Source organism: Butyricicoccus sp. AM32-19 (assembly GCF_003480365.1).
GTDB classification, from domain to species: domain Bacteria; phylum Bacillota; class Clostridia; order Oscillospirales; family Butyricicoccaceae; genus Agathobaculum; species Agathobaculum butyriciproducens.
This window is the reverse complement of sequence record NZ_QUIX01000004.1, coordinates 1-54,265: the sequence shown is the minus strand read 5'-3', so window position 1 is coordinate 54,265 and position 54,265 is coordinate 1. Positions and strand designations below refer to the sequence as shown.

67 protein-coding genes (1 of these 67 cut by a window edge) are annotated in these 54,265 nt (G+C 55.1%); 58 read left to right on the top strand and 9 right to left on the bottom strand.

The window, feature by feature from the left end; genetic code table 11:
* Nucleotides 1–1,499 carry the 3' portion of a recombinase family protein gene (locus tag DW806_RS05155; protein WP_118729329.1) on the top strand. Its footprint begins 283 nt before the window's first position, so 1,499 of the gene's 1,782 nt are visible here — the last part of the coding sequence; its start codon lies beyond the left edge, outside the window; its stop codon occupies nt 1,497–1,499.
* Nucleotides 1,500–2,233: 734 nt separating this feature from the next.
* Here the strand turns inward: DW806_RS05155 and tsf are convergent.
* Together tsf and rpsB are read right to left on the bottom strand one after the other, a co-directional pair.
* The gene (gene tsf / locus DW806_RS05150; protein ID WP_118729328.1) at nt 2,234–3,166 is read right to left on the bottom strand and encodes a translation elongation factor Ts; all 933 of its coding nucleotides are present in this window, start codon (nt 3,164–3,166) and stop codon (nt 2,234–2,236) included.
* 118 nt (nt 3,167–3,284) lie between these two features.
* Complete coding sequence (rpsB, locus tag DW806_RS05145) at nt 3,285–4,010, bottom strand: 30S ribosomal protein S2 (protein ID WP_110436512.1); 726 nt, start codon at nt 4,008–4,010, stop codon at nt 3,285–3,287.
* 296 nt (nt 4,011–4,306) lie between these two features.
* Here rpsB and DW806_RS05140 point away from each other — a divergent pair, with 296 nt between their 5' ends.
* A complete protein-coding gene (locus DW806_RS05140; RefSeq protein WP_147358076.1) occupies nt 4,307–5,167 on the top strand; it encodes a polysaccharide deacetylase family protein in 861 nt (286 codons plus the stop codon).
* A complete protein-coding gene (locus DW806_RS05135) occupies nt 5,168–5,413 on the top strand; it encodes a YlmC/YmxH family sporulation protein (protein WP_110436514.1) in 246 nt (81 codons plus the stop codon).
* Between the two features lie 408 nt (nt 5,414–5,821).
* Here the strand turns inward: DW806_RS05135 and DW806_RS05130 are convergent, their stop codons facing one another.
* Both DW806_RS05130 and DW806_RS05125 read right to left on the bottom strand, forming a co-directional pair.
* A complete protein-coding gene (locus DW806_RS05130; protein WP_118480468.1) occupies nt 5,822–6,376 on the bottom strand; it encodes a FumA C-terminus/TtdB family hydratase beta subunit in 555 nt (184 codons plus the stop codon).
* 2 nt (nt 6,377–6,378) lie between these two features.
* The gene (locus DW806_RS05125) at nt 6,379–7,125 is read right to left on the bottom strand and encodes a hypothetical protein (RefSeq protein WP_117492274.1); all 747 of its coding nucleotides are present in this window, start codon (nt 7,123–7,125) and stop codon (nt 6,379–6,381) included.
* Between the two features lie 183 nt (nt 7,126–7,308).
* Here DW806_RS05125 and ilvA point away from each other — a divergent pair, with 183 nt between their 5' ends.
* The 6 genes from ilvA to DW806_RS05095 all read left to right on the top strand — a co-directional run bounded on the left by ilvA (nt 7,309) and on the right by DW806_RS05095 (nt 15,722).
* On the top strand, nt 7,309–8,520 hold the full coding sequence (ilvA, locus tag DW806_RS05120) for a threonine ammonia-lyase (RefSeq protein ID WP_118646328.1): 1,212 nt from the start codon (nt 7,309–7,311) through the stop codon (nt 8,518–8,520).
* A 322-nt stretch (nt 8,521–8,842) separates the two neighbouring features.
* Nucleotides 8,843–11,194, top strand: a complete 2,352-nt coding sequence (locus DW806_RS05115) for a phosphoketolase family protein (protein WP_118729326.1) — start codon at nt 8,843–8,845, stop codon at nt 11,192–11,194.
* Nucleotides 11,195–11,778: 584 nt separating this feature from the next.
* On the top strand, nt 11,779–12,150 hold the full coding sequence (locus DW806_RS05110) for a GntR family transcriptional regulator (protein ID WP_118729325.1): 372 nt from the start codon (nt 11,779–11,781) through the stop codon (nt 12,148–12,150).
* Nucleotides 12,147–13,046: an ABC transporter ATP-binding protein gene (locus DW806_RS05105; RefSeq protein WP_117751839.1), complete on the top strand. Its 900-nt coding sequence runs from the start codon at nt 12,147–12,149 to the stop codon at nt 13,044–13,046. Before DW806_RS05110 ends, DW806_RS05105 begins: the two co-directional genes overlap by 4 nt.
* Nucleotides 13,021–15,192, top strand: a complete 2,172-nt coding sequence (locus DW806_RS05100) for a DUF6449 domain-containing protein (protein ID WP_158578300.1) — start codon at nt 13,021–13,023, stop codon at nt 15,190–15,192. The genes DW806_RS05105 and DW806_RS05100 overlap by 26 nt, the downstream gene beginning before the upstream one ends.
* Complete coding sequence (locus DW806_RS05095) at nt 15,189–15,722, top strand: VanZ family protein (RefSeq protein ID WP_118729323.1); 534 nt, start codon at nt 15,189–15,191, stop codon at nt 15,720–15,722. Before DW806_RS05100 ends, DW806_RS05095 begins: the two co-directional genes overlap by 4 nt.
* Nucleotides 15,723–16,703: 981 nt before the next feature.
* On the opposite strand, the gene DW806_RS05090 is transcribed toward DW806_RS05095, so the two are convergent.
* The 3 genes from DW806_RS05090 to DW806_RS05080 all read right to left on the bottom strand — a co-directional run bounded on the left by DW806_RS05090 (nt 16,704) and on the right by DW806_RS05080 (nt 19,202).
* Nucleotides 16,704–17,483, bottom strand: a complete 780-nt coding sequence (locus DW806_RS05090) for a hypothetical protein (protein WP_118729322.1) — start codon at nt 17,481–17,483, stop codon at nt 16,704–16,706.
* A gap of 6 nt (nt 17,484–17,489) precedes the next feature.
* The gene (locus DW806_RS05085; RefSeq protein WP_118729321.1) at nt 17,490–18,035 is read right to left on the bottom strand and encodes a Panacea domain-containing protein; all 546 of its coding nucleotides are present in this window, start codon (nt 18,033–18,035) and stop codon (nt 17,490–17,492) included.
* Between the two features lie 126 nt (nt 18,036–18,161).
* On the bottom strand, nt 18,162–19,202 hold the full coding sequence (locus tag DW806_RS05080) for a tyrosine-type recombinase/integrase (RefSeq protein ID WP_118729320.1): 1,041 nt from the start codon (nt 19,200–19,202) through the stop codon (nt 18,162–18,164).
* Between the two features lie 424 nt (nt 19,203–19,626).
* Here DW806_RS05080 and DW806_RS05075 point away from each other — a divergent pair, with 424 nt between their 5' ends.
* Nucleotides 19,627–20,415 carry a BRO-N domain-containing protein gene (locus DW806_RS05075; RefSeq protein ID WP_118729419.1) on the top strand — a complete coding sequence of 263 codons (789 nt, stop codon included), beginning with the start codon at nt 19,627–19,629 and terminating at the stop codon, nt 20,413–20,415.
* 48 nt (nt 20,416–20,463) lie between these two features.
* Here DW806_RS05075 and DW806_RS05070 read toward each other — a convergent pair whose 3' ends face one another.
* Nucleotides 20,464–21,111, bottom strand: a complete 648-nt coding sequence (locus DW806_RS05070) for a LexA family protein (protein ID WP_147358074.1) — start codon at nt 21,109–21,111, stop codon at nt 20,464–20,466.
* 143 nt (nt 21,112–21,254) lie between these two features.
* On the opposite strand from DW806_RS05070, the gene DW806_RS05065 reads away from it, so the two are divergent.
* Nucleotides 21,255–21,461 (top strand): helix-turn-helix domain-containing protein, encoded by a 207-nt coding sequence (locus tag DW806_RS05065; RefSeq protein ID WP_117490524.1) that lies wholly within the window; start codon nt 21,255–21,257, stop codon nt 21,459–21,461.
* A gap of 182 nt (nt 21,462–21,643) precedes the next feature.
* On the opposite strand, the gene DW806_RS05060 is transcribed toward DW806_RS05065, so the two are convergent.
* Entirely contained in the window at nt 21,644–22,336 is a 693-nt protein-coding gene (locus DW806_RS05060) for a hypothetical protein (protein WP_118729318.1), read from the bottom strand.
* Between the two features lie 233 nt (nt 22,337–22,569).
* Here DW806_RS05060 and DW806_RS05055 point away from each other — a divergent pair, with 233 nt between their 5' ends.
* The 47 genes from DW806_RS05055 (at nt 22,570) to DW806_RS04845 (ending at nt 54,150) form a co-directional block, all read left to right on the top strand.
* Nucleotides 22,570–22,824, top strand: coding sequence for a hypothetical protein (locus DW806_RS05055; RefSeq protein ID WP_118729317.1), 255 nt, complete (start codon nt 22,570–22,572; stop codon nt 22,822–22,824).
* Complete coding sequence (locus DW806_RS15140) at nt 22,821–22,994, top strand: hypothetical protein (protein WP_158578299.1); 174 nt, start codon at nt 22,821–22,823, stop codon at nt 22,992–22,994. The genes DW806_RS05055 and DW806_RS15140 overlap by 4 nt, the downstream gene beginning before the upstream one ends.
* A 15-nt stretch (nt 22,995–23,009) precedes the next feature.
* Nucleotides 23,010–23,210, top strand: coding sequence for a helix-turn-helix domain-containing protein (locus DW806_RS05050; RefSeq protein ID WP_118729316.1), 201 nt, complete (start codon nt 23,010–23,012; stop codon nt 23,208–23,210).
* Between the two features lie 17 nt (nt 23,211–23,227).
* On the top strand, nt 23,228–23,794 hold the full coding sequence (locus tag DW806_RS05045; protein ID WP_118729315.1) for a GcrA family cell cycle regulator: 567 nt from the start codon (nt 23,228–23,230) through the stop codon (nt 23,792–23,794).
* 86 nt (nt 23,795–23,880) lie between these two features.
* Nucleotides 23,881–24,231, top strand: coding sequence for a hypothetical protein (locus DW806_RS05040; RefSeq protein ID WP_118729314.1), 351 nt, complete (start codon nt 23,881–23,883; stop codon nt 24,229–24,231).
* Nucleotides 24,228–26,141 carry an AAA family ATPase gene (locus DW806_RS05035; RefSeq protein WP_118729313.1) on the top strand — a complete coding sequence of 638 codons (1,914 nt, stop codon included), beginning with the start codon at nt 24,228–24,230 and terminating at the stop codon, nt 26,139–26,141. The genes DW806_RS05040 and DW806_RS05035 overlap by 4 nt, the downstream gene beginning before the upstream one ends.
* Nucleotides 26,138–26,788, top strand: a complete 651-nt coding sequence (locus tag DW806_RS05030; RefSeq protein WP_118729312.1) for a phage replication initiation protein, NGO0469 family — start codon at nt 26,138–26,140, stop codon at nt 26,786–26,788. Before DW806_RS05035 ends, DW806_RS05030 begins: the two co-directional genes overlap by 4 nt.
* Nucleotides 26,785–27,486, top strand: a complete 702-nt coding sequence (locus tag DW806_RS05025; protein ID WP_158578298.1) for an MBL fold metallo-hydrolase — start codon at nt 26,785–26,787, stop codon at nt 27,484–27,486. The genes DW806_RS05030 and DW806_RS05025 overlap by 4 nt, the downstream gene beginning before the upstream one ends.
* Before the next feature lie 12 nt (nt 27,487–27,498).
* Nucleotides 27,499–27,645, top strand: coding sequence for a hypothetical protein (locus tag DW806_RS15135; RefSeq protein ID WP_158578297.1), 147 nt, complete (start codon nt 27,499–27,501; stop codon nt 27,643–27,645).
* On the top strand, nt 27,638–28,012 hold the full coding sequence (locus DW806_RS05020) for a hypothetical protein (RefSeq protein WP_118729310.1): 375 nt from the start codon (nt 27,638–27,640) through the stop codon (nt 28,010–28,012). Before DW806_RS15135 ends, DW806_RS05020 begins: the two co-directional genes overlap by 8 nt.
* 21 nt (nt 28,013–28,033) lie before the next feature.
* On the top strand, nt 28,034–28,774 hold the full coding sequence (locus DW806_RS05015) for a hypothetical protein (protein WP_118729309.1): 741 nt from the start codon (nt 28,034–28,036) through the stop codon (nt 28,772–28,774).
* Nucleotides 28,775–28,813: 39 nt separating this feature from the next.
* Nucleotides 28,814–29,806, top strand: a complete 993-nt coding sequence (locus DW806_RS05010; protein WP_308751199.1) for a DUF4373 domain-containing protein — start codon at nt 28,814–28,816, stop codon at nt 29,804–29,806.
* Nucleotides 29,796–30,128 carry a nucleoside triphosphate pyrophosphohydrolase family protein gene (locus tag DW806_RS05005; RefSeq protein WP_117490506.1) on the top strand — a complete coding sequence of 111 codons (333 nt, stop codon included), beginning with the start codon at nt 29,796–29,798 and terminating at the stop codon, nt 30,126–30,128. Before DW806_RS05010 ends, DW806_RS05005 begins: the two co-directional genes overlap by 11 nt.
* On the top strand, nt 30,115–30,327 hold the full coding sequence (locus DW806_RS05000) for a hypothetical protein (protein ID WP_118729307.1): 213 nt from the start codon (nt 30,115–30,117) through the stop codon (nt 30,325–30,327). The genes DW806_RS05005 and DW806_RS05000 overlap by 14 nt, the downstream gene beginning before the upstream one ends.
* On the top strand, nt 30,324–30,665 hold the full coding sequence (locus tag DW806_RS04995) for a hypothetical protein (protein WP_118729306.1): 342 nt from the start codon (nt 30,324–30,326) through the stop codon (nt 30,663–30,665). Before DW806_RS05000 ends, DW806_RS04995 begins: the two co-directional genes overlap by 4 nt.
* A gap of 236 nt (nt 30,666–30,901) precedes the next feature.
* Nucleotides 30,902–31,243, top strand: coding sequence for a hypothetical protein (locus DW806_RS04985; protein ID WP_118729304.1), 342 nt, complete (start codon nt 30,902–30,904; stop codon nt 31,241–31,243).
* Nucleotides 31,240–31,392, top strand: a complete 153-nt coding sequence (locus DW806_RS15130) for a hypothetical protein (protein WP_158578296.1) — start codon at nt 31,240–31,242, stop codon at nt 31,390–31,392. The genes DW806_RS04985 and DW806_RS15130 overlap by 4 nt, the downstream gene beginning before the upstream one ends.
* Nucleotides 31,389–31,556, top strand: coding sequence for a hypothetical protein (locus DW806_RS15125; protein WP_158578295.1), 168 nt, complete (start codon nt 31,389–31,391; stop codon nt 31,554–31,556). The genes DW806_RS15130 and DW806_RS15125 overlap by 4 nt, the downstream gene beginning before the upstream one ends.
* A complete protein-coding gene (locus tag DW806_RS04980; RefSeq protein WP_118729303.1) occupies nt 31,546–31,728 on the top strand; it encodes a hypothetical protein in 183 nt (60 codons plus the stop codon). The genes DW806_RS15125 and DW806_RS04980 overlap by 11 nt, the downstream gene beginning before the upstream one ends.
* A 66-nt stretch (nt 31,729–31,794) precedes the next feature.
* Entirely contained in the window at nt 31,795–32,193 is a 399-nt protein-coding gene (locus DW806_RS04975; protein WP_118729302.1) for a hypothetical protein, read from the top strand.
* Nucleotides 32,194–32,389: 196 nt separating this feature from the next.
* Nucleotides 32,390–33,169: a hypothetical protein gene (locus DW806_RS04970; RefSeq protein WP_118729301.1), complete on the top strand. Its 780-nt coding sequence runs from the start codon at nt 32,390–32,392 to the stop codon at nt 33,167–33,169.
* Between the two features lie 68 nt (nt 33,170–33,237).
* A complete protein-coding gene (locus DW806_RS04965; RefSeq protein ID WP_118729300.1) occupies nt 33,238–33,642 on the top strand; it encodes a terminase small subunit in 405 nt (134 codons plus the stop codon).
* The gene (terL, locus tag DW806_RS04960; RefSeq protein ID WP_118729299.1) at nt 33,635–35,023 is read left to right on the top strand and encodes a phage terminase large subunit; all 1,389 of its coding nucleotides are present in this window, start codon (nt 33,635–33,637) and stop codon (nt 35,021–35,023) included. The genes DW806_RS04965 and terL overlap by 8 nt, the downstream gene beginning before the upstream one ends.
* The gene (locus tag DW806_RS04955; protein WP_118729298.1) at nt 35,017–36,381 is read left to right on the top strand and encodes a phage portal protein; all 1,365 of its coding nucleotides are present in this window, start codon (nt 35,017–35,019) and stop codon (nt 36,379–36,381) included. The genes terL and DW806_RS04955 overlap by 7 nt, the downstream gene beginning before the upstream one ends.
* Nucleotides 36,365–37,855, top strand: coding sequence for a minor capsid protein (locus DW806_RS04950; protein WP_118729297.1), 1,491 nt, complete (start codon nt 36,365–36,367; stop codon nt 37,853–37,855). The genes DW806_RS04955 and DW806_RS04950 overlap by 17 nt, the downstream gene beginning before the upstream one ends.
* Nucleotides 37,852–38,145 (top strand): hypothetical protein, encoded by a 294-nt coding sequence (locus DW806_RS04945; RefSeq protein WP_118729296.1) that lies wholly within the window; start codon nt 37,852–37,854, stop codon nt 38,143–38,145. Before DW806_RS04950 ends, DW806_RS04945 begins: the two co-directional genes overlap by 4 nt.
* Before the next feature lie 232 nt (nt 38,146–38,377).
* Nucleotides 38,378–38,971 carry a phage scaffolding protein gene (locus DW806_RS04940; RefSeq protein ID WP_158578294.1) on the top strand — a complete coding sequence of 198 codons (594 nt, stop codon included), beginning with the start codon at nt 38,378–38,380 and terminating at the stop codon, nt 38,969–38,971.
* A gap of 17 nt (nt 38,972–38,988) precedes the next feature.
* On the top strand, nt 38,989–39,993 hold the full coding sequence (locus DW806_RS04935; protein ID WP_118729294.1) for a major capsid protein: 1,005 nt from the start codon (nt 38,989–38,991) through the stop codon (nt 39,991–39,993).
* Between the two features lie 7 nt (nt 39,994–40,000).
* Complete coding sequence (locus tag DW806_RS04930) at nt 40,001–40,267, top strand: hypothetical protein (RefSeq protein ID WP_118729293.1); 267 nt, start codon at nt 40,001–40,003, stop codon at nt 40,265–40,267.
* Nucleotides 40,200–40,550 carry a hypothetical protein gene (locus DW806_RS04925; RefSeq protein ID WP_147358073.1) on the top strand — a complete coding sequence of 117 codons (351 nt, stop codon included), beginning with the start codon at nt 40,200–40,202 and terminating at the stop codon, nt 40,548–40,550. The genes DW806_RS04930 and DW806_RS04925 overlap by 68 nt, the downstream gene beginning before the upstream one ends.
* A gap of 1 nt (nt 40,551) precedes the next feature.
* On the top strand, nt 40,552–40,917 hold the full coding sequence (locus tag DW806_RS15120) for a hypothetical protein (protein ID WP_158578293.1): 366 nt from the start codon (nt 40,552–40,554) through the stop codon (nt 40,915–40,917).
* Nucleotides 40,917–41,363, top strand: coding sequence for an HK97 gp10 family phage protein (locus DW806_RS04920; RefSeq protein ID WP_158578292.1), 447 nt, complete (start codon nt 40,917–40,919; stop codon nt 41,361–41,363). Before DW806_RS15120 ends, DW806_RS04920 begins: the two co-directional genes overlap by 1 nt.
* A complete protein-coding gene (locus DW806_RS04915) occupies nt 41,360–41,782 on the top strand; it encodes a phage tail terminator family protein (protein WP_118729291.1) in 423 nt (140 codons plus the stop codon). Before DW806_RS04920 ends, DW806_RS04915 begins: the two co-directional genes overlap by 4 nt.
* Nucleotides 41,772–41,954: a hypothetical protein gene (locus DW806_RS04910; protein WP_118729290.1), complete on the top strand. Its 183-nt coding sequence runs from the start codon at nt 41,772–41,774 to the stop codon at nt 41,952–41,954. Before DW806_RS04915 ends, DW806_RS04910 begins: the two co-directional genes overlap by 11 nt.
* Nucleotides 41,955–43,277, top strand: coding sequence for a phage tail sheath family protein (locus DW806_RS04905; protein WP_118729289.1), 1,323 nt, complete (start codon nt 41,955–41,957; stop codon nt 43,275–43,277).
* Between the two features lie 14 nt (nt 43,278–43,291).
* Nucleotides 43,292–43,768: a phage tail tube protein gene (locus DW806_RS04900; RefSeq protein ID WP_243022641.1), complete on the top strand. Its 477-nt coding sequence runs from the start codon at nt 43,292–43,294 to the stop codon at nt 43,766–43,768.
* A gap of 15 nt (nt 43,769–43,783) precedes the next feature.
* Nucleotides 43,784–44,209, top strand: a complete 426-nt coding sequence (locus DW806_RS04895) for a phage tail assembly chaperone (protein ID WP_118729288.1) — start codon at nt 43,784–43,786, stop codon at nt 44,207–44,209.
* Between the two features lie 193 nt (nt 44,210–44,402).
* Nucleotides 44,403–46,256 (top strand): tape measure protein, encoded by a 1,854-nt coding sequence (locus DW806_RS04890; RefSeq protein ID WP_118729287.1) that lies wholly within the window; start codon nt 44,403–44,405, stop codon nt 46,254–46,256.
* A gap of 2 nt (nt 46,257–46,258) precedes the next feature.
* On the top strand, nt 46,259–46,972 hold the full coding sequence (locus DW806_RS04885; RefSeq protein WP_118729286.1) for a LysM peptidoglycan-binding domain-containing protein: 714 nt from the start codon (nt 46,259–46,261) through the stop codon (nt 46,970–46,972).
* 12 nt (nt 46,973–46,984) lie between these two features.
* On the top strand, nt 46,985–48,862 hold the full coding sequence (locus DW806_RS04880; protein WP_118729285.1) for an XkdQ/YqbQ family protein: 1,878 nt from the start codon (nt 46,985–46,987) through the stop codon (nt 48,860–48,862).
* Between the two features lies 1 nt (nt 48,863).
* The gene (locus tag DW806_RS04875; protein ID WP_118729284.1) at nt 48,864–49,127 is read left to right on the top strand and encodes a DUF2577 domain-containing protein; all 264 of its coding nucleotides are present in this window, start codon (nt 48,864–48,866) and stop codon (nt 49,125–49,127) included.
* On the top strand, nt 49,127–49,546 hold the full coding sequence (locus tag DW806_RS04870) for a DUF2634 domain-containing protein (protein ID WP_118729283.1): 420 nt from the start codon (nt 49,127–49,129) through the stop codon (nt 49,544–49,546). The genes DW806_RS04875 and DW806_RS04870 overlap by 1 nt, the downstream gene beginning before the upstream one ends.
* Nucleotides 49,543–50,625 carry a baseplate J/gp47 family protein gene (locus DW806_RS04865; protein WP_118729282.1) on the top strand — a complete coding sequence of 361 codons (1,083 nt, stop codon included), beginning with the start codon at nt 49,543–49,545 and terminating at the stop codon, nt 50,623–50,625. The genes DW806_RS04870 and DW806_RS04865 overlap by 4 nt, the downstream gene beginning before the upstream one ends.
* Nucleotides 50,622–51,185 (top strand): putative phage tail protein, encoded by a 564-nt coding sequence (locus DW806_RS04860; protein WP_118729281.1) that lies wholly within the window; start codon nt 50,622–50,624, stop codon nt 51,183–51,185. Before DW806_RS04865 ends, DW806_RS04860 begins: the two co-directional genes overlap by 4 nt.
* Nucleotides 51,163–53,151, top strand: a complete 1,989-nt coding sequence (locus DW806_RS04855; protein ID WP_118729280.1) for a hypothetical protein — start codon at nt 51,163–51,165, stop codon at nt 53,149–53,151. The genes DW806_RS04860 and DW806_RS04855 overlap by 23 nt, the downstream gene beginning before the upstream one ends.
* 14 nt (nt 53,152–53,165) lie before the next feature.
* Entirely contained in the window at nt 53,166–53,771 is a 606-nt protein-coding gene (locus DW806_RS04850) for a hypothetical protein (protein WP_118729279.1), read from the top strand.
* Nucleotides 53,749–54,150, top strand: coding sequence for a putative ABC transporter permease (locus DW806_RS04845; RefSeq protein WP_147358072.1), 402 nt, complete (start codon nt 53,749–53,751; stop codon nt 54,148–54,150). Before DW806_RS04850 ends, DW806_RS04845 begins: the two co-directional genes overlap by 23 nt.
* Nucleotides 54,151–54,265 lie beyond the last annotated feature (115 nt).

Here is a 54,265-nt window from a genome sequence, read left to right as displayed (position 1 = left end):
GGAAGTCTAACCGCATGGGGCGCAATATGCTGGAGGCTCTGATCAACGAAGCTCGGCTTCAGGATCTTGGCGTTCGTGTTCTCTATGTGGAGGAGGATTTCGACGATACTGCGGCTGGACGCTTCGCCGCCCGCTCGATGATGAATGTCAACCAGTTCTATTCCGAGAACATGGCCGAGGACATCAAGCGCGGCCTATATGACAACGCCGCGAATTGCATGGTGGCGAACGGCCATCTGCCCTACGGCTATAAAGCGGACGAAACGCTGCACTATGCCATCGACGAGCCGAAGGCTGCGGTTATCCGGGAGATATTCACTCGCGTTTCCTGCGGTGAGGCTTTCGTTGATATCATGGCCAGCCTGAATGCCCGTGGAATCAAGACCTCGTACGGTCGCCCGTGGGGGCGGTCGAGCTTTCAGAAGATCCTTTCCAACGAACGGTATCGCGGCATCTATATCTACGGCGATGTCCGCAAAGAGGGCGGCATCCCGAGGATTATCAGCGACGAGCTTTACTTCAAGGTCCAGGAGGTGATCACCACGAAGAAGAATCCGCAAGGGCGTCACCGCGTCAATGGTGACTATCTGCTTACCGGCAAGCTGTTCTGCGGACACTGCAAAAGTCCAATGACCGGCATCTCCGGCACCAGCCGCTCTGGCAACCTGCATTACTACTACGTCTGCCAGAAGCGTCGCACGGAAAAAACCTGCGAGAAGAAAAACCTGCGACGGGACGACATCGAGCTTCAGGTAGCAAAAGCAATCAAACGCCGCACACTGGATGATGATACAATCAACTGGATTGCCGACAGCGTGGTCGAGTATAGCCAGCATCAGGAAAGCGCAAGCGGGATCGGGCTTTTGGAGGACCAGCTGAAGGACACGCAGCGCAGTATCAAAAATCTCATGGCGGCGATAGAGCAGGGCATCATCACGCCTACCACAAAAGCCCGTCTCATGGAGTTGGAAAAGGAACAGTCGGACATCGATCGGAAAATCACAATGGCAAAAGCTGACGTCATTCCTGTCAACAGAGATCAGCTTGTAGGGTGGCTGAAAAAGTTGCAGGCCGGAGATGTCCACGATAAGAAATACCAAGCGGAGTTATTCGACACTTTCTTGATCGCAGTCTATGTCTACGACAACCCGGACGGTCAGGACTACATGAAGGTCGTATTCAACTACGCAGGAAGTAAAAACACGGTTGAGATCCCGCTGGATCCATCGGTTATCGACAATGTAGAAAATATCGAAACGGGCGCTGTTCGTTTAAGCTCTGCCCAGGTCCACCAAAACAGAAGGACATTCCAAAAAGGAATGTCCTTTTTCTGTTTTGGCGGAAGGTGGTTGTGGATTCGAAAGGTGGCTCTTAGAAACAGCCCGGTGGGCTGTTTCAACCACCGTGGCTTCCGTCGCAACGGAAGCGAATCCACCACCGAACGGGCAGGCACGCATGTGGCAGTGCGGTTAGGGGACTGCACCAGACGCTCAAGTTAGGCACGCGCCATATACGAAGGAATGCAAAACAGGCACGCGCCTAATTCGAAGGAAAGAGCGCTCGTTCGATAGCGAAATCAATCTGCACAGGCTATTTGGAACGATTTATTGTCGTTTGCGATGTTACCTCGTAGGGGCGCACAGTATGCGCCCGGGCAGCGCAAAATCATACGGGACGTGGGCGAACAATGTTCGCCCCTACGGTTCAGCCGGTGCAGATGAATTTACAAATGGTGTGCCGAGGTCGTACCTCAGGGCACCTTCTCTTGCGGATTTGCCGCAATTCACCGTGGCACACCCTACGGAAAAGATTGTGTACACCGAAAAATATTCCCGGAGTTGACCATTCATGGTCAATTTTTATCACAATCCGCGGTATAGATAAGAACGCAAACCGCGCCACAGCCCTGTCATTCCGCATCAACAGGGCTTATTCTCATGCCCGTCGTTTTTTCTCGCCCGGAAAACGCGATTTCTCGTCCGGAAAACGGCATTTCTCGTCCAGAAAGTACACAGAGCAGAGAAGAGCAGAGGACAGAACAGAAGAGCAGAGCATAGCAGAGAACAGCAGAGCATAGCAGAGAACAGCAGAGCAGAAACAAAATTGAGAATGGAGAATGATTCTGACTGATCTGACCCTGACTGACGAAAAGAGATTTTCTACATTGCTTTCTGCAAATAAAAAGGACCTCCGGTAAAACCGGAAGTCCTTGATCTATCGTTTTGTAACGAGATTACTTAGCCATGGAAGCAACTTCTGCTGCGAAGTCGTCAACCTTCTTCTCGATGCCCTCGCCCTTCTCGAAACGAACGCACTTTACGAGCTTGATCTCGCCGCCCAGCTCCTTGGCAACAGCCTTAATGTGAGCCTCAACGGAAACCTTGTTCTCCTTAACGAAAGCCTGCTGCAGGAGGCAGTTCTCCTCGTAGTACTTGCCGATACGGCCGTCTACCATCTTGTGGATGATCTGCTCCGGCTTCGGCTTAGCAGCGGTCTTGTTCTCCTCGAGAGCCTGGATCAGGAGGATCTCCTTCTCCTTTGCGAGGGTAGCCTCGTCAACGTCGGACTTGTCCAGGAAGGACGGGTTCATAGCAGCAGCCTGCATGCCGATGTCCTTGCCCAGCTCCTTAACCGTAGCGTTGTCCTTCAGACCCTCGGAAACTTCCAGACCAACCAGAACGCCGATTACGCCGCCCATGTGGTTGTAAGCAACGTTAACGGTGGAGTCGTCGAAACGCTCGAAACGACGGATCTGCAGGTTCTCGCCGATGGTCAGAACCTTCTCCTGCAGAGCGTCCTGAACGGTGCCTTCGCCCATCTTGCAAGCCTTGAGAGCCTCAACGTCAGCCGGAGCGTCCTTGATAACAACGTTAGCAACGTCGGCAACGAACTGCTGGAAGTCAGCGTTCTTAGCAACGAAGTCGGTCTCGGAGTTTACCTCGATGATTGCGCCTACGCCGCACTCATCACATACGGTAGCCTTGACCAGACCCTCAGCAGCGATGCGGTCTGCCTTCTTAGCAGCCTTAGCCAGGCCCTTCTCACGGAGCAGCTCGATAGCCTTGTCGAAGTCGCCGTCGGCCTCGGTCAGTGCCTTCTTGCAGTCCATCATGCCTACGCTGGTCATTTCGCGGAGCTTCTTTACGTCAGCAGCGGTAAAAGCCATTTTATTATTCCTCCAATTTATGATTTTACGATGAAAAAACGTAGGGCACAACGAACACCGGCGCGCCGGGTCGTCGCGCCCTACGAACAACTCACTGAATGTTATATTGAGTTATGAATTACTCAGCCTTTGCGTCAGCCTTAGCCTCAACCTCGAGCTGCTCGCCCTGCTTGCCTTCCAGAACAGCGTTAGCCATGGTCTGGGAGATCAGCTTGATAGCGCGGATAGCGTCGTCGTTGCCCGGGATAACGTAGTCGATCTCGTCCGGATCGCAGTTGGTATCAACGATTGCAACGATCGGAATGCCCAACTTGCGTGCTTCTGCGATCGCGTTCTTCTCCTTGCGGGAGTCAACTACGAACAGAGCGCCCGGCAGCTCCTTCATTTCCTTAACGCCGCCGAGGTACTTCTCGAGCTTAGCGATCTCGAGCTGGAGCTTGATAACTTCCTTCTTCGGGAGCAGATCGAAAGTGCCGTCAGCCTGCATCTTCTGCAGCTGGTTCAGACGAGCGATACGGGTACGCATGGTCTTGAAGTTGGTCAGCATGCCGCCCAGCCAACGTGCGTTAACGTAGAACTGACCGCAGCGCTCAGCCTCTTCCTTGATTGCGTCCTGTGCCTGCTTCTTGGTGCCGACAAACAGGATGGACTTGCCGGAAGCTGCCATATCGCGTACGAAGAAGTATGCTTCCTCGAGCTTCTTTACAGTCTTCTGGAGGTCAATGATGTAGATACCATTGCGCTCGGTGAAGATGTAGGTAGCCATTTTCGGGTTCCAACGACGGGTCTGATGGCCGAAGTGTACGCCGGCCTCCAGCAGCTGCTTCATAGAAATTACTGCCATTTTGTTTTTCCTCCTTGGTTTTTCCTCCATCCCTGATCATCTGACAGCGGCAACAGAACAAGCGTCCCATCACCGACCGCTTTCATCACGGGATGTGTGAATTCATGCTATGATAGTTTACACCAATGGGGGAGGGATGTCAAGAGGAAAGTTGAAAATTGAGGATGAAAAATGGAGAATGCAGAATGAACGATACGGTTTACGGCGTTTCTCCGGGGTTGGCAGTGCATGAAATGCATACCGCAGGGTGCTGAAATCTTTTTTCGCTGCATAAATTATGACAGGAGGGGATTTCTTTGCGATTGGGTTTTCGTCACACCGCGTTTCAGGCGGTATGCACGGTTTTGGTTTTATGCTTTGCGATTGGACTGCTTGAGCGTGCCGACACGGTGCAGCCGGTATTCGGGGAGGACAGCGTGCGTGTACCGATTCTAATGTATCACAGCATTCTCAAGGACAGCGCACGGCAGGGCAAATATGTTATCTCGCCGGCGGTTTTGGCGGCCGATTTGGACGCCTTGCAGGTGAAGGGGTATACCGCTATAACGGTAAGCGATCTGCTGGCGTATGTGCAGGACGGTGCAGACCTGCCGGAGAAGCCGGTGATGATCACCTTCGATGACGGCTACTACAACAACTACATTTATGCCTATCCGCTGCTCAAACAGCGCGGAATGAAGGCGGTTGTGTCCATCATCGGCAGCCAGACCGCGCTTTTCACCGACAACGGAGAGGAAAACGCCTACTGGTCGCATTTGCGGCTTGACCGCCTGCGCGAAATGCAGGATGTGTTTGAGGTGCAGAATCATTCGTGGAACCTGCACGAGTACGGCGAACGCCGCGGCTGTCTGCGCCGCAGAGGCGAGGACGAAACGCGCTACGAGACGCTGCTCCGCGAGGACACCGAGCAGACGCAGACGCTCATCACGGACGCCGGACTGCCCGCGCCGACCTGCTATACCTATCCGTTCGGTGCGTGCTCCAAAGAGAGCGAAACGCTGCTCAAAAGCATGGGCTTCCGGTGTACGCTCGGGTGCGAGGAGCGCATCAATACCGTTACACGAAACCCGGACTGCCTGTTTGAACTGGGGCGGTTCAACCGTCCGGCAGGGCAGAGCACAGAAAGCTTCCTGCACCGCGCGTTAGGAGAGGATTAAATGCAGAATACCATGCGATTTTCCGAGCTGCACTGCCGTGAGGTGATCAATCTGTGCGACGGAGCACGGATGGGTGAGGTGAGCGATCTGCTGTTCGATCCGGTCTGTGGACAGATTACCGCACTCGTCGTGCCCGCGCAAAGCGGCATTGTCGGGCTGTTCTCTAAAAATGACTGCGTTATTCCGTGGGGGTGCATTGAAACCCTTGGGGAAGACTATATTCTGGTCCGGTATAGACCTAAATAATATAGGATTAGACCTGTACCGTAGGGCGGGGCACTCCAGAGTGGCTTCTCTTGCCCTACGGAGAAGGCAAAACCACATCAAATGCAAAAAGAAAAAGGCGGACAACCGTCCGCCTCAGCTTGTCGAAAAAGCAATATTCGATTTTTATGCTTCGTGCGGCAGCACGCATTCAATCGAATTTGCTTTGCAAATTCATAAATTCCGGGAGCATGGTCCAGCCCCCCCTCTCTTGCCGCTATGCGGCAATTCACCTTGTGTATCTCGGGATTTATACAAGGGAAGAAAAAATGTGTCCGCAGGACGCGGTTTTTCTTCGAGATTCGCTCGAAAGCGTGGTTTCGAGCGAGAGGCTGTTCGGAAAACGAAGTTTTTCGACAGCCTCAGGCGGACAACCGTCCGCCTTTTGGCTCAATCCTTCTTATACTTTGCAACGCCCTCGGTGTAGAGGTTGCCGCCGACCGAATCCTGCGAGACGATGGCGGAGAAATTCTCCACGGTGAGACGCTTGACCGACTCACAGCCCAGCTCGTCATACGCGATGACCTCGACATTCTTGATCGAAGCCGCCTTCGCCGCGCCTGCACCGCCGATGGCTACCATATAAACCGCGCCGTTGCGCGCCATTGCGTCCTGCACGCCCTGATTGCGCACGCCCTTGCCGATCATGCAGGCAAGACCTGCATCGAGCAGACGCGGTGCGAACGGGTCCATACGGCCGGAGGTGGTCGGGCCGACCGAGCCGATGACCTGACCCGGCTTTGCGGGGGTCGGTCCGGCGTAGTAGATCGCCGCGCCGTCGAGGTCGAACGGCAGCTTGTCGCCTGCGTCCATCGCGGCAACGATCTTCTTGTGTGCGGCGTCGCGCGCGGTGTAGACCGTGCCGGTCAGCGTTACGGTGTCGCCCGCACGCAGCTTCGGCGCCATTTCCTTGAGCTGTTCGGTTTTCAAATCGTAGTGTGCCATGCTTATTCCTCCGTTTTCGGGCGCAGATTGTTCAGAACCTCACGCAGTCCGTTTTTTGCCTTGTCCGGCTCGGGATGGGGTGCCTCGCCGTCCTTTTTGCCGAGCGACGCGCTGATCTTGTCAATTTCGCCGAGCACTTCACCGGCCTTGCGGGCCATCTCGGCGGATTCCTGCTGGTTGCGTGCCAGCACGGTGCGGTAGTTCTCCTTGGTGGCATCCAGCTGGCGGCGCACCTGCTCGATGGTCTCCATCGACTTGCGGCGCAGCTTCTGCAGCTCCACCTTGGCGTCCTCCTCGATCTGCTTGGCGCGCCGGTACGCAGAAAGCTCCATCTCGGCGATCTTCTCTCTGGTCGCATCGTATTCACCGCATTTGGCCGACAGCTTGGCGTTCTCCGAGGTCAGCCGGTCGTTTTCCGCCGCAAGCTGCGCCGCACGGGCGTTCTGCGCCTCGATCTCGGTCGCCTGAAGGGAAAAACCGCTTTCGATCTGGTCCAGCTGTGCGCGGATTTTATCGGTATCCAGCGTCATTTCGCCCAGCCGCTCGAGCAGCTCGGCGTTCTTCGCGGTAAGCGCCTCGTTCTGCGTGCGCAGCTCGTTCATCGCGGACTGAGCCTCGGTCAGCTGAGAGCGCAGCTCGGCGGTCTCGGTGTAGTATTTCGTGTCGGTTTCTTCTATGTAATGCAGTACGTCCTCGCGGTTAAAGCCGCCGAAGATGGCACTGCGGAATCCACGGGTTTGCTCGTCCATTGCAGTTCCTCCCACAATAATCTTTCTTTAGTATAGCAAATTCATGAGATAAAGGCAAATAATAATTAGTAATTACTAATTCCTAACTGCTAATTACTGACTCATATATATAATATGTGTCTTGCAATCAAAAAAAGAACGTGCTATTATTATCTTAACTTGCAAAAACGAGGAAGATGCTCAATGTTAGAATTAAAAGATTTCGAGGCAGCTGCGGACCGACTGAAAAACGTCATCCACAACATTCCGCTGTCTACGTCCTGCACCTTCTCCGCCATGACCGGCGCAGAGGTTTATCTGAAGTACGAAAACCAGCAGAAGACCGGCTCCTTTAAGGTGCGCGGTGCTTACAATAAGATTATGAAGCGCTTCGCTGAGGGCGACCTGCACGCTGTTGTTGCGTCCTCTGCGGGCAACCATGCACAGGGCGTTGCCTTTGCGGCAACCGCTGCCGGTGTAAAGTCCACCATCGTTATGCCGCGTTCCGCGCCGATTGCAAAGGTTTCCGCAACCCAGGGATACGGTGCCGAGGTTGTTCTGGCGGGCAACATTTACGATGAAGCCTATGCCAAGGCATGCGAGATCTGCGAGGAGACCGGCGCAGAGTTCATCCACCCGTTTGACGATGAGGATGTTATGGCGGGTCAGGGCACCATCGCGCTGGAAATCCTGCGCGACCTGCCGGGCGTTGACATGATCTTCGTTCCGGCCGGCGGCGGCGGACTGATCTCCGGCGTGGCTGCCTGCGCAAAGCAGATCAACCCGCGCATCCAGATCATCGGCGTACAGGCTGAGGGCGCACCGGCGATCGCAAATTCGTTCCGCACCGGTGAGCGCACTCCGTCCGATACCGTGCACACCATCGCTGACGGTATCGCCGTAAAGACCCCGGGCGAAAAGACCTTTGAGTATATCAAGAAGTATGTGGACCGCGTTGTCACGGTTTCTGATGACGAGATTGCTTCCGCTGTTCTGCTGCTGCTCGAGCGCTGCAAGCAGGTCGTTGAGACCTCCGGTGCGGCTCCGCTCGCGGCTGTGCTCAACAACAAGGTGGATGTAAAGGGCAAAAAGGTCGTATGCGTGCTGTCCGGCGGCAATATCGACGTTTCGTTCATCCACAAGATTGTGGAAAAGGGCCTGATTACCCGCTGCCGTCAGCTGAAGTTCTCTGTGCTCATGCCGGATGCACCGGGCGCACTCGAGCATTTCTCGCACATCGTTGCACAGCAGAATGCCAATATCATCCTGTTCCAGCATGACCGCGTACAGACGGACCTCGAGATCGGCGAGGCGATTATCCATGTCGTCTGTGAGGTCGGCGGCGTTGACCACGCCAAGCGCCTGATCGACACCCTCACCGATGATGGCTATAAGGTGTTTACTTCGCAGATTTGATAAAAATGCAATGAAATTACAGCGTTCCGCTTGGATAGAGCGGGACGCTGTTCTTTTTTCGGAAGAATGGAGAATTGAAAGTGAACGTAAACGTAAACCATCACATTCATTTTCCACTCTCCATTTTCAAGTACTCCTGCCTTGTATAACGCTCTACTCTCATGGCAAGATATTATATTGACAAATAAATAACGATGTGCTATTATCTCAGCGTGATAAGGAATGAAAAAACAGGTGGACGTTTTATCGCATTATTTGCCTTAAAACGGATAGAATAATAAAACCAAGCATACAGTCAACCGCAGAAAGGAAGCATTACGCTATGGCAGCACACATCAACGACGAAATGCTGAACAAAATGGACGCATACTGGCGGGCGGCAAATTATCTTGCAGCCGGTCAGCTTTACCTGCTCGACAACCCGCTCCTGAAGGAGCCGCTGAAGCCCGAGCACATCAAGAAGAAGATCGTCGGCCACTGGGGCACGGTGCCCGGACAGAACCTGATTTACGTTCACCTGAACCGCATCATCAAGCAGTATAATCTGGATATGATCCTGCTGTCCGGTCCGGGTCACGGCGGCAATTTCTTCGTGGCGAACACCTATCTCGAGGGCACTTACAGCGAGGTTTACCCGAACATCAGCGAGGACACTGAGGGCATGAAGCGCCTGTTCAAGCAGTTCTCGTTCCCGGGCGGCATTGCCAGCCACGTTGCACCGGAGACCCCCGGCTCCATCCACGAGGGCGGTGAACTGGGTTATTCTCTGGCGCACGGCTTTGGTGCGGTGCTGGATAACCCCGATCTGATCGCAACCGTAGTTGTCGGTGACGGCGAGGCGGAGACCGGCCCGCTGGCAACCTCGTGGCACGGCAACAAGTTCCTCAATCCGGTGACGGACGGCGTTGTTCTGCCGATCCTGCACTTGAACGGCTACAAGATCTCCAACCCGACCGTGCTGTCGCGCATTCCCGAAGAGGAGCTGCGCAAAATGCTCGAGGGCTGCGGCTGGAAGCCGTATTTCGTCGAGGGCGATGAGCCGATGAAGGTACACCGCGCACTGGCGGACACGCTCGACACCGTAACCGAGGAAATCCTCGCCATCCGCAAGCACGCCCGTGAGACCGGCGACACGACCCGTCCGATCTACCCGATGATCGTGCTGCGCACCCCGAAGGGCTGGACCGGCCCGAAGAACGTGGACGGCAAGCAGATCGAGGGCAGCTTCCGCGCGCATCAGGTGCCGCTGATGATGGACAGCCCGGAGCACCTGCCCATGCTCGAGCAGTGGCTGCGCAGCTACCATCCGGAGGAGCTGTTCGACGAAAACGGCAAGCTGATTCCCGAACTCAAGGCACTGGCGCCGACCGGCGAGCACCGCATCGGCGCAAACCCGCACGCCAACGGCGGTCTGCTCATGCACCAGCTGCGCCTGCCGGATTTCCGCGATTACGGATTGAATGTTCCGGCTCCGGGTGCGGTTGAGGGTCAGGATATGATCGAGCTTGGCGCTTATGTCCGCGATGTCATCAAGCTGAACATGGACAGCCGTAACTTCCGCGTATTCGGCCCGGACGAGACCATGTCCAACCGCCTGAGCCACATTTTCGAGGTCACCGACCGCGAGTGGAACGCTGAGCGTCTGGACACCGACGAATTCCTGTCCGCAAGCGGCCGCGTGATGGACGGCATGCTGTCCGAGCACATGTGCGAGGGCTGGCTCGAGGGCTATCTGCTGACCGGCCGTCACGGCTTTTTCGCAAGCTATGAGGCGTTCATCCGCATTATCGACTCGATGGCGGCACAGCACGCCAAGTGGCTCAAGGTCTGCAACGGCCTGCCGTGGCGTCAGCCGATCGCGTCGCTCAACCTGATTCTGGCTTCCAACGTATGGCAGCAGGACCACAACGGCTTTACCCATCAGGACCCGGGTTTCCTTGACCACATCGCCAACAAAAAGGCGGATGTTGTCCGTCTGTACCTGCCGCCCGATGCAAACTGCCTGCTCAGCTGCTTCGATCACTGCATCAAGAGCCGCAACTATGTCAATGTCATCGTGGCATCCAAGCATCCGCGTCCGCAGTGGCTGACCATGGAGCAGGCTGTGCAGCACTGCACTCAGGGCATTGGCATCTGGGAGTGGGCGTCCAACGATCAGGGCGCAGAACCGGACGTTGTTATGGCGTGCTGCGGCGAGACGCCGACGCTCGAAACGCTGGCTGCCGTGTCCATCCTGCGGGAAGAGCTGCCCGAACTCAAGGTTCGCGTTGTCAACGTGGTTGACCTGATGAAGCTGCAGCCTGAACGGGAACATCCGCACGGCCTGTCCGATGCCGAGTACGACATGCTGTTCACCAAGGATAAGCCGATCATCTTCGCCTTCCACGGCTACCCGACGCTCGTCCATGAGCTGACCTACCGCCGTCATAACCGCAACCTGCACGTTCGCGGCTACAGGGAGGAGGGCACCATCACCACGCCGTTTGATATGCGCGTGCAGAATGATATCGACCGCTTCCATCTCGTCAAGGACGTTCTGCTGCGCCTGCCGCAGCTTGGCAACCGCGGCGCGTACCTCTACCAGAAGATGAGCGATAAGCTGGTGCAGCATCAGCAGTATATCACCGAGTACGGTGAGGATATGCCGGAAGTCCGCGAGTGGAAATGGAAATAATGGAGAATTGAAAATGGAAAATGGAAAATGGAGAATGACCGTGAAGGGATGGTTCTCCGCAGGGCGCACATTGTGCGCCCTTTTTCTTTTGCAACGATAAATCATGTTCATACCGACAAATAACTGCACAAACATTACCGTAGGGTGCGGCAAGGTGAATTGCGGCATAGCCGCAAGAGAAGGTGCCCTGGGGTACGACCTCGGCGCACCGTTTGTAAATTCATCGGCAACATTTATCCCGTAGGGGAGCACAGTGTGCTCCCACGTTGTGGTTAAATGGGTGTGCGGCCGCTCCTTGCGCAGGCTCCGGTCGCGCTGCGGCCGCTCCTTGCGCAGGCTCCGGTCGCGCTGCGGGCGAACAATGTTCGCCCCTACGGTTACGCATGTGCAGACGGTTTACACGGTGCGCCGGGGTCGGCGCACCCTACGGTAAGGCTTTCTATCACGTTAATTACTAACTTCTAATTCCTAATTACTAATTATGCTTGACATGCCGTCTGGTTCGTGTTATTATCTAACTGTACTAAAACACACAGTACAGTTGATACACTCTCAAATCAACAAAAGGAAAGGAGGCGCGTCAGGTGATTAAAATCGACTATCGGGATGCCCGACCCATCTATGAACAGGTGGTGGACGGCATTGAGGGACTGGCTCTGCGTGGGGCACTGCCGGCGGACACCCAGCTGCCCAGTGTACGGCAGCTTGCGATGGAACTGTCGATCAACCCGAACACAATACAGCGCGCTTACGGAGAGCTGGAACGCCGCGGTGTGATCTACGCCGCAAAAGGACGGGGAAATTTTATATCGGACAATGCAGCGGTGCTGCGTTCCCAGAGGCTTAACGAACTGGGTGAGCAGATTACCGCACTGGCCGGTCAGGCGCGCTCGCTCGGGGCGACCGAGGAGCAGATGCGCGGCTGGGTAGAGAGGAAAGGAGAGAGCAGAACATGATTACGGCAACCAACGCGACCAAGCGGTTTGAGGACATCACGGCGGTCGATCACATCTGCGCGGAAGTTAAGGACGGCTCGGTCTACGGCCTGATCGGCTCGAACGGCGCGGGCAAGTCCACGTTCCTGCGCATGCTGGCAGGCATCCTGCAGCCGGACGAGGGCACGGTGCAGATCGACGGCAAGGATATTTTCGAGAACATTGCGATGAAGGAGCGGTTTTTCTTTATCTCGGATGAGCAGTTTTTCTTCCCGAACAGCACACCGAAGGAAATGAAAAACTACTACAAGCGCTTTTACAGCAAATTCGATGAAGCGCGCTACCGCAAGCTGATGAACGGCTTCGGTCTGGACGAAAACCGCAAGCTGCGGACGTTCTCCAAGGGCATGAAAAAGCAGGTTTCGGTCATCTGCGGCGTATGCAGCGGCACGGACTACTTATTCTGCGATGAGACGTTCGACGGTCTCGACCCGGTCGTTCGCCAGACGGTAAAGAGCCTGTTTGCCGAGGATGTAGCGGACAGAGGTCTGACACCCATCATCGCCTCGCACAACCTGCGTGAGCTGGAGGACATCTGCGACCATGTCGGTCTGCTGCATCGCGGCGGCATCCTGTTCTCGCGCGATCTGGACGACATGAAGCTCGGTATGTACAAAATGCAGTGCATTTTCCCGAATCCGCTGCCGGATTCCGCTTGGGAAGGCTTTGACATTCTGCACAAGGAGCAGCGCGGCTCGCTGTACACTATTACGGCGCGCGGCAGCCGGGAAGAGCTGCTCGCCAGGGTGAACGCGCTGAACCCGACCTTCTGCGAAATGCTCCCGCTGACGCTGGAGGAAATCTTTATCAATGAAACGGAGGTGGCAGGCTATGATGTCAAGAAACTCCTGTTCTAAGGGTCTCGTGCGGGATTGCATGAAACGCAATCTGTGGGCCATCGTGCTGTCCACGGTGGGATTCTTTATGGCGCAGCTGCTGCCGGTGATTATGACGGCGCAGCACAGCCTGTCGGCACATAAGCAGGATCTGGTCAATCTGAGTGCGGCAGATGCTGCGGCAAGCTGGCAGGGATATGTGGAGAGCGTCGGTGAGATGCTCGGCGGACAGAATGTGTTTGTCAAGCTGGCCGTCATCATTCTGGCGGTCACCTGCGGTGTGAGCATGTTCGCGTACCTGCACAACCGCCGCAAGGTGGATTTCTATCACAGCCTGCCGATTTCGCGCAGCCGCCTGTTCGCGGTGGACTACGCGACCGGTGCGCTGTGTGCGCTGGTGCCGTACCTCGTGCTGCATGCGCTGAGCATCGTCTGCACGTGCGCGATGGGCTTCGGTGAGGTAGTCAACGCATCGCTCATCGGCGTGATCGCGTCCAACGTCATTTTCTTCTTCCTGCTGTACGCGATGGCGGCTGTTACGACCATCCTGTGCGGCAACACGGTCATCACGCTGCTGCTCGGTCTGTGGGTGTACTTCGGACCGACGCTCGTAACCGCACTGTGGCAGGGTCTCAAGAGCATGTTCTTCCAGACCTATGTGACGGATGCCTCCGTGACTTCGCTGCTGTTCTGCAACAAGTTTGCACCGCTGATTCAGTATTTCGGCGTAAACGGCACGAAAATGCATAGCTGGGCAGGGGCAGTGGAGCCTGTCTATACGATGGATTACGCCGCCGGGCTGCAGGAGCCGAGTGCTATCGGTCTGCTGATCGGCTATGCGGTTGCGGCGATCGTTATCACTGCACTGGCGCTGTTCCTGTTCCGCATCCGCAAGAGCGAGCGGGCGGGCACGGCACTGGCATTCAACCCGATCAAGCTGCCCGTCAAGATTATTATCTGCGTGGTTATGGGTACGGCGTTCGCTGAGATTTTCAAAATGCTGGTCTACGAATCCGAGCTGTGGTTCTGGGTCGGTCTGGTACTCGGCACGGTCATTTTCCACTGCGTGGTGGAGATTATTTATGCGTTCGACTTCCGCGCCATCTTCCGCAAGCCGCTGCAGCTGGTTATCATCCTTGCAGTGCTGTGTGCGGGTCTGCTGACCATGCAGGCGGATGTGTTCGGTTATGATGAGTGGCTGCCGGATGAGGGCAGCATTGCAGCGGCAGCGCCGATGGGTTACGTCGGTGAATCGGCACTGCTCAGTGAGCCGGAAAACATCGCGGCAGCGCGGCAGCTGGCGGCGCTCGGCGTGGAAAGCCTGAATAATACGGATGAAAATGCACAGAAGGAGTGCATCACCGTCACCTTCAAGCTGAAGAACGGCAAGGTGAAGAGCCGTTCGTATGAGCTGCCGGCCACAGACGAAGTGTTCACGCTCAAAAAGCAGATTTACCAGTCCGCAGAGTACAAACAGAAGGCGTGGTCGCTGTTTGCGCTCGGCGAGGTCAATGAGGGTTATCACCGCAACATTGTTTTCTACACCAACGGTGACGGCTACAACGGCGTCGGCACACTCAGCGACTCGCAGAAGGCGCAGGAGATCATTGACACGCTCAAGGCAGAGACGCTGACCCACACCGGTGATGCCATGCCGGTGCTGCGCATGGAATTCTCGCAGCAGAACAACGACGATTATATCAGCGAGGGAGCGGTCTGCGTGACCGATAAGGATGTCAAGACGCTTGCACTTATCAAAAAGTATGCCAATATCGTTCCCAAGGCTGTCGGCGCGAAAAACGTAAAGCTGATTACACTGAGCATCTATCTGCCGGATAAAGACATCTGGCAGGGCGTGCAGGTGACCGACAGAGCGGACATTGACGCACTGCTTAAAAACGCGGTCAACATTGACGCAATGAATCTGTACGGCAGCAATGCGATGGCGTACGGCATTATGCAGCAGTTTGCCCGCAGCAGCGTATGCTTGACCTACACGGACGAAAAGGGCGATGAGTGGAACGCAAGCGCAGGCTACACCGAAGAGGATTATCCGGAGGATATCATCGAGAAATACCGTGCACAGGCGGAGAAGGACGCGGAAAACGGCGTCGGGTCTGTACAGGACGGTGATGTTGCCTATACGACGGAAGTGGCTGTCGGATGAGAAAGCGCGGTATCATCGGCACGCTGCTTCTGCTGGTGTATCTTGCAGGCGTGGGACTGTTCACCGGTCCCTCGCTGGCGCAGATATTCCTCGGCAGGCTGCCGCAGCCAAGACTGGAGCTCGTTCCGTTCGCGGATATGATTTCCGTGGTAAAATCTCCGGAGGCGCCCGGTCTGGGTCCGTTCGTGAACATTGCCGGAAATATCGCGCTGCTGTTTCCGCTCGGGCTGTTCCTGCCGCTGTTCTGGCGGTGGTTCGAGCGGGCAGGCCGCACCATCTGGTGGTGCTTCGGCACCTCGCTCAGCATTGAGCTGATACAGCTGGTCGCGGGCGGCGTCACCTCGGTGGATGATCTGCTGCTGAATACCCTGGGCGGCGCACTCGGCTTCGCGGCGGCAAAGCTGCTGATGAGAGCGTGTCCCAAACTCGCGCCGCGGGGCGAGGGAAGGGCAGAGTGGGCAGCACCGCTTGTCTGCTGGCTCGTCATCATCGCGGCAAGTACAATATCCGATCTGCTGATTCTGTGGTAGGAGACAGCGGGTCGCAGGATAGAGAGTAATATACGGAAAACAGGCACACCGAGAGGTGTGCCTGTTTTGGGGTTTATGTGATTGAAATACGAGGTAAATGCACAAAAGCCGCCCCGAAGAGCGGTTTATTGACAGTATGAAACCATGTATGCTATAATGAAGTTGCTGATATGGAACGGCGAGGTTATTCCCCCGGAATAAGGGGGTGACGCGCATGACAACAATGGAGGTACTTACGCTTCTGATGCTGCTTGCGACGGTTGTCTTCGGTATTTTGAACCTCAAGAAATAACCGCCACCTAAAAAGGCAGCGGCGTTTTCCTCAAGCTCTAAACTTGTTCGGGGAACGACCGCACCTGACACGTGAGAGCCGTTCTTATATCAGTATTATAAACGGACGCTCCGGTTTTGTCAAGTGATGAGACCGGAGCGCTTGTTTGTTGAGAGACATGGTTTTGCACCATATATCCCGTAGGGCGAACAGTGTTCGCCTAAATTACACGTTGTCATTGATTGGTAGGGGGGCGCACACTCCGACTCGCTAAGAGCCGCCTACGGCGGTTGCTCGCTGGACGCCCACTGCGGTGGGTGTGCGCGCCCCTAAGGGATAACGTCGCAAATGGCAATATATCGTTACAAACGGTCCGTGCTGGTAGATTTCATCATTGAACGACCGTTCTTTCCTTCGGATTGGGCGCGTGCCTGCCGTGATTGGCGGGTGCAGCCTTATGGCTTTACTGCCACACGCGTGCCTGCCCGTCCGGTGGTGGATTCGAACCACCGAAGTCATAGACGACAGATTTACAGTGTGGAGCAAACCCGCAGAATAGCTGACGATTTCGGGGTTGTTCCCTTATTATTCCCTTGTTCTTTAGATAAATATCACTCCGAAGTCGATGCCCTATACAGCAACATCTTTGCCTGAGGAGTAGGAATGGTATATGATGATGTATTATATTTGAACAGTTATGAAAATTTTTACTATCGCCTAAAAACAACCAATACAACCACTGCACTTATCAATACCATGATGTTAAAGTACAGAACATAAGGATATTTTCGGCGTAACCGTCCCCAGGCTCGATGATTTTCTGGGCAGGACTCACATTCTCTTCCTTTGCAAGATGCTGCAATGCTTTGATTCGCAATCTTAGATACTGCGTACATTAACATAAATAATGTGTTAAATGCAATAAATCCAACTATCAATAAATATAGAAGCATATTCTTCACATTCATATTATTTATGTTCGAGAAAGTTTCTGTCAGTAACTTGATCTCAGTTGAGAAACCCAATACTATACCAGAAAAAATACCTAAAATTGCAATAGATTGACCATGGAATCCATTGACACGGTCAAGTAGATCAGTTACATTTTTGTTGCTTTCTTTATTCAACTGTTGAGCTTGTTTTAATGCTTCATCCGCTTTAGCACTTAAAAATGCCACTTTCTCCATTCTAGCCAAACGTAATGCTTCTAACTTAATATGATCATATAACTTTGTCATACCCTTACTAAGGTTAGAATGATCGTCTGATATTCTCGACATCACTCGTTCAAGAACAGCACAGACATTATCGCGCACATCACTCTGAAAGCCCTCTAATTGTTGGGAAATTTCATAATATGAATGCCGAAAAGTACCATCGTTATAGATTTCTTGAAAATCATTGAGTAACTCGTCGGCTTCCTCATCAGATGGCTCAATATAATGTGTCATGCTCTCAATGAGTTCACTTAGTTTCTCAGAATATTCCATATCAGATTAAGAGTCCAATCCAAGAGGATCATTACATGCAAAGAATCGTTTAATTGCATTTTTGCTTATCATCTGTCGTGAAGCAGTATTTTTCCATGGATCCTCTTTGTGTGTCATACTTACTAATTGTCTTGCAGAATACAGTAAGCATTTGTTTAGGACCTTATGCAATAAATTAAATGCTTTACTATCAATCCGCAAAGAATTACCAAATTCATTGGCAGCAGTAACATCGATGTTATTGATAGGATTGCTTAGGTTTACATTATACTCAAAATAAGCTTCAGGAACAACCGGACCATATTGCCAGTTGTATATATCCTCATCAAAAGCAAGGGAATCTAAGCACCTCATAAAATATCCTTGAATATAGTATAAAATTTTCTGCAGCTGCAAGTTTGTAACCGTTCTACCATCATCAGCTGTCGTTGAACAAATATAGTTCGACAACGATAGCACGGGGTATTCTCGTTGCATACATTCCCCTCCTTTCAAATTTATTGTAACATAATTATCAGAAAAAGCAATATTCTTTCTAAATGCCATCCACATATCTACAAGCTCCTTTTTTATGATTTAAGAATACCCTTCAATATATGTCTGATATACCGTATAAATTGACCACAAATGGTCAACTAAGAAAAAATTCCTCCGATTTTTTTCGGAGGAATTACAAATTCAGTACGCCAGCTTCTGCGACGCCCGGCGCTGGTCGTCGGTATTGATGTGCGTATAGATCTCGGTGACCTTAACGGACGAGTGTCCGAGCAGGGTCTGCACGGCGCGCAGCTCGGCGCCGCCCTTGATGAGGTAGGTGGCGTAGGTATGGCGCAGCTTATGCGGCGACAGGCGGCGAATGGGCAGCCCATCGAAAAAGCTGTCGTACTGCCGGCGGAACGAGCCGGGTGTCATGTAACCGCCGCGCTTTGCCGGAACAACGTAGATACTCGTTTTCGGCGCGTCCGCCAGCACCGCGGCAAGCTGGTCACCGTAGGTGACAACGCGCACCCGCTCGTTCTTGGTCACGTCCACGGGCGCAAACTCGCCTTTGGCAACACGGGTGACAACGCGCCGGACGGTGATTGTGCGGTTCTTCCGGTCGATGTCGCGCCAGTGCAGCCCCATGACTTCCTCGCTGCGCAGACCGGCGTACAGCAGAATGGCAATCGCCACACCGAACGGTCGGTCAAGGTGAGAGAGCAGGCAGGCGATTTCGTCCGGCTTGTAGACGGTGATATTCTTGAATGTCGCGTCCGGCTTGACCTTGATACCCTCGCACGGATTGCGGCTGCACAGACCGTTCGCAACCGCGCTTTTCATGATCTGGTCGATGGTGATGAAGATGTGGTGGCGTGCGCTCTTACTGAGGTGCGCGGCGCTGCCCATCAGCCGCTCAATGTCGGCGGGCATGACCTTGTCGAGCGACATTTTGCCGAGCATAGGCAGGATATAGCGGTTGAAATACAGCTCGTAATTGGCGTAGGTGCGGTACTTGACCGACTGCTCTTTGCGTTCCAGCCACTCTGCGCCCCAGCCTCCGACCGACTTCCGCCGGGCCTGCGTCTGTTTACCTTTCTCGAGAAATTCCTCGTAGGCGGCTTTAGCGAGCGCACGAGTGCGCCTGCAGAATGACTTCTGAACATGGCTGCCGTCCGGCATATCGAGCCAGACACGCAGTTCCACACTGCCGTTCGGCTTTTTGCGGAAACTTCCGTTCATAATGATAAAACCCCTTTCTTATCGCATGAAGGTGTGATAAAATAGAGGTACTGATAGGTTTCGCGATTTGTCAGTACCTCATGTCCCGCTCTGGTGTTGGTAGCACCGGGGCGGGATTTTTTTGAAAAAATATTTGTTGAATATTTATAGTAACGCCAAAGATGCCAGAAAGCTCCGCAGAACGCTGCGAACCGCTGGTGTCGGTTGGATGAATGATAAAACGTATCAAAAAGTTCAGAAAACGCGAGATTGAAGTTTTTTCACCGTCATTTTGTCAATTTACAGAATTGGTGCCATGCGGTAAGATACCACCTGTAATTACAACTGAGCGCGCTCACCCCGAAATGGGGGACAGCATTGGAGTAACGCATGGCGGGGTATGTTCCCGCCGCTCCTTTCCACCTATGGACGAAAGGACAATGCAATGAGCAAAGAAATTCAGATTTTCGCAAATGACCAGTTCGGCGAGGTTCGCACGCTGACTAAGGACGGCGAACCGTGGTTTGTCGGCAAGGACGTAGCGGACATTCTCGGTTATTCCGATACCGCACAGGCGGTCCGCAAGCACATCGATGACGAAGACAAGGGGGTGGTTGAAATGACAACCCCCGGCGGCAAGCAGAACATGGTTATCATCAACGAGTCCGGCTTGTACAGCCTTATCCTGTCCAGCAAGCTGCCGGCGGCCAGAGCGTTCAAGCGCTGGGTAACGTCCGAAGTGCTGCCTGCAATCCGCAAGCACGGCGAGTACACGGCACCGAAGGTATCGCAGAAGCGGCTCGGCGAGGTCAACAGCGCGGCACGCATTATCCGCCAGACACTCAAGGAGGCCGGTATGGCGCCGCAGTTTGTTGCCGTTGCCATGAAGAGTCTGTACGCGCCGGTCGGTGTGGAGATCCCGCTCGAGGGCGTAACGCTGAACAAGCAACTGTTCGATGCGACCGCGATTGCTAAAAAGGTTGGCGTAATGTCCAGATCGGGCAAACCGCACGCACACGCAATCTCCGCGATCATCGCGCAGGTGGACGTACTGCCCGAGGAAAAAGAGCTTGCGCCGTTCCAGAGCGCCGTCAGCGGCCACGCCGGAACGAACGTGCAGTACACGAAGTCGGTCGTTGCCAAGGTCAGCCTGTGGCTGGAGCGCCACGATTACCCGGAAAGTTTTGAGTACCGGGGCAAGAAGTACACGCTGCGGTATAGTGCGGCAGCATAAATATCCTATCCCTGTTCACGGTTCTACCAGTGAATGGGGATTTTTGTTTTAGCTCGGTCGAAATTCAACCTTGACGACCAGACCCAGAATTTGAACATTAGTCTCTTTCAAATCGTAAACAAACGGCTTGTGTTTGGGATTGGTGGACTGCGGCATGAGGGTTACTATGTTACCACTTCGAGAAAAGCGTTTGAGGGTTGCGTCTTGATCGTCGATAAGGACTGCCGCGATCTCGCCATTTTCAACAATATCCTGTCTACGGATAATAACAATATCACCATCAAAAATACGGGCGGCATTCATGCTGTCACCTCGTACGCGCAGAGCAAAGTATTCTGCGCCGCCGTTAAGGTCGGTAAAAGTGTAGCCCTCGATATTTTCTTCGGCGTAGATCGGCGCTCCTGCAGCGATGCGGCCGAGGATGGGGATGCGCTTTAGGTGAGAGAAGTCAACCGGAACGGCATTGTCGGGAAGTTTGTTTGTTTGTTCCTTGATAGGTGCTTTGCCGGTCAGCGTGTTCATGTCTACATTATAGAAGTCGGCAAAAACTTCAAGGGTTTCCAGATCTGGCTCGCGCTTGCCGGTTTCATACATACCGATCGCACTGCGGGATATTTTCAGGGTGTTTGCAAGCTCCTGCTGGGACAGTCCTTTTCTTTTTCGCAAATAAGTGAGCATATCACTAAGTTGTGCCAAATGGATCGCCTCCTTATGTTGGTATCATAACACGACCCGTGACAAAAGTAAATAGAAAAATGTCACGAAATGTGTTGACAAAGATTGACGAGGTTGTTATAATAACATTGTCACATAAAGTGACACGCAAGGAGGTGACAAAAATGACGATTGCAGAACGGCTTGTGCAGGCAAGAGGTAACATTCCGCGTGATATTGTAGCCAGTGCGGTAGGGATTTCGCTGTCTGCTATCTCGATGTACGAGAATGGACAGCGTGTACCGCGTGACGAGATCAAGGTCAAACTGGCGGATTACTACCACACGACCGTACAGGCTCTTTTTTTTGACACAGATAGTCACGATAAGTGACAAAAGCGAGGTAAGAAACAATGACTGAAAACACGCAAAAATCTATTAAGAAGGCACTTTGTTTTGAAAAAAACGGAGAAACATTTGCAGTTGAGATTAGTATTGCAAATGTTCCTCCGAAGCGCGAGCGAGATACCATAATCAGATGGTTGGATGAGCTCTATGTTAATGCAAAAATGGAGTTATGTTATCATTAAAGGAAGGATAATTTTAGCCATTTCTTCTGGATGTTTAGCCAGTTCTTGCATAATAATTTGCTCCTGATCTTCGGATGTTAAGCCAGGGCGGAGCATTTGCTGCAACAGGGTTGGTTGGGTACAGCAGAAATTGAGAAAATTTTTCATTACTTCCTGTTGTGGATCTGCTTTTTGTCCGAAAAGAGTGGGTACATAATTGGTAAATGCGCACAACTCCAAAAACTGGTTATCAGGCTTATTGGGATTTCGTTGATAGAAACCAAATCTTGAGATGAGCTTTGTTTTCAAATCTTCCATACCACCTGCTTCCAAAGAGTATTCGATATAGCGCAAGTGAGAAATATCGAAAGGAATTGAAGGTGCATTTTGCTCACGGATAAGAATGGTGCGTGGGCTGATGGCATGGCGTATACCGAGTTCATAAAATACATTTGGATTAGGATATGTGATGTCAGCAATAACATATTTGGAGTGCATCAACTTCATGAAAATATCATTGCTCATTGAACCGGGATTCAGTTCTTCATCTGCTCGGATGACTTCAAGCGTGGGGTCGGCAGCTTGGATAGCCTGCTTGATAATGTAGTCGTATCGTTTACGCAGATCATTTTCGGAAACAGTTACACCATTGTAAATTTGTGTACCGATTGGCATAACAACAAAGCAAGAATTTGTCATAATAAGACCTCCTTTGTCAATATTATAGCAAATGCTGGATTAGGGTACAAGCGTAAAAGTGAGGTGAAAACCAATGATTTTCCCAATTACCGCTTTATGCGTATCGTCGTTCGCCTTAGGCTGGACTGTACGCAGCTGCGTATATCAGTTCCTGCGCTGGCGTGCCTTAGACAATCTGGCAAAGGCCGTACGACGAGCGCTCGATGACAGCAATTCGGAGGAGAACCGATAAAATGGCAGAACAGAAACAAATACTGCGCATTTCGTCCACGGATAATATTCGCTACTCGGTGCTGCAGTTGCTGCATGAATGCCTTGCGGCGGCAGCAAGAAAGGGCGATGCCCAATCAGCTATTGCGCTGTCAAAATACATTTTCAAGGAATTTGATGAGCGAGATATGCTGCTTTATGTAGAAACGACGCAATACGAGCTGGAAACAAGAAAGCATGTACGAGAACCCATCAAGAAGGGTGGTGATGCTTCATGATTTACCTCCCGTCGGGCATTGCTTTTTGGGAGCTGCTCATTCTGGTGCAGATCCACCTGTTGAAGAACAGGCTGTTCCATCAGCGTATCGACATGTTCTGTGCGGTATTTTACATCAGTTTGGCTGCTCTGATCTGCATTGCACGGATGACAGCTAAGTTTATCACATAAGAGAGGAGAATTCACATGACGGACAAGCGTGAAACCTACACCGCAAAAGAATGCGCACAACGTCTGGGCATGAACCCTAACTCGCTGCGCAACCTGATCCGCACCAAGCAGGTGCCGTTTGGCATCGCGTACCGTCAGCCGAGCGGGCGTATGCACTTTATCATTCCCAAGGCCGCGTTCGAGAAGTTCATGGCCGAGGGTGTCAGCACGGAATGAAAAGGAGATGAAACCCTATGTCTAACAACAATTTCGCAGAAACTCTCGCCTCGGTCGCATCCGAGTTCGACAGTCCGCACCGCAAGCCGCGGCCGAGCAAGCGCCCGTACTTCCGCTGGACAGATGAACAGCTCGAGCAGTTGGCAACGCTGCGCGACGAGGGCAAGTCCGCGAACGAGATCGCGGAGGCGCTGGGCGTATCCCGCGATAAGGTCATCACCAAGCTGGCCGCCATGGCAGCACGGCAGCGGACCGGCAGCAAGACGCCGGAGCCGAGTACCGAACCGGTACCCGAGGTCGAAGCAGAGCCGGAGCAGGAAGCTGAAACCGAGCCGTCCGTCGAGGCCGAGCCGGAACCAGCAAAAGAGCCGGTCGATGTTGACCGCATGATCTTCACGGCGTTTGACGCTGTGGTCGGTCGGGTGGACGACTTCAACAAGATGGCTGTCTGCTGGCGCAAGGCTTTGTCGGTCATCGAGCAGGAAATCCGCAAGCTGTCGTACATCATCGAGCAGCACCCCGACGCCGATGTGTCGGTCTGCGAGATCGCGGCTGTTATCGCCTACGACGAAGTGCGCGCATGAAAAACGCCGCTGTCAGGACGGCAATCCCGATCAGCGGCAGGTAAAAGTATTCAACCACATAATAGCATGAAGTTAGGAGATTTTCAATGGTAAAGATTATCTGTACGGAAAAAAATGGCGTGAACAAGACCGAAGTCGAGCTGTCCGGCGAGATGGACTTCATCACCGCCCAGATCAGCTACGCGATTGCAAGCATGTACACCGAGATCCGCAAGCAGGACAAGAACGTCGGTGAAGCGTTTCGCGTGTCTATGACCCGCGCCATCGCAAGCAAGGATTCGCCCGTCTGGAAGCGCACGACTTACGATGACGCGACCTGCCGTGCAGCACTCGTCCGCAAGGGCGCGAAGCTGACCGGCGACGACATTGCCGACCTGCTGCGCCGCGGCACGCCGAAGGACATCATCAAGAGCCTGCTGGAGGAGATGGAAGCATGAACATCCTTCTGAAATCCTTGGATTTGGTGCACTTCAAGTGCTTCAACGTCCTGCACCTCGACTTTCACGAGGGCGTGAACAACATCTATGGCGAGAACGCCGCAGGCAAAACCAGCGTTTACGACGCGCTGACGTGGCTGCTTTTCGACAAGGACAGCGCAGGCCACAGCCGCCCGGCCATCAAGCCGACTGGTGCACCGGCAGGCACGATGCCCGAGGTCACCGCCATTCTGGAGGTGGACGGCGAGCCAATCAAGCTGCGCAAGGTGCTCCGCGAGAAGTGGGAGAAGCCACGCGGTTCGTCCATCGAGCGCTACGCCGGTGACACCCGTGACTATTACATCGACGATGTGCCGCTTGCCGAAAACGCATACAAGCGCCGCATTGCAGAGCTGATCGACGAGAGACAGTTTAAGTTGCTCACCGATGTCTGGGCGGTAACGAAAGGAATGCACTGGAAAGACCGCCGCACGCTGCTCGCTGAGATCTGCGGTCTGCCGGAGGACAAGCAGCTGCTCGCGACTGCACCGCAGTTTGCCGAGTTGACCGAGAAAGTCGGCCGCCGGACAGTGGATGAATACAAGTCCGTGCTGATGAAGCAGCGCAAGGACATGAACGCAAACCTGAACACGCTGCCGGTCCGCGTGGATGAATGCAGCCGCATGGTAGCGGAGCTGGAAAGTCTTGACTTCGCGGCAGCGCACAGCGAAAGCGACCGTTTGCAGGCCGAGCGCGAGCGGGTGCAGGGCGAGCTTGTGAAGCTCACGAACAACACCCTTGCCGCACAGGCACGCAACGAGCTGGGCGCACTGCAAAATCAGCTCCGTGAGCTGGAAACCGAAAACAACGCCCATCTTGCCAGTCAGCGCGTGCCGGTCGAGGACAAGACCGACGAGCTGCGCCGTGCGCTTTCCGAACGTAAGCAGGACGTTGATCGCTTTCAGAGAACCATTGACCATGAAAAGCGGTACATCGCGGACGGCGAAACCCGCCTAAACGATTACCGTGCCCGCTGGCGTGCGATTGACATGGAAGAGTTCACGGAAACCGTCTGCCCGACCTGCCATCAGCCGCTGCCGGCAGAGCAGGTTGCAGAGGCGCGCGAAGCCTTTGCCGCCTATCAGCAGCAGCGTAAGGGCGCACTCCTTGAGGACAGCAAGCTGGTCAAGCAGGGCATTGCCGCCACGCAGGAGCGCCTTGCGAATGCGGAAACGGCGCTGAAATCCGCACAGGACGAGGTGCAGAAAGCGCAGATTGCCCTTGACGGATATACGCCGCCGGTCATCACAGAACCGGAGAACCTGCCGGACTACGACCGCCGCAGGAACGCCATCCAGATGCTCATCACGGATACGGAAAAGCGGCTCGACCGATTGAACAGCGACACCGCTGCGGAAAAGACCCGTCTGGAAACCGAGCACGCCGAGCTGACGCGCCGCAAGCTGGAAAGCGATGCCGTTCTTGCCAAGGAGCAGACACTCGCGGACACGAAAAAGCGCATTGCCGAGTTGCAGACCGAGCAGCGCAAAGCCGCCGCCAAGGTCGAGCAGATGGACAGGCTCATTGCCATGTGCGAGGAGTTTACACGCTACCGCGTGCAGGCTATCACCGAGAGCGTCAACAGCAAGTTCCGTCTGACACGCTGGCGACTGTTCACTGAGCAGGTCAACGGCGGTCTGGCAGACTGCTGTGAGCCGATGGACAGGAACGGCTCGACGTTCGAGGGCACGAACAACGCCATGCAAATCAACATTGGCATGGACATTATCGACACGCTTTCCGCACATTTTGACCGCCGTGTACCGCTTTTCGTGGACAACGCCGAGAGTGTTACACATTTGCAGCCTATCGGCTCGCAGGTCGTGCGGCTGGTGGTTTCGGAGCAGGATAAGGAGTTGAGAATCGAATGAGCCTGAAAGCAAAACGCAAGGTCGTGAGCAGCATTCCGCTGATGGACGGCGGCACCTACATAGGTGTTTGCGTTGCGGTCGTTGACCTCGGTCAGCAGTACAAGCAGTTCGAGAAGCAGAAGCAGGGCAAGTACGCCGAGGAATGTATGTTCATCTTCGAGATACCGGATGAGCGTGTCGAGGTGGACGGCGAGGACAAGCCGCGCTGGCTGTCGTCCCGCCGGTTTACGGTGTCGCTGCATGAGCGTGCGGCGCTATTCCAGATGCTGACCGCATGGCGCGGTAAGGCGCTGACCGATGCGGAGCTGGATCCGGCCGGTGATGGCTTTGATCTGATGCAGATGGCAGGCGTACCGGCCATGCTCAGCGTGACCGTCGTTGAAAAGGATGACGGTAGCAAGTACAACCGCATCGAGGCGGTCACCGGTTTCCCTAAAGGCCTTCCGGCACCGCAGCCGGAGAGTGAAATCCTCGTATTTGATGCGGATGAGCCGGACATGGAAGTGTTCGGCAAACTGCCCGAGTGGGTGCAGGACATCATCCGCAAGTCTACGCAGTTCGCGGACAACGCACCCGAGGAAAAGGTCGATATTCCGCCCGAAGAACCGGAAACGCCGCCTGACAGCAAAGGAGCGTGCCCGATTTGACGTTTACATCACTGGCGAGCAGCTCTCGCGGCAACGCCTACGTTGTGTCGGACGGTGAAACGACTCTGCTGCTGGAGTGCGGACTGACGTTCAAGGAGCTGCAAAAGCGGCTCGGCTACGGCGTGGCGGGCATTACCGCGTGTCTGGTCAGCCATGAGCACCAGGACCACGCCAAAGCCGCCGCACAGCTGCTGAAAGGCGGCGTTCCGATCTATATGAGCGAGGGCACAGCCGCCGCCCACAAGGACGCAATGGACGCGGCGCATCTCATCAAGGCAGGCGAGGTTCTGCGGTTCGGACACCTGACGGTCGTTCCGTTCCGCACCTATCATAATGTAGAGGAGCCGCTCGGATTCCTCATTGAGGACGGCCGCACGAAGGAGCGGCTGCTCTGGGCGGTCGATACCGCCAATCTGGGCGTCACCGCTGACCGGCTGACTTATATCGCCGTCGAGTGCAACTACGAGGAAAGCCTGCTGGGTCGCAGCGACCGCATTCCCTCGGTGCTCAAGGAGCGCATTCGGCACAGTCATTTTGAGGTGTCGGACGTTATCAAATGGCTGCACAAGCAGGATCTCAGCGGCGTGCTCACCATCTGGCTGCTGCACCTGTCCGCCGGCAACAGCAGGGCAGAGGCATGGCAGCGGCGGTTTGAAAGGGAATTTCCGGGGATTGAGATTCGGATTTGTCCGGAATAAGAGGAGAATTTCATGAAGATTACATTTGACGTAGACCCGCGCACTGCATCGGCGCTGCTGAAATACGCTGCTCGTTGGAGCATGACACCTGGCGAGATCATAGACGGTCTGATGAGATTCTACAAACGTGAGATGAAGGAGAGGTACAACCATGAGTAACTTTAATAACACCGGCGAAGTTAAGGAGATCAGCATTCTGGACATGATGAACGGCGCGATCGGTGAGCGCACGGCCTACGAGCTGACGCGCATCATGAAAAACTGCCGCGACTTCAACACCGAGGCGAAAAAGGCGCGGACGCTGACCATCAAACTGTCCATCGTGCCGACCGAGAACCGCGACAGCGTGGCTGTCCGTGCGGAGGTGAGCAGCAAGCTGATTCCGGTCAAGCCGATCGACGGCGCACTGCTGCTCGGCGGCACGGACGCGGAACCCATCGTTATGGAGTACACGCCGCAGGTGCCCGGTCAGCAGTCGTTCGACCCGTCCGTTGACACCGAACCCAAGGTCGTCAAGCTGGCGTAAATCAATAGGAGGATATTCAAAATGATCAAGGAAGCACTGGAATATATCGTAAACCTTTCGGCTCCGCATCTGGAGTTCCGCAATGGCAGCCACTATGCAGACCGCACGCTGCACCGCATTCCGAACGAGCTGACGGCATCGCCGCTGGCGGTACATACGCTTTCGGCGGTGCGCGACTACATTGAGAGCGGCGCAGATGAATGTGCCGAGGATGAGGACAGCATCGGCCGCCGCTTCGTTATCCATGTTGCGGATTACGACCGCGTGTACCTGTACCGCGAGCTGAACAGCGACAAGGCGCGTGAGTGCCTGCTGGAAGCCGAGCTGTCCGCACCGACGTTCCCGTTTGGCCGCTGGCTGGGCGTGGAGGAGTTCATCATCAATATGCAGACGCATTTCGTGCCGACCGAAGTCCGCGACACGTTGGTGCAGCTCATTAGCACGGTAACGACCGAGAACGGCGTATCGCTGGCGGATGACGGCATGACGCAGCGCGTGACGGCCCGTAGCGGTATTTCTCTTGTGAAACAGGTGAGCGTGCCGAACCCGGTTGTACTGGCGCCGTACCGCACCTTTACCGAGGTTGAGCAGCCGAAAAGTCCGTTCGTGTTCCGTATTCGCCAGACCGGCGATGAGGTGCAGGCGGCGCTCTTTGCGGCTGATGCGGATGCATGGAAGCGTGAGGCTATCGCAAATATCCGCGACTGGTTCGAGCAGCACATTCCGCAGGAGCTCCGCGAGGACGTTATCATTCTGGCGTAAGCAGGCAAGGCACAGGGCGGCAACCCCGCCCTTCCTGCCCTGAAAACCGGAGGTGATACTACGGGCAGACCGACCAAGAACGGGCTGGATTATTTCCGTCACGATATTGGATTGATGAGCGACCCGAAGCTGATTACCGCACGGCGCAAATACGGCGCGGCGGCGATCGTGGTGTATTTACAGCTGCTGGTGATGGCGTACCGCGACAAAGGCTATTATTTAGCCTACGGCGATAGCGACCGTGACGGCGTGATCTGGTCCATTAAAAGCGAAGTATTGTCCGGACGCTATGAGCCGGACGCAGAAAAAATTGCAGAGATGATAGATTGTCTGGCGGCGCACGGGCTTTTCGACGGCGACCTATTCCAGCAGGGCATTATCACCTCGCACAGAATCCAGGAGCACTACTACTTTGCGACTGCCGGACGAACCAATCCGGAGGTGAAGTGGGAACTGTGGCTTCTGACCGAGCAGGAAATGCGGGAGATCAGCTCTCGCAGTGTTTTGCTGCAAAAATTCGTTTCCCGCGAGGAAAACCCCGGTTTCACAAGCGAGAAACCCCAGTTTCCCTCTGACGAAAGTACACATAGTAAAGTAAAAGAAAAAGATAGGAATATAGATAGTAATTCTACTCTACTACACAGCGACGTGGAGGAAATTTTAGGAGAACGGCTGAACAAGGCGAACCGCTCTGCTATCGCCAAGATGAGGTCATTAGGAATGACCGATGAGGTGATAACGGCTACTGCGCATTATGCAGTCGGCCACGCCAAGAGCGACAGCCGCGGTTATGTGCCGTACTTTATGACCGTACTGCGTGAGCGGCTGAAAAACGGCGTGCTGACGGCAGCGAACCTGTCCAGGCCGAAAGAGCAGAGCAGACCAAAGCAGGAGGACTCGAGCGGCTATCTCAGCCCGGCGAACATCGGCGGTACTGACCGAGGGCAGGACGATTCGCAGCTTTCGGACTGGGAGCGGGAATGGAAAAATCGGGTTATGAACCGCAGTAAGGAGAACAGTAATGACGATTAAAGAATATCAGCGCAAGGCCATGCGTACAGCGACGCCGAAGTGCTATAACACGGCAAATGCCGCTCTCGGCCTGACCGGCGAGGCTGGCGAGGTAGCCGATGAAGTCAAGAAGTGTATGTATCAGGGACATCCGTGGCAGCCGTCCAAAATTATCGAAGAGCTGGGCGACGTGCTGTGGTATGTGACTTTGATGGCTGAACTGATGAACGTACCGTTGGAGTACATCATGCAGGCAAACATCGAGAAGCTGGAACGGCGGTATCCGGATGGTTTTTCGCCGGCGGCGAGCGTGAATCGGGAGGAGAACAATGGCAAAATGTAAATTCTGCGGACAGGGCGTGCGGACTGCACCCGAGTTCCATCTGGCCTGCTGGGAGCAGCGGGCAAACAAGGTGATGGAGGGGTTCTGCGACGAGTATTGCAGATTTCCGCGAGAAATCAAGGACCATGACAATCTTATCGAGCATTGTTCGGAGTGCGTGGCCGCAGAGCTGCTGCGAATGGGAGGTAATGAGGTATGATGCTGGAACTGACAGGTAAGGACATTCTCGCCCTGACCAACGAGAGCAAGCGCAAGGCCGTCCTGGCCGACTGGCAGAACTGGGGTATCTGGCACAAGGCGCCCGAGATCGGGCTTAACGTGTACCGGCTCGACCTGCCGGACGGCAGCTTTTTCACCGCCAGCTGGTACGAGGGCGACGACTTCTTTCCCGGCGGCGGTACGCATAATGTCAACTGTCCGCGCTTCAATCTCTGCGACAAGGGCGGCAAGCTGAAAGCTGGGAGCAAGGCCGAGAGCCTGCTGACGGACAAGCTCAAGGAGCTGCGGAAGGAGCTGATGAGAGATGGCAACGCCTGAATGTTATTACTGCAAAGCAAAGGAACACTGCATTGCCGCGGCTCAGCCGGGGTCGGTTTTGTGCATGGTAAACCGCATGAGATACGGCGGTACACACGCGGATGATGTCCCGCCGAGAACAGAAGCGGTGTATTGCCAGTTTTGCGGACAGCCGTTAAAGGTAATCGGTCAGAAACGGTTTTGCAATAATACTCGTTGCCTGAACCGCTATAACGATGTCTGATAGGAGGATAAGCATGAATACAAAAGAACTTATCGAAGCCCTCGGACAGCTGAAAGTGCAGACCGGCTCTCTGGCCTGCCTCGGCTGCGGGCATGATCACAACTGCGGTTTGCATGGCTGCGCCCTGATCCGCGAGGCAGTGACCCAGCTGATCGAACAGAACGGCTGGATCAACCCAAAGGAGCGCCTGCCGGAGCGCGGTGTGCCGGTGTTGACGTACAACAAGTGGGGACGTGCAAGAGTGGAAACGCTGCGTACCTGGGATGAGCAGCCGTATTTTGTCGGCGGGCTGAAAGCCGGAACCGATGTGCTGTTCTGGCGGCCGTTGCCGCAGTTGCCGGAGGTGCAGGAATGACAATCACTGATTTGCTGGTCAATCTGGACTGTATCCTGTGGCTGGTGCTGTTCTTCCTTGTGCTGCATCGGGTCCACTTCTGGGACGGGAAATTCAGCGAGTTACATGAGGAACTGCTGAGAACAATCCGAGAGGAGGACAAGAAATGAACGATTTCAGTGGCCCGGTAGATAAGAAAACAGCGAAAACCCTGCTGAAACTATGCAGGAAGACCATTCCGGTTATGACACTGCTGGACGCATACACCATTCAGGCTATCCTGCACGGAGCAGAACGGCGTGCCAAAGAGAGGGAGGACACCCATGACGATTAACCAGGTAATCCGCATCCTCGACCCGGCCACGACAGCCGAGGAGCTGGCAACGATCGAATACTACGGTGGTCTGCACGGCCGTGAAAAGATGGTAGCCGCCTGCGACGAAGCCTGCCGCGTAGCGGTTGGCATCATGCGGAAATATCAGGAGGCGCACAAGAATATTGACTAAATACAGCGATAAGGTTCGGCGCTATCTCGTGTGGCGCTACGGCATTACGGACAGGGAGGGGAAGCATTGAACAATCGTGAGGACTGGTGGGAGTACACAAAGCGCATCATCCGTTCGTATCCGGCGCTCGCGCGCAAGGCGGAGAGCGTGGGTGACATGCCCTGCACACCGGCCTACGGCGCGTCCGGCGGTCACAGCAGCGGCGGTAGTCCGGTTGAGCGTGCGGTCGTTGACCGCCTGACTGATAAAGAACAGCGACGGTATGATGCGGTGCGGGCTGCCATCTCGGGAACTGAGCGCATGAAGCACGGACACCAGCGCATGGAGCTGATCGACCGCGTGTACTGGAAGCGCAGCCATACGCTGTATGGTGCGGCGATGTGCGTGCCGGTGAGCGAGAGGACGGCGCATACATGGAATGCGGAGTTTATTCGGCTGGTCGAAAAATATTTAGACCTTCCGTGAAAATTTGCCTAACGTGCACCTAAATCTGTGTTTTAATAGTATCGTGAAGTTGACAGGGGTGAAACGCAGACCCTGTTCCTCTTGCTTCATGTACTATCACCTAGAAAGAGCACTCTTGTATGAAAGGGTGCTTTTTCATTGCAGATTATGACTTATTACGCTATAATAAAATAAATACAGTATGTAGGGTGATAGCATGAACGAAGAAAAGAAAACGTGTTTTGTCATTATGCCGATTAGTGATCCGTCAGGGTACGAAGAAGGACATTTTCTGAAAGTTTATCAAGATGTATTCAGTCCGGCGATTGAAGCAGCTGGATATATACCACATCGAGTAGATGAAGACAGTAAAAGCAGCTTGATTCAGACGAAAATAATTAAAAATCTACTTGAAGCGCCAATGGCGATTTGCGATTTGAGCACGCGCAATCCGAATGTCCTTTTTGAATTGGGTATTCGCCAAGCCTTTAATAAGCCGGTCGTTATAGTTCAACAGGAGGGTACAGAAAGGATTTTTGATGTTGGTTGCATATCTTGCATCGATTATGATTCACAAATGGGGTATCGTGGTGTCGTAAAGGCGCGAGAGCAAATAAAAACGGCAATTAAAGCTACTGAAGGAAACAACGTTAATTCTATAATTAATGAGTTGAATATTAAACCTGCAAATATAACCGATACATCACTCTCTGATACATCGGTTAGCGATGATAAGCGTAATCAGCTATTATTATATATGCTGTTGAATAAAGTAGATCAAATGAATGAAGATTTGCAGAAAATAAAATCAGCATATAATGCAAACCAAAGGAATGCATCGCGACAAACATTATCGAGATCGCTACCAAAAGAACAGTTGGAGACATTGGCTTATATCGAAGCAAGAAATCGACTCTATCAGGAAAAGAACGATAAGAAAATAGATGAAGAAAAAACACTTGGAGAGCAATTGGCTGAACTCAACAAGAAGAAATAGAAAGAGACCGCTTTAACAGTTGTTAGGGCGGTTTTCTTTTACCCATTTTCAGAAAGGACGGTGAGCGCGTGAGCAAACTGACAGCCAAGCAGCAGGCTTGGGTAGATTATTACAAGCAGGGCAAGACGGCGGCGGAGGCGGCGCGGCTTGCCGGGTACAAGGCGAGGGATGACAACGGATTTCAATCCATCGGCAGTGAAAACCTGCGGAAACTTGCTGTTTACATCGCGGAGCGGGATAAAATCCTTGAAACGCCGCGCATTGCCGACATGGAGGAGATAAACGCCTTCTGGACGAACGTCATGCGCGACAAGGGAGAGGAAACCAAGGACCGCCTCAAAGCCTCCGAGCTGAGAGCGAAAGCGGCGGGCGCGTTTGTGCAGCAGATCGAGCACTCCGGCACGCTCGAGGTAGACAACCCGCTTGCCGGTCTGACCACCGAGGAGCTGCGAAAGCTGGCGGACGATGGTTGACCCTCGCATTCGCCGCGCGGCTCGCATAGAGCTTGCCCGGCGTGATTTCTGGTCGTTCTGCAAGCTGATGGCGCCGGACTTCTACCGCGAGGACCGGCCGTACCTCAAGACGCTGTGTCGGCGCTTACAGGCGTTCTGTGAGAGCGACCGCAAGGTGCTGGTGGTCAATATGCCGCCGCGACACGGCAAGAGCCGGACGGCGGTGCTGCTGAGCCAGTGGCTGTTTGGGCGCGACCCGTCCGAGCAGATCATGACCGGCAGCTACAACGAAACGCTGTCCACGACGTTCGCACGGGCAGTCCGTGACGGTATTGTGGAGGAACGGTTCGACCCGAACCGCATTGTGTTCTCGGACATTTTTCCGCAGACCCGCATCAAGTACGGCGAGGCCGCTGCGGGCAAGTGGGCGCTCGAGGGGCAGTACGCGAGCTACCTCGCTACCTCTCCAGGCGGCACGGCGACCGGCTTCGGCGCACGCAAGCTGATTCTCGATGACCTGATCAAGAAGGCCGAGGAGGCGTTTAACGAGGGCGCACTCGACAAGCAGTGGCAGTGGTTCACGGACACGATGCTGTCCCGAACCGAAACCGGCTACAAGATCGTTATCATCATGACGCGCTGGGCGACCGGCGACCTCGCAGGACGCGCTCTGGAGCACTGGCAGGACGCGGAACTCATCACCATGAAGGCCTTGCAGGACGACGGCACCATGCTGTGCGATGCGGTTCTCACCCGCGAGGACTACGAGGACAAGGTTCGCACGATGAGCGAGGAAATCGCGTCCGCGAACTATCAGCAGCAGCCGATCGACCTCAAAGGCCGTCTGTACAGCAGCTTCAAGACCTATACGGACATTCCGAGGGACGAGCACGGCAATCCGCTGTTTACCCATATCCGCAGCTACACGGACACGGCGGACACCGGCGCGGACTATTTGTGCAGCATCATCTACGGCGAGTACGCGCACGAGGCGTATGTGCTCGACATTTACTACACAAAGGATCCGATGGAAGTGACCGAGCCGGAAACCGCACGGCGGCTGCTGGCGCACGGCGTAAACCTCGCGAAAATCGAGAGCAACAACGGCGGCCGCGGCTTTGCCCGCAACGTGCAGGAGCAGCTTCGGCGGCTCGGCTCCAACCGCTGCCGTGTGGAGTGGTTCCACCAGAGCGAGAACAAGGTCGCGCGTATCCTCACCAACTCAACGTGGGTGCAGGATCACATTTACTACCCCGCAAACTGGCGCGACCGCTGGCCGGAGTACGCAAAAGCAATGTTACATTACCAGAAAGAGGGCAAGAATGCCCATGATGACGCTCCCGACGCCACGACCGGCGTTGCGGAGCAGTTTACCAGGAAAGGAGGGGTCAGCGTATGGTGAAAGTGAACAGCCGCACGATTCAGCGGCTTTTACAGGGGCACGGGCAGTTCATCCGCGCAGCGGACGAGGCGCGGCGCTATTACAGCAACGTCAACCGCATCAAGCAGGACAACAGCGTTTTGCAGCGGCAGGCAGAGACCGAGCAGGCGCTCGGCAATCCGCTGCACCTCGCGGACAACCGCATTTCGCACTCGTGGCATAATCTGCTCGTGACGCAGAAGGTTTCCTACGCGCTGAGCTATCCGCCGGTGTTCGATGTGGGGAACAAGACCGCCAACGAGCGGATCGCAGAGATCCTCGGAGATCAGTACACCGCAACGGCCATGCAGCTCGGCATTGACGCGAGCAACACCTCGGTCGGGTGGCTGCATTACTGGCGCGGCACAGACGGCCGTTTCCGCTATCATACCGTAGACCCGGAGCAGATCGTGCCGGTGTTCTCCGGTACGCTGGAGAGCGATTTAGTCGGTGTGCTGCGCTGCTACACCATGCTCGACCCGGAAAGCGGTCAGACCGTGCAGGTGTGCGAGTATTGGGACGACACGACCTGCCGATTTTACCGTCAGAACGGCGTGTCCGGCAGCTATGCTTACTTCGATTACCCGGAAGTCGGACAGGAGCTGCGGCACGGCCTCGGCGCTGTGCCGTTCATCCCGTTTTACAACAACGCCGACCGCATGGGCGATCTGCCGCTGTACCGTGACCTGATCGACGCCTACGACAAGGTGGTTTCCGGCTTCGCCAACGATATGGAGGACGTGCAGGAGGTCATCTTCGTCATCAAGAACTACGGCGGCACGGACAAGACCGAGTTCATGAGCGACCTCAAAAAGAGCAAGCTCATCAAGGTCGAGGGAGACGGCGGTGTGGATACCATCCGTGCGGAAATCCCGTTTGAGGCACGTAACGCCTTTCTCGAGAGAACCCGCCGTCAGATCTTCGTTTCCGGCATGGGCGTTGACCCGAATCCGGAGAATTTCGGCAATTCGTCCGGTGTGGCGCTCAAGTACCTGTACAGCCTGCTTGAGCTGAAAGCCGTGATGTTGGAAACGCAGTTCCGCTCCGGCTTTGCCGAGCTGGTGCGTGCTATCTGCCGCTTGGAGGGTATCGCGCAGCCGAAACGCATTCTCCAGACATGGACGCGCAACATGGTGCAGAACGACCTCGAAACCGCGCAGATCGCGCAGCAGTCGGTCGGCATTATCTCGGACAGAACGATACTCGCAAACCATCCGTGGGTAGACGATGCCGAGAGCGAGCAGAAGCAGATGGAAAAGGAACAGCAGGCAGCAGCCGAGAAGCAGCCGCAGTTTCAGTTTCCACCAAAGGACGGTGTAGGCGATGGCAGCAGCGGATAAGCTGAACGGCGCGTACTGGCGCAAACGTGCCATCGAGCTCGCCGAGAAGCAGAAACGTGAGGACGATGATCTGTGTCTGCGGTTCCATCGGGAATACGAGCGCATTCTGCACGAACTGGACAAGGAAATCTCGATCTTCTACGCCAGATACGCCGAGAACGAGAGCGTCAGCATGGCAGATGCACGCAGGCTGCTGCGGGATGCAGAGCTGGAGGACTTCCGGATGTCGCTGGACGAGTTCCGCGCGAAGGCGCTTGCCGGCGGCTTTGACAAGGAATTGGAGGAGGTTTATCTCCGGTCGCGCATCTCACGTTTGCAGGCGTTGCAGACGCAAGTCGAACTGCGTATGATGGAGCTGTTCAGCTCTCAGCGCGATGTGCTGCGCGACCATTTGCAGGAGCGTTACACCGACACCTACTACCGCACGGTGTACGCCGTCAGCCAGCAGGTCGATGTGGCAAGCACGTTCGCAAGGATTGACCCGCAGACGGTCGAGAAGATCCTCGCTACGCCATGGGCCGGCAGTGAGTTTTCCTCACGCATCTGGGCAGACAAGGACAAGCTGACCCGTGAGCTGATGCAGACGCTCTCACGCGGCTTTGTCCGCGGCGACTCGCTCGACCGCATGACGAAAGAGTTTGCCAAGCGCATGGGCGTGTCTGAGAGCCGCGCGGCGGTGCTCATCCACACTGAGAGCGTCCATATGGCGGCTGAAGCTGCCGAACAGGGATACCGGGAAACCGGTATCCGCTCCTATCGGTTCGAGGCGGCGCTCGATCTCAAGACCTGCACGGTGTGCGGTGCTCTGGATCAGCGCGAGTTTCCGCTCGCGGAGCGTGAAACCGGCATTAACTATCCGCCGCTGCACCCACGCTGCCGGTGTACCACCGTCCCGGTGACGGAGTTCCAGATCGGCAGTAAGCGTGCCGCCAGAAATCCCGCGACCGGCAAGACCGAGTATGTCGAGAAGAAGCTGACGTATGAGGAATGGCGGAAGAAGTATGTTGATGGGGACGCAGACAAAACCGAGTGGGAAGAATATCAGCGCGTCTTGGGTGAAAAAGCACCGAAAACGCTTGAAGAATTCCGCAATATCAAGTATACTGAAAGTAAGAAATGGGGGATAATGATGGAGAACAAACGCCTGTTTGAGAAAATCGACAGCACCGAAACCTATTCCCCGGAGTACCGCGCCAAGCTGAAAGAAACCTATCAGTATTTCAGCGATGCCGGATTTGCGTTCCGTGAGCACGCACTCAACCGTGTGCTCGGTCAGAAAACCGGCAAGGATAAATTCACGTTCACCAAGGAAGAATTACTGCGTATACTGAATAAGCCCGCAAACTACCAACAGCCGGACGGCAAATATGTTCGTTTTTACGACGGCATTTCTGTTATTTCGGCGGATGACACCGGCGAAATCGTCAGTGTGGTAGTCAAGCGGACGCCAAGAAAGGACTGGACTGCGTTATGAAATACACCAATGAACTGATGCTGATGATTGCAAAGTTCCTGTACGGCGAGTACGATGCAGAGCGTTTTTCGTTTGATTTCCCTGCAACGCTTTCGGATGCGTATGACGCTTTTCAGCAGGAAAACCCTGACCTGTGCGACTATCTGGAAGAAGAAATGCCGGATGCGTGCGGCTACTTTGACCCGTATAACACCGGTGACCCGGATACGCTGAACGAACAGCAGTTCCGCATGAAGGTCATGGGAATTTACCAGAACGCGCTGCCGATGTCCATGCGGCCGGCATCGTAACAAATTGTTTGCGAAAATTGATAGAAAAGGTATTTTGAAGTAGAGATTGTGCTGCTACGCACCCTCTGGGTCAAAAGAAATGTGGGAAAGGGCACACCCACCAAAATACCAGAAATCCCGATAGGGGCGCTCCGCAAGGGGCGCCTTTGTCGTACAACCGAAGAACTAACCACCAAGACAACCGTCAAGGTGGTTTTTTCATACCCATTTTTCGATGAAAGGAGCAAAAACAATGGAATTTCTCAAAAGCCTTTTTGAAAAGGGCGCACTAACGTGGGAGCAGTTTCAGCAGGCAGCCAAGGACGCAAAGTTTGAGGTGGTCAACGCCGCCGGCGGTGCTTACGTTCCCAAGGCCGACCTGGACACCAAGGCGCAGGAGCTGACCACGGCGAACAACACCATCAAGGACCTGCGTGCCGCCGCCAAGGCGTGGGACGGCAAGGACCCGAAGAAGCTGGAGGATGACCTCAAAACCCTCCAGACCAAGTACGACACCGACACCGCGAACATCCGCCGCGACGCTGCCATCGACCTGGCACTGACCCGTGCCCATGCACGCGATCCGCAGCTGACCCGTGCGGCGCTCTCGATGGACGACATCAAGATCGGCACGGACGGCAAGGTGACCGGTCTGGACGCGCAGCTCGAAACGCTGAAGAAAGACAAGGCGTGGCTGTTCGAGGAGGACAGTGCAGGTCAGTCCGGCAAGCAGGGCAGCAAGGGCGGAAACCCGAACGGCGGCTATGACCCGCAGTCCGGCGGCAAGCCGAACACGGTAAACGACCTCGGTTCCGCTCTCGCAGAAGTATACAACACCAACGGATAAAGAAAGGAAGATGAAAAATGCCTATCACTCTCGCACAGGCAAAGGTCGGCATGGCAAACCATGTGGACCAGCAGGTTATCGACCAGTTCCGCCGCGGCTCCATGCTGCTGAACGCACTGACGTTTGACAACTCGGTTTCCCCCGGCACGGGCGGCTCGACCCTGACCTATGGCTACACTCAGCTCAAGACCCCGGCAGGCGCGGACTTCCGCGACATCAACGCCGACTACACCGAGACCGTTGCCGACCGCGAAACCAAGTCGGTTGACCTCAAGATCTTCGGCGGTACGTTCAAGATCGACCGTGTTCTCGCTAACACCGCGAACGGTCAGATCAACGAGGTGCAGTTCCAGCTCGAGGAGCACATCAAGGCGACCACCAACCTGTTCCACTACACTGCCATCAACGGCGACAAGGGCACCAAGGGCTTTGACGGTCTGGATACGCTGCTTGTCGGCACCTCCACCGAGCTCAACGCCGACGCCTCCAAGGCGATCGACCTGTCCACCTCGGCGGCCATCGACACCAACTACAAGACCGTGCTCGATATGCTCGACGAGTTCCTCTCCGAGCTGGACGGTGTGCCGACTATGCTCATCGGCAATGCGGCGCTGCTGACCAAGATCCGCTCGTGCGCCCGCCGTGCCGGTTATCTGACCCACGCCGAGGACGCTTTCGGCCGTCAGATGAGCGGTTACAACGGCATTCCGTTCATGGATATGCAGTATTACTACGACACCGCCGAGAAGAAGGAAAAGCCGGTCGTGCCGATTACGTCGCGTGAATACGGCGCGTCCTCGTCTAAGACCACGGTTACGGGTCTGACCGACCTGTACGCAGTCCGTCTGGGTCTGGACGGTTTCCACGCCGTATCTCCGATGGGCGGCAAGGTGATCTCGACCACGCTGCCTGATTTCTCCACCGCAGGTGCAGTCAAGGCCGGTGACGTGGAAATGGTAGCCGCTACCGTGCTCAAGAAGTCCCGCGCTGCCGGCGTGCTGCGTAACTTCAAGGTAAAGTGAGGTGCACATGATGTACAAGATCAAGGCACCGAGCGAGGAGTACGACCGCAAGATCGGCGGTGTGCAGTTCGTCAGTGGTGAGGCGCAGACGGATAACGAGTGGCTTGCAAGCTGGTTCTCCGGCCGTGCGGGCTTTACCGTGGAAACCGTGACCGCCGAGGAGGAAACCGAGCCGACCGAGGACAAACCGAGGGGGAAGCGCAGAAATGACAAGGGAAACGCTGATGCTGCGGGCGCAAAGCCTGCTGCCGAACCTGCCGCAGGAAACGCTTGAGTTCGCCTGCGATCTGGTGCTCGAGCAGATCTGTAACTACTGCAATCTGACCGAGGCACCGGACGGCCTGACGAACACTGCAGCGCTTATGGTGCGCGGCCTGGTAAACAGCGTTCAGCTCCAGAACGAGAATATGCAGCCTGCCGCAAAGGGCGTGTCCAGAGGGGATACGTCCTTTTCCTTTGCCACGGCGGCGGAGCAGCTGGCGGCGCTGGCAGGCTCGGGTGACTTCCTCACCGACTACAAGGCACAGCTGAATGCCTATCGAAAGATGAGGTGGTAGTATGCTCGGCAATCCGGAGCTGGAACGGGCGCTGCTTGAGCAGACCTATGACGGCGTGATGACCGTCACCGGCACACGCAAGCAGGAAGTGAACGGCGAAACCGTCGTAACGCCGGACGCAGTGCTGCACGAGAATATCCCATGTGCACTGTCGTTTTCGGGTACACCGGACAGCAGGACCGACGCAAACAGCGGTCAGATCAGCTATCAGGCGACGATTTACTGTGCGCCGGACTTGACCGTTCCGGCAGGCTGCCACATTGCGGTTCAGCAGTATGGCGTGACCTATCGGCTGAAATACAGCGGCGAAAGCGTGGTCTATCCGACCCATCAGCAGCTTTCCGCTGTCCGAGAGGAGCGAGCGTAATGGCAAGCTGGGGAAGCTGTGATTTTCACGAGCTGCGCGACTTAAACGAACGTATTAAGGCCGCCGCCAGCGAGCAGGAGATGGACGCTTTCTACACCGGACTGCTGGACGAGATGATGAACGGTCTGCTGACCGACGTCAAGGAACTGACACCGGTTGACCGCGGCCACCTGCGGCGTAACTGGTTCATCACCAAGGCGAAGCGCAGCGGAAAGCATTACCGCGCGGAAATTTACAACAACATCGAGTACGCGCCGTGGGTCGAGAACGGCCACCGGCAGGAGGTCGGACGGTACGTTCCGGCCATCGGCAAGCGCCTTGTGAACGGCTTTGTCGAGGGCAGGCATATGCTGCGTGAGGGTCTGCTCGACTTCCAGAAAGAAGCGCCGGACTTTATCAAGGCCAAAAGCGAGGAATTTCTCAGCCGCATGATGGAGGGCAAATGATTAACACCGTACAGGAAATTGTAGACCGTCTGCGCACGGCGTTTCCGCCGGAGCAATACGACATTTACACCGAGAGCATCGAGCAGGGCTTCTCTGTGCCGTGCTTCTCCATTCGGCAGCTTCGTGCGGACGTCACGCCGTACCCGTCCGGCCTGCATGAGATCGTGCAGCACATGGACGTGCGGTTCTTCCCGTCGGACGGCCGTCCGCAGGAGCAGTGCCGAGAGACCGCACAGACGCTCACGCTGCTGCTGCGGCGCACGGAAAGCCTGCGCGGGAGCAATCTCTCGTGGGAAATTACAGATGATGTGCTGCATTTCTTCGCGGACTACCGGCAGTTTGTCCGGGAAATCCCGGAAGATATTCCGATGGAGAATTTGCAGACCACCGTAGGAACGGAGAACGAAAATGGCAGTTAAACGCAAAAACGAGGCAGGAGCACCGGCGTTTACCGGCGCACAGCTCCTGACCTTCGACAGATACCGCGAGCGGCGCGACCTGCTGGGCGTGCTGCTCGACAAGGATCAGCGCTACACCTTTCCCGAGGTGGACGCGCTCATTGACAACTTTATGAAAGGCAAGGTGAATTAAATGGCTTTAGGCGGCGGTATGTATACCGTGCAGAACAAGGTTCTGCCCGGTGCGTACATCAACTTTGTGTCGGCGGCTCGTGCGTCTGCGACCCTGGGCGACCGCGGCACGGCGGCTTTCCCGCTGTCCCTCGACTGGGGACCGGAGAACGAGGTCGTGACCATCGAGAACAGCGAGTTCCAGAAGGGCTCACTTGCGCTGACCGGCTACGCCTACACGGCGGACGAGCTGCGTCCGCTGCGCGAGATCTTCGCAAATGCCAAGACGCTGCACCTGTTCCGTCTGAACAGCGGCGGTGCAAAGGCAGCCTGCAAGTACGCAGAGGCGAAGTATCCGGGCAAGATCGGCAACGAACTGAAGATCGTGATTCAGCAGAACGAGGGCTTCACGGTATCGACGAACGAGGTCTACGACGTTTCGACCTATATCGGCACGACCCTTGTGGACACGCAGAAGGCAGTTAAGGCAGTTGCAGACCTTTCCGACAACGACTATCTGCACTGGAAGGGCAGCGAGGCATTGACCGAGAACGCGGGCCTGCTGCTCACCGGCGGCACGACCGGCGCGGTGCAGGATGCAGCTTACCAGACGTTCCTCGACAAGATCGAGCCGTACAGCTTCAACGCGGTCGGCTGCGACACGAAGAACAGCACGGTCAAGGGTCTGTTCGCCAACTGGACGCGCCGCCTGCGTGATGAGCAGGGCGTAAAGTTCCAGTGCGTGCTGCATGGCTACCCTGCGGCAGACTATGAGGGCGTGATTTCCGTCAAGAACGGTCTGGTCGGTGCATCTGATGATACCTCGGCTGTCTACTGGACGACCGGCGCGGAATCCGCGTGCGCGGTCAACCGCTCGATGACCAACTCGACCTACACCGGCGAGTACGACATCGACACGAACTACACGCAGACCCAGCTTGAAAAGGCGATCAAGGCCGGTGAGTTCACGTTCCACCGTGTGGGCGACCAGACGCGCGTGCTGACCGACATCAACACGTTCGTAAGCATTACAGACGAAAAGAGCGCGGATTTCTCGTCCAATCAGGTCATGCGCGTGCTCGACCAGATTGCGAATGACATTGCATCGCTGTTTAACTCGAAGTACCTCGGCAAAGTCCAGAACGACGCCTCCGGCCGCGTGAGCCTGTGGAGTGACATCGTAGCGCATCACACCCAGCTCCAGACCATCCGCGCCATTGAGAACTTTGACAGCAGCAGCGTCACCGTGTCGCAGGGCGACATGAAGAAGTCGGTTGCGGTCGAGGACCATGTACAGCCGGTTTCCGCGATGGAACAGCTTTACATGAAGGTAATCGTTGAATAAAGGAGGGAAAAGTCATGCTGAACGCTCCTGTTATGGAAGCAAATGATGCGGTAGCCGGTTCGATGGCTGAGTGCTACGTCACCCTTGACGGCAACCGCTACAATATGATGCAGCTGTACAGCTTTGAGTCGTCCGCGAAGGTCGACATTCAGGACGTAAAGCTGCTCGGCCGCACCGGCAAGGGCAAGAAGCCAAGTGGGTGGTCCGGTTCGTGGAAGGGCACGGCGCACTTTAACCAGAGCGTGTTCCGCCGCTGGTTCCTGATCTACTGCAAGACCGGCAGGATGACGCCGTTTGAGATTCAGGTGTCCAACGAGGACCCGTCCTCGTCTGCCGGCCGTCAGACCATCACGCACACCGGCTGCCTGATCGACAGCTCGATTCTGGCGAAGTTCGACGCGGGCGACAGTCTGCTCGATGAGGAGCTTTCCGGCACGTTCGATAACTGGGATATGCCGGAGGAATTTAACACGCTGTCCGGTATGGAATAAGGAGGAATTTGTACAATGGGTAATCTTACCGCATTTCTGGCGCAGAACGCCAAACAGGTTGAAAACGTAAGGCTGGTCGTGTCCGACCGCTTCACCGATGAGGACGGCAAGCCGCTCGAGTGGGAGGTGCGCTGCATTTCCTCGCGCGAGGATGAAACGCTGCGCCGCGACTGCCAGTACCGCGTACAGGTGCCGGGCAAGCGCGGCAGCTTCCGTCAGGAATTCGACAACGTGCTGTACCTTGCCAAGCTGGCAGCCGCCTGCACGGTTTATCCGAACCTCAACGACGCAGAATTGCAGGACAGCTACGGCGTAAAGTGCGCCGAGGAGCTGATCTCGGCCATGCTGACGCCGGGTGAGTATACGAACTACACGGAAAAGCTGTTCGACATCTGCGGCTTCGGTGACAAGCTCGATCTGGTGGAACAGGCAAAAAACTGATTCGGGACGGTGAGGGCTCTGATGATTATGAAGCGTATGCAGCGCATTACTGCCTGCAAAAGCTCCATATCCTGCCGTCCGAATATTTAAGTCTGCCCAAGGAAGAACGGGCATTTATCTGGGCGTCTTGTGTCGTGAACAACGAGGACGAAAAGGCGGCTCTGGATAAAGCAAAACGAGGGAGGTGAGTTCTATGGCACTGTCAAATACCGTCCAGCTGCGCGACGGTATGAGTAATGTACTCAGCCGTATCGCGTCCAACCTGAGTACGGTCAACGACCGATTTGAACGGATGCAGAGCCTGACCGAACAGGCGGCGCCGACCGGTCTGTATTCACAATTTAACAGCGAATTGGCAGGTGTGCGCGAAGAACTCACCCGAACCGTGAGCGAAGTCGAGGAGCTGCGGAGCGGCATGACCTCGGCGCAGCCGCCGGCAGAGAACCTGACGGCATCGCTCAAAAAGCTGGGCACCGCGTTCCTCGGCTCCAAGCTGGTGAGCGGTATCGTGAGTATGTCGGACGAAATGACGCAGACCACGGCGCGTCTGAATCTGATGAACGACGGTCTGCAAAGCACCGCCGACCTGCAGGAGCTGATCTATCAGTCGGCTATGCGTTCGCGCGGCGCGTACAACGCTACGGCGGATGCGGTCGCGAAGATGGGCCTGCTTGCCAGTGATGCATTCAGCAGCAATCAGGAAACGATCGCGTTTGTCGAGCAGCTGAACAAGCAGTTCAAGATTGCCGGCACGTCCGCCGAGGGACAGGCAGCCGCCATGCTCCAGATCACGCAGGCGATGGGCTCGGGCGTGCTGCGCGGCGAGGAGCTCAACTCGGTATTCGAGCAGGCACCGACTATCATCCAGTCGATTGCGGACTACCTCGGCGTATCGGTCGGTGAAATCCGCAGCATGGCGCAGGAGGGCGAGCTGACGGCGAGCGTTGTCAAGTCCGCGCTGCTGTCCTCGGCGGAGGAAACCAATCAGAAGTTCAACGAGATTCCGCTCACCTGGTCGGACGTCTGGACGCAGGCCAGCAACATGGCGATCATGGCCTTGCAGCCGCTGCTCGAAGCCATCAACTGGGTGGCGAACAACATCGAGGTCATCGGCCCGCTGGTGCTTGCGGCTGCGGCAGCCTTTGCGCTGTTTGCGGTGGCGGCGAACTGGACGAAGATCTGTGCTGCGGCTACGAAGGCACTGACAGCCGCGCAGAAGATGCTCAATGCCGTGATGTCGCTCAACCCGATCGTGCTGATTATCGGCTCGATCATCATTCTGATCGGCGTTATCGCCGCGTACATCAACTACACGAACCGGGCGAAGAACGAAACGACGAGCGCTGTCGGCGTGATCTGCGGCCTGTTTGCGATGGCAGGCGCGTTTGTCTACAATATGTTCTATCTGCCGGTCTACAACGTGATTGCCGATCTTATCAACTTCCTCGGCAACGTGTTCCAGCACCCGATTGCGTCAATCGAGATTTTGTTTTTGCAGCTCAGCCAGTATGTTGTCGGCGTCATCCGCGGTATGGTGAGGACGATCGAGAAGCTCATCAATCTTATTCCGGGCGTGAAGATCAACATCACCAGCGGTCTGGACACGTTCTACGACAGCTACACCGACAGCATCCAGAAGATCAAGGATCAGTCCGGGTGGACGGAGTACGTTAAGCACAAGGAGAAGATCGAGTATTCAACGGCTTACGCCAACGGTTACAACTGGGGCGCAAACCTCCAGAACAGCATCTCTGAAAAGCTGGGTCTTGACCTGCCGGACGATCCGGCAACGGGTTTGCTGTCCAACATCGCGGACAACACCGCCCAGATTGCGGACGATGTGAGCGTATCCTCGGACGACATCAAGCTGCTGCGCGATATTGCCGAGCGGCAGGTCATCAACAAGTACATCACCGCCGAGATCAAGGTGGAAATGGTCAACCACAACAACATTTCGAACGAGATGGATCTGGACGGCGTAGTCAATCTGCTGGAAGCCAAGGTCACCGAGGCGCTTGTCACCAGTGCGGAAGGAGTGCACATCTAAATATGTACGAGTTTTACATGGACGGTGTGCGCCTTCCGGTTACGCCGAGTGCGCTGACCATCAAGATCAGCAACCAGAACAAGACCATCAACCTCATCAACGAGGGGCAGGTGAACGTTTTGAAAACGCCGGGGCTGAGCAAAATCAGCTTTTCGGCGCTGCTGCCGAATCGGGAGTATCCGTTTGCGTGCTACCCGAGCGGTTATCAGCCTGCACAGTATTATATGAGCAAGCTGGAATCGCTCAAGACCGCCTGCAAGCCGTTTGAGTTCTCGGTTATCCGCATAGACGATAGCGGCGAGGAGCTGATGAGCGCACAGCCGATGACGGTATCCCTTGAAAGCTATGAGCTTGCTGAGGATGCCGGCAGCTACGGCGTTGACGTGATGGCAAAGATTGAATTGCTGCAATACGCGCCGTACCATACCAAGTCTATCGAGTTCAAAAAGAGCGAGAGCAGCAGCGGCACCAAGAAGGCGACCGTCACGCAGAAGCGCGACACCACTACGGCACCTAAGAACAAAACGTACACTGTTAAACAGGGCGATACCCTATGGAATATTGCCCGAGTACAGTTAGGTAACGGCTCTAAGTGGACGAGCATTTACAGTCTGAACAAAGCTGCCATTGAAGCTGCAGCAAAGAAGTACGGTAGATCAAGCAGCAGTAACGGTTGGTGGATTTATCCCGGCACTGTGCTCAAGCTGCCGAGTTAAGGAGGGGAGAACATGGGTAAATATGTTTGGCCGTGTCCGTCCTACTCGCGCATTTCGAGCGGTTACGGAAACCGCGTACACCCAATTTACGGCACTGTCAAGTTTCATGACGGTGTAGACCTTGCTTCTGCTTCGGGTACTCCTATTCTTGCGTTTGCTCCTGGTACTGTAACGGTATCCGGCTTGAACGGAGGTTATGGTAACTACATCAGTATTAACCATGGCGGCGGTCTGATGAGTTTCTACGGACATTGTTCGAAACTGTATGTTTCCAAGGGCGCAAAAGTCACCGCCGGTCAGAAAATCGCGGCCGTTGGTACAACTGGCAACTCGACCGGCTGTCACCTGCATTTTGGTATGCACTTGAACGGTTCGTCGGTCAATCCGCTGAACTATGTATCGTCGAAGGACACAGTATCTAACTATTCCGGCGCGAAGTCGGGCGGCACGGCAACGAACACCGTAAAGGCGTTGTTTACGGCGTATTATCCGGCGGCGAACGCGATGGAGGGCGGTTTTCTTGACGCGCTCGGAAACAAGCTCGATCCGAGCAAGCACACCTGCGCCGCGCCGCCGTCTGTGCCGTTTGGGACGAAAATCACCGTGCAGGGCACCGGTACGGCGCTTGACGGCGTGACCTACACCGTCAATGATCGCGGCGGCATGATTCAGATTGAGAATGGCGTGTACCATTTCGATCTTTTGATGAACAGCAATGCCGAGTGCAACCGCTGGGGCAAGAAGTACGGCAAAGCCGTCATCGGCGGCTCGGGCGGCTCGTCCGGCTCGACCTCTTCGGGCACGAGCACCGAGAAAGAGAAGAAGAAGGACATCACGACCGTTGTTGTTAAGTCTGTCACCGGCGCGGCGGGCACGCGCAAGGAGATCCTGCGGGATGTGCCGTCCTGCCAGATGCCGGGTGCGGAGCTGATCATCCAGAACAAAAACGGTCAGCTTCAGCAGCCGATGATCGAGGGCGACATCGTGTGGGAAACCACCCGCAGCGGCGCGGCGTCCTCGCTGACGTTTACGGTGGTCAAGGACGACACGCTGAATTTTCACGAGGGCAATCCGGTGTCGTTCCGGTTCAATGGCTCCAATGTCTTTTACGGCTACGTCTTTAAGAAGTCGCGCTCAGACAATCGGCTGATTAAGGTCACGGCCTATGACCAGCTGCGGTACTTCAAAAACAAAGACACGATTTCGTACACCAACAAGACCTACGCCGAGGTGCTGAAAATGCTTGCCGCCGACTACGGTTTGAAGGTCGGAACTGTCGCGGACACCAAGTACAAAATCCCGCAGCGCATTGAGGAGGGAACGCTTTTCGATATGCTCGGCAATGCGTCCGACCTGACCATCATCAACACCGGCAAGGTGTATGTGCTCTACGACGATTTCGGCAAGTTGTGCCTCAAACCCTACGAGAGCCTGCTCCTGCCGCTCTACATCGACGAGGACACCGCCCAGGGATACAGCTACACCTCGTCCATCGACAGTGACGTGTACAACCGCATCAAGCTGGCGTGGGATAACGACGAAACCGGCGTGCGAGAGGTTCATGTGATGAACAATACCGCCAGCCAGAGCAAATGGGGCACGCTCCAGTATTACGAAAAGCTGGATAACGCCCTTAACACCGCCGATTTGCAGACCAAGGCGAAAGCACTCATGAACTATTACAATGTCATTCATCGAGAGCTGACCATGCAGAAGGTTTTTGGTGATGTGCGGGCGCGTGCCGGTACGTCCGTTTGTGTCGGTATGGGGCTGGGCGACATCAACATCAAGAACTATATGTGTATTGAGAAAGCAAAGCACACGTTTAGCAATGGCCTGTACACGATGGATTTGTACCTGAGCGGAATTCGAGGTGAGTTTAGTGCCTGATATGCAGCGTTTTATCAACACGTTAAAGCAGATTTCGGAAAATGAGCGTCAAGCCGCTTTGCCGATGACAATCTGCTTCGGCAAGGTGATTGCACTCTCGCCGTTCCGTGTGCAGATCGACCAGAAACTTGTACTCACCAAGGAGTTTTTCATCGTGAAAAGCGGTGTGAGCGCCTCCTCGTTCAAGGTGGGCGATGTGCTCATCCTGTTCCGCAATGATGGTGGACAAAAGTACCTGGTATTCGACAAGAAAGGGGCGCTGTAATGCTGCCGACAGAGTATAATGACGATCTCGTGCAGGATTTCGAGATCGAAACACAGCCTACACGCACCTATGCGCTGCGGTTTGACGGCTACCCGTGTTCCGGCGGCAAGCTGGACGGACTGGAAGCCATGAAGCAGGCCATCTTCCTGATTCTTCAGACTGAGCGGTTTCAGTACGCGATTTACAGCTGGAATTACGGCATTGAGCTGAACGCCCTGCTCGGTCAGACCATGACGCCGTATCTGCAGTCCAAGGTTGCCAAGGCGATTGAAGATGCGCTCATGGCAGACGATCGTGTGCTCTCGGTTGAGCAGTTCTCGTTCACCAAGGGCAAGCGCAACCTGTTTGTGAAATTTACCGTAACCACGACCGAGGGCGACGTGGAAAGCGAATTTGAGTTTGGAGGTGAAACGGCATGATCGGACGATACTCGGACGAAATGACGTTTGACTACATTATGAACCGTATGCTGGAATCCGTGCCGGATACGGTAGACAAGCGCGAGGGCAGCATCATCTATGACGCACTTGCACCGGCGGCCGCAGAACTGGTCAAATGCTACACGGAGCTTGATGTGGTCATGGACGAAACCTTTGTTGATACCGCATCCCTGCAGTACCTTATGCTGCGCTGTAAGGAGCGCGGCGTAACCATTCAGGGCGAAACTGCTGCTGTTATCGAGGGTGTGTTCACGCCGTCCAGTGTGGAGCTGACCTCGGGCTTGCGGTTCAACTGCGATGAAGTCAACTATGTAGTTACCGAGAAAATCTCGGCAGGTCACTACAAGCTCGAGGCCGAAACGCTCGGCACGGTCGGCAACAAGTATACCGGCCTGCTGCTGCCAATCCAGACGGTGAACGGTCTGGAAACCGCCCAGATTGCAGCGGTGCTCATTCCGGCCGAGGACGGCGACACGACCGACACCCTGCGTGAGAAGTATTACGCCAGTATCGACGGTGAAGCATTCGGCGGCAATGTTGCCGACTACAAGGACAAAACCAACGCGATTACTGGTGTTGGCGGCGTTAAGGTCTATCCGGTGTGGAACGGCGGCGGTACGGTCAAGCTGACTATTATCGCGTCCGACTTCACCGCGCCGAGCAGCGAACTGATTTCCAAGGTGCAGACCGCCATCGACCCCGAGCAGAATCACGGCGAGGGTCTGGGGCTCGCGCCGATCGGGCATACCGTGACCGTCACCGGCGCGAAGTACGCCGACCTCACCGTTGCGGCGAACATCACCTTTGCCGCCGGTTGGAACTGGGAGAACGGCAAGTCGCAGCTTGTGAGCGCCGCCAATGCGTATCTTAACGAGTTATGTAAAGAGTGGTCGGAGAACAAAACAACGGTGGTTCGCATCTCGCAGATCGAAACACACCTGCTGACCGCGGATTGTGTGGTCAATGTGGACGGCACAACGGTCAACGGCGATACCAAGAACATTGAACTGGCTGCGGACGAGATTCCGCGGCTGAGTACGATTGGCGGTGCGTCGTGAGAAAGAAGCTGCAAGACTACCTGCCGCCGATCCTGCTGAAAACCTACGAGTTTCCGCTTTTGTGCGACACTGAGCAGCCGGAGATTGACCGCCTGCGTGATGCCGCTGATGCGGTGCTCGATGCGCAGTTTATCAGTACCGCCGGTGAGACTGCTATTGCGCGTTACGAGAAGATCTTCGGTATTACGCCGATGGACACGGACACGCTGGCCGAGCGCCGGTTTAAGGTGCTCGCCAAGATCAATGCGCAGCTGCCGTTCTCGGTGCGCCGCCTGCGGCAGCAGCTTGAAACGCTCTGCGGTACGGACGGCTACAAGCTGGAACTGGACGGCGACAGGTACACACTGACGGTCAAAGTCGCGTTGACCGCAAAGCGCAATCAGCAGGCGGTTGAGGAGCTGCTTGCAGATATTGTGCCGGCGAATATGGTCTGCACGACGTCGCTGCTGTATAACACATGGGAGCAGATCAAGAAGTTAACATGGGGAGAGCTGAAAAAGCTCACCTGGCGAGAAATTAAGGAGGAGGTGCTGCCGGATGGAGCAAACACCGAATTATAAGCTGAATAAACCCGGCTACGAGGAGTTTGGCGATGTTGAAGTGCTCAACCAGAACTTTGCCGCGATCGACACCGAGCTGAAAAAGAATGCTGACGCGGTGGGCGAACGTGTCAAGACCACCGAACTGGCTGAGAAGGTCAAGGAGAGCGTCAAGAGCGGCGGTCTGACCGCTGCTGACTTGGGCGCGGTATCGGCGAAGGATAAGGGCAAGGCAGGCGGAGTTGCGAGCCTTGACAGCAGTGGCAAGGTGCCGAGCGGCCAACTGCCCGCAATGGATTATGATCCGTCTGGCACAGCGGCAAGCGCAGTATCCACGCATAACAGCAGTACAAGCGCACATTCTGTGCTGTTTGCGGCAAAGCAGGACAAAATCAAGGGCAAGAAGGGTAAATATGTCGGCTTTACGGCTGATAATACCGTGGGTGAGGTAGACGCACCGGCATCCGGCGGCAGTCACATTACGCTGACGTTTGCGGCTGATTTTGTCGGCTGTGCGTGGACACTCAAGGGTGGCGGGGAAACCTACACCGGCACGGTGGACAGCAGTCTGACGGCAACGGTCAGCGTGCTGGGCATTGGTGTGACCTACACGTTGAGTGCAGCGCTGTCCGGCACGACGTACACCGCCGAGGTGACGACCAAGGCGTATTACACGGCGCTTGCAGTAACGCTCGAGAAATTCCAGTCCACGATTACCGTTACCATTGACAGCGGCTCGACGGTTACGGCTACACTGGGCAGTACGGTATTGACCAAGACGAGCACCGGCACGGCGGTATTTACCGTCGGCAAGGCGGGTACTTGGGTAATCAAGGCCACCAAGGGTGACCAGACCGCAGAGGGCACGGTAAGCATTATCGCCAGTGGCCAGAGTAAGAGCCTGACGCTGAATTACGCTAACGTATTCGGTGTGATGTGGGATACGAGCAATTCGAGCACCGCGCTGACGCGCTTAACACCGAGCACTGACCCTTACGGACTGGTAACTAAGAGCGTAACGACTGAGCCGGTTCCGGCGGTTGGTACGGGTGCAGGTTCGAGTCCTTTTGACAGCTTTATGCCATGGAGCGGCATGAAAGAGTGCAATCTGAACAATGCGGGCGCTGTAACAGCATGGAAAGGTGACAGCGGGTTCTCACGTTCTAATAACTTTACCATGGTGTTTATTCCGGAGTTCTATGTTGCGGCGAAACGTAACGGTACGAAGCAGTATTTCTATGTGTCGGATAAGCCCAAGACTGGAATGACGAAACATCCGGGCAGTGGAAAGTATGTGGGAAGATACACTATTCCCGGAAGTAAATCCGGTGTTACGTCTACTGTAAATATCACTTGCACAACCGCACGCAGCAACGCTAAGAAAAACGGCGACAAGTGGCACTTGTACGATTTTGCAACTTACTGTGCTATCATCTGGCTGTACCTCATCGAATTTGCAGACTGGAATTGTCAGATCACGATAGGAGCAGGCGTTACAAAAAGTGAATATTCGGGCCCTGTCAGAAATGGAATGACGGATACGATGATATATCACACCGGAAATTCAACTGCTGGGTCAATAGAGTGTGCTGTACAGTATAGGTGGGTTGAAAACCTGTTGGGTAATGTATCCCAGTGGGTGGACGGCTTCAACGCGGACGGCACAACTGCTTACTACTGCACCGACCCGAGCAAGTACGCGGACGATACGACGACCGGTTATACCAAAATCGGCACGCTGCCTGCGTCCGGTTGGATTAAGGACTTGACCGTTACTGACAACGGTCTACTCATCCCCAAAACTATCGGCGGTTCGGAAACAACGTACATTCCAGACTTCGTGTGGTCGTCCTATGGTTGGAGCGTGCTGTGTGTTGGTGGCCATTGGGGCGGTGGCTCGTATGCAGGTCTGTTGTACTTCAATGCGAGCAACGCCTCTTCGCGTTCGGGCTCGGACATCTCCGCGCGTCTCCTGTGCGAGGCCTGAAAGGAGTGACATAAATGAAGGTACATGGCGATAACAAGCCGGAGAAAATCACGGCGAACAGCTTGCCAAACAAGCCCGGACGGGCGTGGGTGCGTATCTGCTTGAACGCCCGGCAAGACGAGCGCGGCTGGGTGTATGACGAGTATGTCACCGAGGTTGCAGATGGTTCGGACTTGCAGGCGCGTGTGAATGAGCAGAACGACGCACTGCTTTTACAGGCCGTCGGCGAGGAATACGGCACACCGCTGACCTCAGTTGATGATCTGCGTGAGCAGCGTATCGCAGACAGCAAGACTGACCTCGCTGCATGGCTGTCCGAAAATCCGCTGACATGGACGGATGGTAAGAAGTATGCTGTAACGTCGGAAAAGCAGGCACAGCTTACCTCTGCACTGGCGGTACAGCAGGTTGCAGAGTCTGCCGGAGTGGAACGTGAGCTGCGATGGAACTCTACCGGCGATGAGTGTACGGTCTGGCAGTATGCTGACCTGTGTGCGCTGGCACTGGCGATTGCAGCCTATGTCGAGCCGCGCGTAAGCATCCAGCAGGCGGCGGAAGTCGATCTCCGCAATGCTGTGACGGCAGAGGAGGTCTTGAGTGTTGCGTGGAATTACGCCTAAGTCTGTGCTTGAGCACCTGCTGTTCGCGGTAATCGGTGGTGTGATGTACATGCTGATCGAGATCGCATGGCGCGGATACACGCACTGGTCGATGGGTGTACTCGGCGGCGTATGCTTTGTGGCAGTTGGCCTGCTGAATGAGATCCAGCAGCGACCGCCGATCATCTTGCAGATGGCACAGGGTGCTGTGATCTGCACCGTACTGGAGCTGCTGGCTGGTCTGGTGCTGAACGTCTGGCTTGGTCTTGACGTGTGGGACTACTCTGGCGTGCCCGGTAACATCATGGGGCAGGTGTGCCCGCAGTTTATGTTTGCATGGGCGGCACTGTCGGCGGTGGCCGTCTGGGTTGAGGACCGATTACACAAGATCTTTGACTAATCGACAAAAATAGCTGGAATTTTTACACTTGCGATAGGGCAATCGCCCAGAAAGGACAACATTATGCATCCCAGCAACATCTACATCAAGCACTGGCGCAGCGTACAGTACGAAT

Excerpts from the sequence above, each read along its gene's own strand:
- DW806_RS04970 (WP_118729301.1), top strand. The coding sequence starts at position 32,390 with ATGAACGAAGAAAAGAAAACGTGTTTTGTCATTATGCCGATTAGTGAT.
- DW806_RS04980 (WP_118729303.1), top strand. The coding sequence starts at position 31,546 with ATGACGATTAACCAGGTAATCCGCATCCTCGACCCGGCCACGACAGCC.
- DW806_RS05005 (WP_117490506.1), top strand. The coding sequence starts at position 29,796 with ATGACGATTAAAGAATATCAGCGCAAGGCCATGCGTACAGCGACGCCG.
- DW806_RS04950 (WP_118729297.1), top strand. The coding sequence starts at position 36,365 with ATGGCAGCAGCGGATAAGCTGAACGGCGCGTACTGGCGCAAACGTGCC.
- DW806_RS04995 (WP_118729306.1), top strand. The coding sequence starts at position 30,324 with ATGATGCTGGAACTGACAGGTAAGGACATTCTCGCCCTGACCAACGAG.
- DW806_RS05045 (WP_118729315.1), top strand. The coding sequence starts at position 23,228 with ATGTCTAACAACAATTTCGCAGAAACTCTCGCCTCGGTCGCATCCGAG.
- DW806_RS04955 (WP_118729298.1), top strand. The coding sequence starts at position 35,017 with ATGGTGAAAGTGAACAGCCGCACGATTCAGCGGCTTTTACAGGGGCAC.
- DW806_RS04865 (WP_118729282.1), top strand. The coding sequence starts at position 49,543 with ATGATCGGACGATACTCGGACGAAATGACGTTTGACTACATTATGAAC.
- DW806_RS05035 (WP_118729313.1), top strand. The coding sequence starts at position 24,228 with ATGAACATCCTTCTGAAATCCTTGGATTTGGTGCACTTCAAGTGCTTC.
- DW806_RS05115 (WP_118729326.1), top strand. The coding sequence starts at position 8,843 with ATGGCAGCACACATCAACGACGAAATGCTGAACAAAATGGACGCATAC.
- DW806_RS04870 (WP_118729283.1), top strand. The coding sequence starts at position 49,127 with ATGCTGCCGACAGAGTATAATGACGATCTCGTGCAGGATTTCGAGATC.
- terL (WP_118729299.1), top strand. The coding sequence starts at position 33,635 with ATGGTTGACCCTCGCATTCGCCGCGCGGCTCGCATAGAGCTTGCCCGG.
- DW806_RS15125 (WP_158578295.1), top strand. The coding sequence starts at position 31,389 with ATGAACGATTTCAGTGGCCCGGTAGATAAGAAAACAGCGAAAACCCTG.
- DW806_RS05055 (WP_118729317.1), top strand. The coding sequence starts at position 22,570 with ATGGCAGAACAGAAACAAATACTGCGCATTTCGTCCACGGATAATATT.
- DW806_RS05095 (WP_118729323.1), top strand. The coding sequence starts at position 15,189 with ATGAGAAAGCGCGGTATCATCGGCACGCTGCTTCTGCTGGTGTATCTT.
- DW806_RS05100 (WP_158578300.1), top strand. The coding sequence starts at position 13,021 with ATGATGTCAAGAAACTCCTGTTCTAAGGGTCTCGTGCGGGATTGCATG.
- DW806_RS05085 (WP_118729321.1), bottom strand. The coding sequence starts at position 18,035 with ATGTGGATGGCATTTAGAAAGAATATTGCTTTTTCTGATAATTATGTT.
- DW806_RS05125 (WP_117492274.1), bottom strand. The coding sequence starts at position 7,125 with ATGGACGAGCAAACCCGTGGATTCCGCAGTGCCATCTTCGGCGGCTTT.
- DW806_RS04875 (WP_118729284.1), top strand. The coding sequence starts at position 48,864 with ATGCAGCGTTTTATCAACACGTTAAAGCAGATTTCGGAAAATGAGCGT.
- DW806_RS05090 (WP_118729322.1), bottom strand. The coding sequence starts at position 17,483 with ATGGAATATTCTGAGAAACTAAGTGAACTCATTGAGAGCATGACACAT.
- DW806_RS04910 (WP_118729290.1), top strand. The coding sequence starts at position 41,772 with ATGGCAGTTAAACGCAAAAACGAGGCAGGAGCACCGGCGTTTACCGGC.
- ilvA (WP_118646328.1), top strand. The coding sequence starts at position 7,309 with ATGTTAGAATTAAAAGATTTCGAGGCAGCTGCGGACCGACTGAAAAAC.
- DW806_RS04920 (WP_158578292.1), top strand. The coding sequence starts at position 40,917 with ATGGCAAGCTGGGGAAGCTGTGATTTTCACGAGCTGCGCGACTTAAAC.
- tsf (WP_118729328.1), bottom strand. The coding sequence starts at position 3,166 with ATGGCTTTTACCGCTGCTGACGTAAAGAAGCTCCGCGAAATGACCAGC.
- DW806_RS04935 (WP_118729294.1), top strand. The coding sequence starts at position 38,989 with ATGCCTATCACTCTCGCACAGGCAAAGGTCGGCATGGCAAACCATGTG.
- rpsB (WP_110436512.1), bottom strand. The coding sequence starts at position 4,010 with ATGGCAGTAATTTCTATGAAGCAGCTGCTGGAGGCCGGCGTACACTTC.
- DW806_RS04855 (WP_118729280.1), top strand. The coding sequence starts at position 51,163 with ATGGAGCAAACACCGAATTATAAGCTGAATAAACCCGGCTACGAGGAG.
- DW806_RS05065 (WP_117490524.1), top strand. The coding sequence starts at position 21,255 with ATGACGATTGCAGAACGGCTTGTGCAGGCAAGAGGTAACATTCCGCGT.
- DW806_RS05135 (WP_110436514.1), top strand. The coding sequence starts at position 5,168 with ATGCAGAATACCATGCGATTTTCCGAGCTGCACTGCCGTGAGGTGATC.
- DW806_RS04850 (WP_118729279.1), top strand. The coding sequence starts at position 53,166 with ATGAAGGTACATGGCGATAACAAGCCGGAGAAAATCACGGCGAACAGC.
- DW806_RS04880 (WP_118729285.1), top strand. The coding sequence starts at position 46,985 with ATGGGTAAATATGTTTGGCCGTGTCCGTCCTACTCGCGCATTTCGAGC.
- DW806_RS05020 (WP_118729310.1), top strand. The coding sequence starts at position 27,638 with ATGAGTAACTTTAATAACACCGGCGAAGTTAAGGAGATCAGCATTCTG.
- DW806_RS04940 (WP_158578294.1), top strand. The coding sequence starts at position 38,378 with ATGGAATTTCTCAAAAGCCTTTTTGAAAAGGGCGCACTAACGTGGGAG.
- DW806_RS05050 (WP_118729316.1), top strand. The coding sequence starts at position 23,010 with ATGACGGACAAGCGTGAAACCTACACCGCAAAAGAATGCGCACAACGT.
- DW806_RS04915 (WP_118729291.1), top strand. The coding sequence starts at position 41,360 with ATGATTAACACCGTACAGGAAATTGTAGACCGTCTGCGCACGGCGTTT.
- DW806_RS05030 (WP_118729312.1), top strand. The coding sequence starts at position 26,138 with ATGAGCCTGAAAGCAAAACGCAAGGTCGTGAGCAGCATTCCGCTGATG.
- DW806_RS04900 (WP_243022641.1), top strand. The coding sequence starts at position 43,292 with ATGCTGAACGCTCCTGTTATGGAAGCAAATGATGCGGTAGCCGGTTCG.
- DW806_RS05060 (WP_118729318.1), bottom strand. The coding sequence starts at position 22,336 with ATGACAAATTCTTGCTTTGTTGTTATGCCAATCGGTACACAAATTTAC.
- DW806_RS05075 (WP_118729419.1), top strand. The coding sequence starts at position 19,627 with ATGAGCAAAGAAATTCAGATTTTCGCAAATGACCAGTTCGGCGAGGTT.
- DW806_RS04930 (WP_118729293.1), top strand. The coding sequence starts at position 40,001 with ATGATGTACAAGATCAAGGCACCGAGCGAGGAGTACGACCGCAAGATC.
- DW806_RS15120 (WP_158578293.1), top strand. The coding sequence starts at position 40,552 with ATGCTCGGCAATCCGGAGCTGGAACGGGCGCTGCTTGAGCAGACCTAT.
- DW806_RS04885 (WP_118729286.1), top strand. The coding sequence starts at position 46,259 with ATGTACGAGTTTTACATGGACGGTGTGCGCCTTCCGGTTACGCCGAGT.
- DW806_RS04890 (WP_118729287.1), top strand. The coding sequence starts at position 44,403 with ATGGCACTGTCAAATACCGTCCAGCTGCGCGACGGTATGAGTAATGTA.
- DW806_RS05000 (WP_118729307.1), top strand. The coding sequence starts at position 30,115 with ATGGCAAAATGTAAATTCTGCGGACAGGGCGTGCGGACTGCACCCGAG.
- DW806_RS15130 (WP_158578296.1), top strand. The coding sequence starts at position 31,240 with ATGACAATCACTGATTTGCTGGTCAATCTGGACTGTATCCTGTGGCTG.
- DW806_RS05040 (WP_118729314.1), top strand. The coding sequence starts at position 23,881 with ATGGTAAAGATTATCTGTACGGAAAAAAATGGCGTGAACAAGACCGAA.
- DW806_RS05015 (WP_118729309.1), top strand. The coding sequence starts at position 28,034 with ATGATCAAGGAAGCACTGGAATATATCGTAAACCTTTCGGCTCCGCAT.
- DW806_RS04945 (WP_118729296.1), top strand. The coding sequence starts at position 37,852 with ATGAAATACACCAATGAACTGATGCTGATGATTGCAAAGTTCCTGTAC.
- DW806_RS05105 (WP_117751839.1), top strand. The coding sequence starts at position 12,147 with ATGATTACGGCAACCAACGCGACCAAGCGGTTTGAGGACATCACGGCG.
- DW806_RS05130 (WP_118480468.1), bottom strand. The coding sequence starts at position 6,376 with ATGGCACACTACGATTTGAAAACCGAACAGCTCAAGGAAATGGCGCCG.
- DW806_RS05080 (WP_118729320.1), bottom strand. The coding sequence starts at position 19,202 with ATGAACGGAAGTTTCCGCAAAAAGCCGAACGGCAGTGTGGAACTGCGT.
- DW806_RS15135 (WP_158578297.1), top strand. The coding sequence starts at position 27,499 with ATGAAGATTACATTTGACGTAGACCCGCGCACTGCATCGGCGCTGCTG.
- DW806_RS04925 (WP_147358073.1), top strand. The coding sequence starts at position 40,200 with ATGACAAGGGAAACGCTGATGCTGCGGGCGCAAAGCCTGCTGCCGAAC.
- DW806_RS04985 (WP_118729304.1), top strand. The coding sequence starts at position 30,902 with ATGAATACAAAAGAACTTATCGAAGCCCTCGGACAGCTGAAAGTGCAG.
- DW806_RS04905 (WP_118729289.1), top strand. The coding sequence starts at position 41,955 with ATGGCTTTAGGCGGCGGTATGTATACCGTGCAGAACAAGGTTCTGCCC.
- DW806_RS04895 (WP_118729288.1), top strand. The coding sequence starts at position 43,784 with ATGGGTAATCTTACCGCATTTCTGGCGCAGAACGCCAAACAGGTTGAA.
- DW806_RS15140 (WP_158578299.1), top strand. The coding sequence starts at position 22,821 with ATGATTTACCTCCCGTCGGGCATTGCTTTTTGGGAGCTGCTCATTCTG.